Source organism: Lentzea indica, assembly GCF_012184385.1.
GTDB classification, from domain to species: domain Bacteria; phylum Actinomycetota; class Actinomycetes; order Mycobacteriales; family Pseudonocardiaceae; genus Lentzea; species Lentzea indica.
Window position 1 is genome coordinate 1 of sequence record NZ_VSRL01000017.1, and the last position, 56,861, is coordinate 56,861.

Here is a 56,861-nt window from a genome sequence, read left to right on the forward strand (position 1 = left end):
CACGCCGCCGCCGCGGTCGACCGCTCGCACCAGACCGGCCACCGCCTGCACCACGCCCACGCACTCGCCAGCCTGGCCACCGCCACCCTCCTCCTCGGTGATCGCGACACGGCCCAAGCCCGTGCGACAGCGGCGCACATGATCCACAAGGACGCGGGTGCCAGGGTCGGTGAGGCCGAGACCCTCGTCGTTCTCGCGCGCTGCGCCACCGATCCGGAACGTGCGATGACCTACCTGCATGACGCCCAGAACCTTCTGGCACACGCGCATGCGGCAACCGATCACGTCGACGCGTTGATCAGAACGCTGCGGACCTGACCACGTACGAGCCGAGCGTGAGCGTGTAGCCCTGGTCGGACCGCCACTTATGGCCGCCTCGCCAGAGGTCACTCGCCGTCTCCATCGACTCTTGACGGGATGATCGACCGGGTTGCATACTCGCTTAACCTCAAGTTAATCGATTAAACACATCGGAGAGACGAAGGAGGGGGTGCCGCGATGGTTCGTGTCCGGATGTCCGACGTGGCGGCCCGTGCCGGCGTCTCCACCGCGACGGTGTCGATGGTCCTCAACGGGGTGAACTCGACGCGCATCTCGCCGCAGACCCAGCAGCGTGTGCGCGAGGCGGCCGAGGCGGTCGGCTACAAGCCGAACTCCGTGGCCCGCAGCCTCCGGACCCAGCAGACCCGCATGGTCGGCCTGATCTCGGACACCATTGCCAGCACGCCGTTCGCGGGGCGGATGCTGGCCGGCGCCAACGACGTGGCTCGCGAGCAGGGTCATCTGGTCGTCCTCGTCGACACCGAGCGTGATGTCGAGGCGGAGCGCCAGGCTCTGCAGGCCCTGAGCGGGCAACAGGTCGACGCCATCATCTACGCGTGCATGTGGCACCGCGTGGTCGAGGTGCCGGAAGGGCTGCCGGGGGACGCTGTGCTGCTCGACTGTGCTCCGGCCTCGGGTGGCCGGGCCGCAGTCGTGCCGGATGAGCGCGCCGGTGGGATGGCCGCGGTGCGGGAGCTGCTGGCAGCCGGGCATCGCCGGATCGCTTTCCTGGACGCGGAGAAACGGTTCGACCTCGTCGCCTCGCGGCTGCGGTACGAGGGGTATCTCGAGGTCCTCGCGGATGCGGGGATCGAGCCGGACCCCGCCTTGCACGTGCGCGCTGAACCGGTGGCCGGCGGTGGGCGGGAAGCAGCCCTGCGGCTGCTGGAGCTTCCGGAGCAGCGACGGCCCACCGCGATGTTCTGCTTCAACGACCGCATGGCGATGGGCGCCTACGCGGCCGCGCACCATTGTGGGCTTTCGATTCCCGGCGATCTGTCCGTCGTCGGGTACGACGATCAGCAGCTGATCGCGGCCGACCTCGACCCTCCGCTGACGACGGTCGCGTTGCCGCACTACGAGATGGGCCGATGGGCGATGGAGGTGGCTCTCGGGTTGCTCAAGGGGGATCCGGCAGTCCCGCATCTCATGCCGTGCCCGATCATCCGGCGGGCCTCTGTGGGCCCGCCGCCGGCTCAGTTTGGCGACTGATCGACCGGCGGCGGATCTCACTTCGTTGCACTGCACTCCACATGGCAGTTGGCGCTGCCATCCGGCACGGAGGCGACGGCTGGTCGCGCTCCGCGACAGAGAAAGAGACGTTACGGTGAAGCGTAAGTCCCTCTCGATCTTAGCAGTGGCGGGCTTTTCCGCGGCGCTCGCGCTCAGCGGTTGTGCTCGTGCGAGCCACGACGGCTCCTCGTCCGGCGGTCCCGGCGAGATCACGATGTGGACGCACTCGGCAGGCAATCCCGGTGAGCTGGCGGTGTACCAGCAGATCATCGCCGACTTCAACGCGTCCCAGAGCCAGTACAAGATCGTCCAGCAGAACTTCCCGCAGGGCTCCTACAACGAGGCGATCACCGCGGCCGCGGCGGCGCGCAAGCTGCCCTGTCTGCTCGACATGGACGGTCCGGTGATGCCGAACTGGGCCTGGGCCGGCCATCTGCAGCCGTTGGGGCTGCCGGACGACCTGATCAGTTCTCTGTTGCCCACGACCGTCGGCCGCTACAAGGACACCGTCTACTCGGCCGGCTACTGGGAAGCCGCGCTGTCGATCTTCGCGCGAAAGTCCGTGCTGGACAGGAACAGCATCAGGATCCCGACCGCCGACAAGCCGTGGACGCTGGACGAGTTCGACGTGGCCGTGACCAGGTTGAAGGCGAACGGCTACACCACGCCACTCGATCTGGGCGCCGCGGACAAGGGCGAGTGGTGGTCGTACGCGTACTCGCCGATGCTCCAGAGCACGGGTGGCGACCTGATCGACCGCGGCACGATGAAGACCGCCGACGGCGCGTTGAACGGTCCGGACGCGGTGAAGTTCTTCACCTGGTTCCAGCAGGCGTTCAAGAACGGCTGGGCGGACAACGCGGGCCCGGTCGGCAACCAGCGGTTCATCGACGACAAGGTGGCTCTGAGCTACACCGGTGTGTGGAACGCCAAGGACGCACTCGCCGGCGTCGGTGACGACCTGCTGATCCTTCCGCCGGTGGACTTCGGCAAGGGCCCGAAGATCGGCGGCGGCTCCTGGCAGTGGGGCATCTCGGCCGGCTGCAAGAACGCCGACGGAGCCCGCGCGTACCTGACGTTCAGCTTCCAGGACAAGTACCTCACCGCCTTCGCCGACAGCCAGGTGGTCATCCCGAGCACGACGGCCGCCGCGAAGGCGTCGAAGTACTTCAGCGACAACGGTGCCCTGCACCAGTTCGCGGTGCTGTCGCAGAAGTTCGCCCTGGCGCGGCCCGCCACCCCCGGCTACCCGGTGATCTCCTCGACCTTCGAGAAGGCGGCGAAGGACATCATGAGCGGGGCCGAGGTGAAGTCCACTTTGGACACGGCGGTGCGAGCGATCGACACTGACATCTCGTCGCAGAACGGCTACGGCTTCTAGATCGTCTCTCCCGCCGGGCGGCAGCGCCCGGCGGGCTGAGAGGGAAGGTGCCTCCCATGACGGCGATCTCCTCGCCGGACACCCCGCGCGGCGAGCGCGGCCCCGAGATCTGTCTCTCGACGTAGGACCCGCGCCGATCTGCGCTCGGAGCGCCGTGCGGGATGGGCGATGGCCGCCCCGGCGGTGCTTCTGCTGCTGGCGTTCCTGATCGTCCCGGTGATCCTCGGCTTCGTCCTGTCGTTCACCAACGCGAGGCTGATCTCGCCGGAACCGACCAGCTTCACCGGTGTCGACAACTTCGTCCGGGCTTTCACCGCCGACCCCACGTTCTTCCGCTCGCTGCTGAACACCTTCGCCTTCGCCGCCGTCGTCGTTCCGGTGCAGGCGGGGTTCGGGCTGGTCCTCGCGATCCTGGTGAACCAGAAGATCCGCGGCGCGGTGGCGTTCAGGGTCGTCTTCTTCATCCCGGTCGTGACCTCGATCGTCGTGGTCTCGATCCTGTGGAAGTTCATGTACCAGCCGGACGGGCTGATCAACTCTTTCATCGACTCGATCACCTTCGGTGCCTGGCAGGGCACCGCGTGGCTGAACAACCCGAGCACCGCACTCACCGCGATCATCGTGCTGTCCATCTGGCAGGCCGTCGGCTTCCACATGCTGATCTGGCTGTCCGGGCTGCAGACCATCCCCGGAGAGCTGTACGAGGCCGCGCGGATCGACGGTGCGGGTAGCTGGCGGCAGTTCCGCGACGTGACGTGGCCGTGTCTGCGACCGACCAGGGTGTTCGTGCTGATCACCATCACGATCGCGGCGCTCGGCCTGTTCGTGCAGATCGACGTGATGACCCAGGGCGGCCCGGTGGACTCCACCTCGACGCTGGTCTACCACGCCGTCCGCATGGGCTACCGCCAGCAGCAGATCGGCTACGGCTCAGCACTGTCGCTGGTGTTCTTCGTGCTGGTCCTCATCGTCGCGCTGGTGCAGCGCTTCCTGACCCGAGACAAGGACTGAGCCATGACAGTGCACCCTGTCGAGCGCGTGCTGCGCCGTCGCCAGCGGCTCTGGATCTACCTGGCGATGGCAGGACTCGCCGTCTTCTTCCTGTTCCCGTTGGTGTTCATGTTCGTCTCCAGCCTGAAGCCCGACGGCCAGATCCTGTCCGACGTCGGCGGCTGGCGTGCGTTCCTGCCGCTCGGCGACATCAGCTTCCGCAACTACTCCGGGGTGTTCGACCGGGTGCCGGTCGGCCGGTTCCTGCTCAACTCGTTGTTCGTCACGACGGTCATCGTGGGCGCTGGGCTCGTGATCAACTCCATGGCGGGGTTCGCGATCTCCCGGTTGCGCTGGACCGGCCGCGGCGTGGTCCTGAGCATCATCATCGCCACCCTGATCGTGCCGTTCGAGACGATCGCGGTGCCGATGGTCTACTGGGTCTCGCAGCTGCCGACCCTGCTGTTGCAGAACGGGCAGCTCGTCTACGACTTCGGCTGGCTGGACTCGTACGAGGTGCAGATCGTCCCGTTCATCGCCAACGGCTTCTCGGTCTTCCTGTTCGCCCAGTACTTCTCGACCATTCCGACCGCGATCGACGAGGCGGCGCGGATCGACGGCGCGGGCTGGTTCACCATCTACCGGAAGATCGCCGTCCCGTTGTCGGGACCGGCGTTCGCCACGGTCGCGATCCTGACCTTCCTGCCTGCCTGGAACCAGTACCTGTGGCCCAGCATGGTCGTCCAGGACGAGAACCTGCGGCCGGTCATGGTCGGCATGCAGTATTTCTTCCAGGACAACACGGCGTGGGGCGAGATCATGGCCTACACGTCGATGATCACGCTGCCGGTGCTCGTGGTGTTCCTCGCCTTCCAACGTGCTTTCGTCAGCAGCGTCGCCGCGAGCGGTGTAAAGGGCTGACGCGCGATCTCGTTCTCTCACACGACTTTTGAAAGGCTGTGGATGTTCGCGCTGCCCGAATCCTGGGTCTGGGACTTCTGGTTCGCCGACGACGGCGAGCACTATCACCTCTTCTTCCTTTACGCCTCAAGGGCTTTGCGTGATCCCGATGCCCGCCACCACCGCGCGTCGATCGGCCACGCGGTCTCGACCGACCTGACGAACTGGACCCGGATCGAGGACGCGCTGGTCCGCGCGGACGCCCCGGCGTTCGACGACCTGGCGACGTGGACCGGTTCGGTGGTGCGCCACCCGGATGGCACGTGGTTCCTGTTCTACACCGGCGCCACGTCCGCCCCAGAAGGCAAGAACGTGCAGCGGATCGGCTACGCCACCTCACCGGATCTCGTGACCTGGCACCGGGCTCAGGAGAACCCGGTGCTGGCCGCTGATCCCCGCTGGTACGAGACGCTGAACGCCGGCGTCTGGCACGACGAGGCGTTCCGTGACCCGTGGGTGTTCGCCGACCCGGACGGCGACGGCTGGCACATGTTCATCACCGCCCGCGCCGGCTCCGGCGAACCGTTCGAACGTGGCGTGGTCGGCCACGCGGTCTCCTCGGACCTGCGGCGCTGGGAGCCGCGCCCGCCGCTGACCGTTCCCGAGCCGCGGGGCTTCGGGCAACTGGAGGTCATGCAGGTGGAGGTGGTGGACGGCAGGCCGATTCTGTTGTTCTCCTGCCTGGCCGAGCACGCCTCGTCCGACCGCAGGGCGACCGGCACGACCGGTGGAATCTGGGCCGCCCCTGCCGACGGCCTGCTCGGGCCGTTCGACATCGCGGCCGCCGAACCCGTCACCGACGACCGCTTCTACAGCGGGCGCCTGATCCGCCGCCGGTCCGACGACCGGTGGGTGCTGATCGTTTTCCACAACCGCGGCGAGCACGGCTTCGTCGGCGTCATCAGCGATCCCATGCCGGTGGCGTGGGACGGCAAACGCCTCAGCGTTATCGGTTCCTAGAGTTCTGGAGGTCGGATGAGCTCAACGACGAGCGGACTTCGCCTACTGCGGATCGCGTTCGCCGCCGCACTCGTGCTGGCGACCGCAGCCGTGGGCCTGTCGAGTCCCGGCGGCGCCACCCCGGCGCCGGCAGCGGCCACTTATCGCGCGCAATACCACTTCACAGTGCCCGACCGTTGGAAGAACGACCCTCAGCGGCCGGTGTACCTCAACGGGAAATACAACTACTACTACCTCTACAACGCCGACTATCCGACCGAAGTCGGGACCGCATGGCGGCTGGCGACGACCTCCGACGGGGTCGCCTTCGCGGATCAGGGCATCGCCGCGCCGAAGAAGACGAACGCGAACCACGACCTGTGGTCCGGATCCGTGGTCGTGGACACCGCGAACACGGCAGGCTTCGGCGCCGGTGCGGTGATCCAGCTCGTCACGCAGATGGATCACCCGACCCCCGCGCAGATCGCGAACGGCTCCGGGCCGCAGGCGCAGTTCCTGTGGTACTCGATCGACGGCGGCCGGACGTTCCGGCCGCACGGCGACACACCGGTGATCCCGAACGGCGGCCGAGGCGCCTTCCGCGACCCGAAGGTGATCTGGGACGCCGAACGCGGACGGTGGGTCGCGACGATCACCGAAGGAGACCGGATCGGGTTCTTCACGTCGCCGGACCTCAAGACGTGGACGCGACAGTCCGAGTTCGCGAGCACCTACGGCACGCTCGAATGCCCGGACCTGTTCCAGATCCGCGCCGATGACGGCACCACGCACTGGGTGCTGGGCGTGAGCGCAAACGGCAGGGCGGCCGGGAAGCCGGAGACCTATGCGTACTGGACCGGTACGTTCGACGGGGTCACGTTCACGGCCCACTCCTCTGTGCCGCAGTGGCTGGACCACGGCTTCGACTGGTACGCCGGGGTCACCTGGGAGGATCAGTCCGCGCCGTTGGACCGGCGGTTCGGAATGGCCTGGATGAACAACTGGGCATACGCGGACAACACACCGACCAGGGCTTCGGACGGCTTTAACGGAACCGACTCGATCGTCCGGCAGATCACGCTCAAGCGCTACGCGGACGGGTATTCGCTCGTCTCCCAGCCGACTCCGGCCCTGGCTTCCCATGCCTCGTCCGTGACGAACCTCGGCACCATCGAGGTCAACGACGGCCTGCTGCCGCTGGCGTACCACGGCACGGCATACCAGCTGGAAACGGACGTCAGCTGGACCCAGCTCGACAACATCGGGCTGCAGTTGCGGGTGTCTGCGGACGGGACCCGGCACGCGGATGCCGGGATCTACCACGACTACAGCTATCTGAACCGGCGCCAGACCGGGCAGCCCGATCCCAGCGGGCCGCGGGGTGAGAGCCACGCTCCGTGGAATCCGGCGAAGACCACCGCGCACCTGAGGATCCTGGTCGACCGGACCACGATCGAGGTGTTCGTCGACGACGGCCGATACGTGCACTCCAGCCAGGTGTTCGCCGACCCCTCGGACACCGGCATCAATCTCTACGCCACCGGCGGCAGCGCCACCTTCGCCAACACGACGATCACCGAGTTCAACGACCTGACCCAGCGCCCGGCCAAGGTGCTCTCGGGATTCGAAGGCTCCTCCTACGACCCCGGCTGGACCGCCACCGGCAGCTTCACCGGAACCGGGCCGGTGTCCTGGCACCTGCCGGGCATGGTCGGCAACGCGGCGCTGGACACGTTCGTCGGCGGCGGTGACCCGGCCACCGGCGCGATCACCTCACCGGCGTTCACCCTGGACCGCGACCACCTGCACTTCCTGATCGCCGGCGGACACCATCCACACGGCTCACCAGGGGAGACCTCGATCAACCTGATCGTGAACGGCCAGGTGGTGCGAACCGCCACCGGAGACGACACCGGGGTGCTCAGACCAGTCGATTGGGATGTCAGCGCTCTGCAGGGGCAGAGCGCCCGAGTGCAGGTGATCGACCAGGCCACCGGCACGTGGGGGCACCTCATGGCCGACCAGCTGCTGTTGAGCGACTGAGCGGACAGATCGGAGGAGGACGGCGTGTCCGTCCTCCTCCGATCCCGGCCGAACGGTGGTCAGGAGCGCTAGCACCAGGCAGGCAGCCATGATCGCGGCCATGGGGAAGACGGTTGTCGCTCCCAGCACGCCCACCAGAGGGGACACGGCGGCCCCGATGAGGAACTGGGTGCAGCCGAGCAGGGCGGAGGTGGCGCCGGGTGCCACGCGGCCGAGGTTCTGCGCGGCGGCGGTGACCGCGGTGCTCTGCACCTGCGGCCTGGTCGACCAGGACGGTGGCGGCGGGGGAACAAGAGTCCGTTGCCCACGCCGAACAACGCGGGCGCCACCAGTAGTAGCCGAATCGGGCCCGCAGCCGGTTGCCCTGCTACTACTCCGCATAGTGGATTCAGTAGCCGTCTTCCTTGACTCAGATACCCGGTAGGGGTAAGTCGGGATACCCCAGGCCCGTATCGACGGAAGGAGGCGGCATGTCGGTCTTGAGTGATGAGCGACGCCGTGACCTGATCACCGGAGCGATCGGGACATGGCTCGTGGTCGCGCTCGTGAGTGACGGCTGGGCGCACTTCAACGTGCCGGAGCTGGAGAGTTTCTTCACGCCGTGGCACGCCGCGCTCTACGCGGGGTTCGCGGCGATGGCCGGGTGGATCGGGCTGCTCGTGTGGCGGGCTCGCGGCGCAGGCCACTCAATGCCGGACGGGTACCGCGGCGCGGCGGCTGGCGTGCTCGTGTTCGGCGTTGGTGGAGTCGCTGACCTGCTGTGGCACGAGATCTTCGGGATCGAGGTGGCGGTCGACGCGCTGGTGAGCCCGAGTCACCTGATGCTCGGCGCCGGCGGTCTGCTCATGCTGAGCTGTCCTCTCCGGGCAAGCGGTGTGCTTCGTGAGAACAAGCCGTGGCCGGCGGTGGCAGTGCTGTCGCTGGTTCTGTCCACCGCGCTCATCGCGTTCTTCCTGCAGTACGCGTCGCCGTTCCCGATGCCGGCCGTGGTCGAGTCGTTCATCCCCACGCCCGAAGGCACACCGGGACACCTCCAAGCTGAGATGCCGGTCATCGCCGGCTTGAGCGGCTATCTCGTCACCACAGTGCTGTTCACCCTGCCGTTGCTGCTGATCCTGCGTAGCAGGGAGCGATTCGCCGCACCCGCGACCGTGCTCGTCGGCCCGATCGCGTGGTTGCCGGTAGCCGTCGTCGGCTTCCCCTGGGTTCCGGTGGCCGGTGCTGTCGGGGCTACCGCAGGGGCGATCGTCGCCGACTTCCTGCTGGCACGTGCGCGCACCGCGCTACCGATCATTGCCGGTGGCGTGTCGGTGCTGGTGTGGGCCGGTCAGCTGGCCGGGCTCGCGGTGGCCGACGCGCTGCGTTGGCCGGTGTCGTTGTGGGCGGGGGCGGTTGTGCTCGCCGGATTCACCGGCGCGGCTGTCAGCTTGCTGGCGGCTGTTAGCTCGGCGGACACGACAGCAGCATCAGTGTCACCAACGCCGCAGGCACGATGATGACGGAGGGCCTGTGGGACTGCCGGCCACAGCTACGGCACGACCGCCGTGCGCTGGCTGCCGCGTTGTTTCTGTTGCTTGCGCCACCCGTAGCGGGTCAGGCCGCGCGGCTTGTACACGGACAGGATCAAGGCCAGGAGTAGTACGACCAGGCCGCCGATGGAGTGGCCGAGGGTCCCCGGCAACTCGCGGGGGTCGCCGGCGGAGGCAGCTGCCTCCGCCAGGCGGCTCACGACACTCGTCTCGATCAGCAGCACGGTCGTGGCCGCCAGGGTCAGCACGAGCTTGGCCAGGACCCAGTAGTGCCGGAACAGGCCCCAGGTGGTGCCCAGGGCGTTGATGATTCCGATGAGCACCGACACGAGCGCCAGCGGGACGATGGCGTAGCGGACGGTCACTTCCATGGCGAGATACATGGACCGCGTCAGCTGAACGTCCTGACTGATCACGGCGGTCACATCGAGAGCCAGGTAGGCGATCACCGCGCCGAGCCAGCCGACCGAGGTGGTGACGTGCGCGGTGAGCACGAGCTTGCGCACGCGTGGCGGCATGGTCATGCATGCCCGCCGACGATGACGCCGGCCGACGACAGGTGGCGAGCGGGTCCGTGCTGCCCGCCGACTCCCGCCAACTGCAAGACGAGGAACAGCAGGACGAGAGCGCCGACGACGATCAGAGACACCTTCACCCAGCGCGGCATGCGTGGAGGTGACTCGTCGCCGCCAGCGGGATCGGGGGACTGGCTGGTCATGCGGACCTCCTCTGCGTCATGCCGAGTTTATCGAGACAATGTGTCGATGTCTAACTGAAGTGTCACGGCATCATCACTGCGTATACTGCGTGGGTGCCGAAGCTGTGGAACGAGACGATCGAGGCGCACCGCCGCGACGTGCGTGAGGCGATCCTGGACACCACCGCTGAACTGGTGGCCGAACACGGCCTGCTGTCGGTGACGATGTCGCGGATCGCCGAGAAGACCGGCATCGGACGGGCCACGCTCTACAAGTACTTCCCGGACGTTGAATCGATCCTGAGCGCGTGGCACCAACGGAAGATCTCCGCCCACCTCGCCGAGCTCACCGAACTCCGGAACGGGGCAGGCGACCCCGGTGAACGGCTCGAAGCGGTGCTCGCGGCCTATGCGCGGCTGTCGCGCGGCCGCTTCTCCCACGCGCACCCCGGCCACGAGCTCGCGGCGGTCCTGCACCGGAGTGCGCACGTCACCCAGGCGCACAAGCATCTCCGCGACCTGATCAAGGGCTTGCTGAACGATGTGGCGGCAACCGGCAAGCTGCGGGACGACGTCGCGGTCGACGAACTCGCCGGCTACTGCCTGCATGCGCTCGGTGCGGCGAGTGAACTTCCTTCGGAGGCGGCGGTGGACCGTCTCGTCGCGGTGACCATGGCGGGCTTGCGCGCGGCCGTCTGACTCCGCTTCGGGGCCTGTACGTGGCCGTGCTTCACCGCCGCGCGACGAGTTGATCTCATGACCAAGAACAACTGTCGTGCGCTGAAAAAAGTTCGAAGCAAGATAGTAGGCCATTGGGGTGACTCGGGTCACACTGTTGGGGTTTGCGTCGATTACTCCTCATGGGGGTAGCAACGGCGCTGCCCCTTGCCCGAAGGGAGTGGCCTGCTGTGAACCGACTACGGCGGCTGACCACCGTCGCTCTCCTCGTTGCCGCTGTGCTGGTGATCCCAGCCACGGCCAATGCGCACGACCCGGAAGACGGCGGAACCCACCCGCCGACCGGTGGTGGTGCGCCGGACCTGCACAGCGCGAACATGACCTTGCTGGAGAACCTGCCCAAGGTCGACACCGCGACTCAGTCCGACCTCGCGTTCGAAGGGAACTACGCCTACGCGGGCACCTTCAGCGGTTTCCGCGTCATCGACATCTCCAACCCCGCGGCTGCGCAACAAGTGGCCTTCAAGCCGTGCAACGGCGGGCAGGGTGACGTGTCGGTCTACAACGGACTGCTGTTCGTCTCGGTCGACACGCCGCAGAGCAAGCCCGAGTGCGACAGCGTCAACACGCCGGCGACCAACCCGGCGGCGTGGGAGGGCGTGCGGATCTTCGACGTCCGCGACCCTGCCAACATCAAGCACATCGCGTCCGTGCGCACCGACTGCGGCTCGCACACCCACACGCTCGCGCCAGCGGGCAAGGGCAGCCTGTTCGTCTACGTCTCGTCGTATGCGGTGACGACCACGTCGATGGGCCCGAACTGCCAGCAGTTCCACGGCAAGATCTCGGTGATCCACGTGCCGCTGCAGAACCCGGCGAACGCGCAGGTCGTGTCGACTCCGCCGACCACCGGCGTGACGGTGTTCGACCCGGCGCGGCTCGAGTTCGCCAACCCGGCGCTGCAGCCCACCACGGGCTGCCACGACATCACCGTCCTCACCCCGTTGAACCTCGCCGCGGCCGCGTGCCTGAGCGTCGGCCAGATCTGGGACATCAGCGATCGGGCGCACCCCAAGGTGCTGCACACCCTGACGACACCTCAGGTGCAGGCCTGGCACTCGGCGCAGTTCACGTGGGACGGCAAGCGCGTGACGTTCGGTGACGAGGCCGGCGGTGGCGTGATTCCGCGCTGCCGGGCCGAGGACCCGCCGACGAAGGGTGCGGTGTGGACCTACGACGTCGCTTCCGGAGCGGAGCTGGGTCACTACAAGCTGCCACGCTTCGAGAACAGCGTGTGCACCATGCACAACTTCAGCTACGTGCCCGGCATCGACCGCGACATCCTCGTCTCCGCCGCGTACACCGGCGGCACGACCGTCGCGGACCTGACGGATCCGGCCAGCCCGGTGGAGATCGGCTTCTACCGCGCGGGTGACCCGATCGCGGCCAACACGTGGTCCACGTACTGGCACAACGGCTTCATCTACGCCAACGACATCAACCGGGGTCTGGACGTGTTCGCGCTCGACCACCCGGCCGTCGCCGGTGCCGCGTCGCTGCAGCGCGACAACCCGCAGACCCAGGAACGGCTCTTCCCGTAGCCGAGGAGGTTTCCGCGTGTCCCGAAGAATCTTTCGAACTGCGGGTGCGCTCGTGGCAGCGAGCATCCTGATCACCCCGGCGACCGCGGTCGCCGACCACGCCACGAACCCGCACTCCCCGAACATGCACGCCAAGGGCCACAGCCCGCACCCGGCCACGTTCCTCGGTGAGCCGGACGGTGTCCGGCACGTCAACTCCGACATCGCCTTCCGCGGCAACCTGGCGTTCCACGGCAACTACGACGGGTTCCGCATCGTCGACATCGCCGACCCGGACAACCCGGCCGAGATCGTGCACCAGCGCTGCAACGGCGATCAGGGCGACATCGTCGTGTGGGAGAACATCCTGGTCCGCGCCTGGAACTCCAAGAAGGCCGTACCGCGCGACTGCGACGGCCAGACCGTCCCGGCCGGCTGGGAAGGCGTGCACGTCTTCGACATCAGCAACCTGAGCAACCCGAGCCTGGTCGCCTCAGTGGAACTGCCGTGCGGCTCGCACACCCTCACCGCCGCCCCGGACAACGGCCGGTTGATCGTCTACAGCAACAACTCCAGCAGCACCGGCTGCGGCACGAGCGGCAACCTGGCGCTGGAGAACGTGCTCGGCGACTTCATCGACGTGATCGAGGTGCCGTTCGCACAGCCGGAGAACGCGAACCTGCTCCGGCGTGAGCCGCTGGCCGGTCCGATCACCAACGTGCGCACCGGATGCCACGACATGGGCGTGATCCTCGGCAGCGTCAACCTGGCCGCCTGCGCCAGTGCCGACGCGACCAACGTCTTCGACGTCGGCGCCAACGCGCATCCCGGCGGCAGCCTCGCCGACCCGGTGTTCCTCTACACCGTCAGCGAGCCGGGTGTCGGCCAGGCGGGCACCAACGGCCGCTGGCACTCGGCGACGTTCAGCTGGGACGGCAAGGTTCTCGTCCTGGGTTGGGAACCCGGTGGCGGCTCCGAGCCCGAGTGCCAGAGCACCGACCCGGACGTTGACAAGAGCATGTTCTTCTACGACGCCCACACCGGCGCCAAGCTCGGCCAGTGGGCTCTACCGCGACCACAGGACGGCGTCGCGGAGAACTGCACCATCCACAACTACAACATCGTGCCGCTGCGCAACGGCCGCTACATCGCGGTCGGCGGGCACTACCAGGCAGGCACCTGGGTCACCGAGTTCACCGACCCGGCCCACCCGGTGACGATCGGCTGGTCCGACCCGCCCGCGATCAGCCCGCCCGACCTTGGCGGCGCTTGGTCGTCGTACTGGTACGACAACTTCATCTACGAGTCCAGCATCACCGAAGGACTCAACGTGTACCGGCTCAGCGGCGACGCCACCGGCGGCGCCGTCCGGCTCGGTCACCTCAACCCGCAGACGCAGGAGTTCTCCCTGCCGTGACATCAGACCCTGGGCCCCGTCGGACGACGGGGCCCAGTTCGAGGGGGCTCAACGAGGAGACAGAACCAATGAGAACCAGACGGCTCTTCACCGCACTCGCCGCGGCCGCGCTGGCCGCCGCGATGGCGGTACCCGTGGCGGCACACCCCGGCCAGCACGGCCCCCTCGACGGACACCTGCTCGGTCCGGGCGCGTGGGGCGACCTGCAGCTGTTGGGCAAGGCCGACCTGACCAACACCGACGACCTGATCGCCGACGTGGCCATCGACCCCCGCACGACGCACGCCTACCTGGCGAACTGGGGCAAAGCCACCTGTGACGCCAACCGCGAGGACGGCGACCCCGATGCCGGCGCCTACGTCGTCGACATGACCGACCTGGCGAACCCGAGGCAGATCGGGTTCATCCCGCACTCCCAGGACAGCCGGCCTGGCGAGGGCATGCAAGCGCTCCAGATCGACACGAAGTTCTTCAACGGCACCATGCTTGTGATGAACAACGAGCAGTGCGGCAAGAACGGCCGGGGCGGCGTCTCGCTGTACGACGTCAGCAACCCGAGCAAGCCGAACAAGCTCTCCGAGCACTTCGGTGACCGCGCGAACCTGTCGCTGGGCGACGCCAACGACATCCACAGCGCGTTCGCCTGGGACGCGGGCGACAAGGCGTACGTGGTGACGACCGACAACTTCGAGTCGGGCGGCCCGGACGTCGACATCCTGGACATCACCAACCCGAAGCGGCCGCGACTGATCCGCGAGATCGACGTCGACGCCGAGTTCCCTGGTCTGACCCAGACCAACCTGGGCCTCACCCAGGTCTTCCTGCACGACATGGTCGTCAAGAACATCGGCGGGCACCAGGTCATGCTGCTGTCCTACTGGGACGGTGGCTACGTCCAGCTCAACGTCGACGACCCCGCCAACCCGACGCTGATCGGCGACACCGACTACCTCCACCCCGATCCCCAGCTGCTTGAGTCGACCGGTGTCGCGCGCACCGCGGAGGGCAACGGGCACCAGGCCGAGTTCACCGCCGACAACCAGTACTTCATCGGCACGGACGAGGACTTCGCGCCGTACGGAGCCACGAACTTCGCCATCACCAGCGGCCCCAGCACCGGCTCGTACTCGTCGGTGCCGGTACCTGGTTCCACGCCGATCGTCGTCCTCGCCGACGACAAGCTCAACGGACCGGTCGTGTACGGCGGCTACGGCTGTCCGAACTCGGCGCCGATCCCGTCGCCTGCCTCGATTCCCGGCTACGAGGCGTCGCTGCAGGCCGGTGAGGAGAAGATCGTGGTGCTGCAGCGCGGCCCGACCGGTGACCCGAGCGCACCTGAGGCAGCCTGCTTCCCCGGCGAGAAGGCGCATCAGGCCGTGCTCGCCGGCTGGGAGGCCGTGGTGTTCGTCCAGCGGCACGGCGGCACCGAGAACCCGCCGTTCTGCGGATCGGGCGCATTCGTCGACGCCGTTGTCGGCGTGTGCACGAACCACGAGGCGTACCACAAGATGTTCGGCACGCCCGTCAGCTTCACCTACCCCGACGGACCGGCGATCGGCACCGTCGGCGAGCGGGTCGAAGCCACCGCGGCGTTCGACGGGTGGGGTTACGTGCACCTGTTCAGCAACCAGGCGGACGCGAACAAGAAGTTCGCCGAGCTGGACACGTTCGCCATCCCCGAGGCCATGGACGAGGACTACGCGGTCGGGTTCGGTGACCTGAGCGTGCACGAGGTCGCGACCGACCCCAACGACCCGAGCCGCGCCTATCTGTCGTACTACTCGGGCGGAATGCGCTCACTGAGGATCCAGTGCACCGGCCCGAACAGCTGCGAACTGATGGAGAGCGGTGGATACCTCGCGCCCAACGGCAACGACTTCTGGGGCGTCGAGGCGTTCACCCGCAACGGCAAGACCTACGTCGCGGGCAGTGATCGCGACGACGGTCTCTACCTCTTCGCCACCGGACCGTAGGGGTGAGCGGCGCGAGCCGGGCGAGGACACCTCGCCCGGCTCGTCGTCGAGGGCTCAGTCCGTACCCTGGATCCAAATCTCCGGAAGGGGTGGATGTGGGTTCGCGGCGTGGGAAAACCGCAGACGACGGGAAGGCTGCGGTCCGGATGGGCCGACCGCCCCTGGTCGATCGGGAGGCGATCATCCGGGTTGCACTGGAGATCGGGTTCTCGCGGCTCACGATGCCCGCCGTGGGGGAGCGGCTGGGGATTTCGCACTCCACGTTGTATCGGTACTTCCGGAGCCGGGACGACCTCGCGGCCGCGGCGGTCGACCAAGCGGTCAATGCGATCGAATGGCCGCAGCCCGGCGAGGACTGGCGTGCCTACCTGGCGGAAACGGCGTGGGCACATTGGCGTCTCTACTCGGCACACATCGGTTTGGCGAGGGAGATCACGGCGTTGCGGGTCATAGGACCTGCCTTGGTCAAGCGTGACAACCAGACCGGAGTCCGCCTTCTGGAGTGGGGATTCGATCCGGTTGACGCCGTGCTCGTGGTGGACATGTTGGCGGAGCTGGTCACCCAGGCGTTTCTGGCCGCGCCGGAACAGGCTGATGGCGCGGTCGACCTGCTTCAGCGACGTCGGCAGGAGCTCATCGGCCCGTGGATCGATCAGTACGACCCACGCCTGCGGGAGGTGCTCGTCGGCGCCGTGTCCGGGCCCACTGCCGCTTGGTTCGAGCGGAAGCTGACCCTTTTCCTTGACGGCGTGGCAGGTCGTCGAGCTGCTCGCTGAGTTGCGGTAACTTTGTGACAGAGTGTCATTAAGTCGCCCTGTCACGTTGCCGAACCCAGGGGAGGGGCAGTGTCACAGTCGAAGTCGGCGCCGTCGGCTGTCGAGAGCCCGGAAGTCCAGACACCAGATCCCCGGCGTTGGGGAACGCTGGCTGTCGTTGTCTCCGCGCAGCTCCTGATCGTTCTGGACTCGTCGGTCGTCACCATCGCACTGCCGTCGGCACAGGCCGAGCTCGGTATGTCCGACTCGGCCAAGCAATGGGTCGTCGCCGCGTACACCCTGACGTTCGGGGGTTTTCTCCTCGTCGGTGGTCGCCTTGCGGACGTGCATGGCAGAAAGAAGATCTTCCTGCTCGGCTTGCTCGGCTTCGCGGTGACCTCGGCGCTCGGAGGGCTTGCCGTTGGACCGGTCATGCTTCCCCTGGCTCGTGCGGCGCAGGGAGTGTTCGCCGCGTTGCTCGCTCCTGCCGGGTTGGCGTTGTTGACGACGGCGTTCAGCGATGCGCGCGAACGTGCTCGCGCCTTCGGCATCTTCGGTGCCGCAGTCGGATCGGGGATGGCCGTGGGCATGGTTCTCGGCGGTGTCCTCACCGAAGTCGGGTCATGGCGATGGTGCCTGCTCGTGAACGTTCCGTTGGTACTGGTCATCCTCGTTCCCGCCGTTCGGTTTCTCGCCGAGAGCCAGCGCGAAGCCGTGATCAAGTACGACCTGCCCGGCGCGATCACCGGCACGCTCGGTGTCGGAACGTTGATCTACGGCCTCAGCGAGGCTGAAACCGTGGGCTGGAGTCATCCGTCCACGGTCGCGTTCGGACTGGCCGGACTGGCGCTGCTCGTCGCATTCGTCGTCATCGAACGCAGGTCGGAACGGCCGATGATGCCGCTGCGCATCGTGGTTGACCGCGTGCGCGGTGCCGGGTACGCCATCGTGTTTCTTGCCGGAGCTGCGCTGCTGGCGTTCTACCTCTTCCTGACCTACTACCTGCAACTCGTCCGCGAGTACTCGCCGCTGCTGACCGGACTGGCGTTCCTGCCCAGTGCTGTCGGCGTCTTCCTGGGCTCGCTGGGGGCCGGCCGGATCCTCGGTCGAACGGGTCCGCGAGCTGTGCTGACCACAGGTCTGTTGCTGGGTGCGGCCGGCATCGCCTACCTCGGCGTGCTCGACCGGGCCAGTGGCTTCTGGTCGGTGGTCTTCCCCGCTCTGATGGTGAGCGGCCTGGGCATCGGAGCTGCCCTCACCACGGTCACCAAGATCACGCTGGACGGCGTGCCGTCCGGCGACGCGGGTGTCGCCAGCGCACTGACCAATGCGATGCGCCAGATCGGCGGAGCGGTTGGTGTGTCGGCGCTCAACGTCGTGGCGCTGTCCGTCACCGCGGCGAAAGGTGATTCGGGAGACGACGCGCTCACAGAAGGCTATGTTGCGACGTTTGTCGTGGGCGCTGGGCTTCTCGCGCTCGCATCGGTCATCGCCGTTGTCATGACCGGCTCACGACGTGTGCGTGGATAGTCGGCCCAGCGGCTGGCAGGAAGTGGTCCGGCTCGCGGACGTGCGAGCCGGACCACCGGGTCAGACGGTCTGCTTGTTCGCGCTGCGGAATCCCCGCAGGCGCAAGCTGTTGCTCACCACGAACACCGACGAGAACGCCATCGCGGCGCCCGCGATCATCGGGTTGAGCAGGCCGAGTGCGGCCAGCGGTAGTGCGGCCACGTTGTAGGCGAAGGCCCAGAACAGGTTGCCCTTGATGGTGCCGAGCGTCCGGCGCGACAACCGGATCGCGTCCACCGCGGCCCGCAGGTCACCCCGGACGAGGGTGAGGTCGCTGGCCTCGATGGCGACATCCGTGCCGGTACCGGTGACGGGGGACCGGTGCCAGGTGGCGCGGACGTTGCCGGCCTGCCCCGCACCGGTGCCCTGCACCGGGCCACCGACGGGATGCGTCGTCGACGATCCCACGACGGCTGGGTGCCTCACCGCGGCCACCGCACATGCGCTGCAACAGATTCGCAGCGCCTTCGGGTCGCAGATCATTTCGGCCAGTCATTTCGGCCAGCTGCTGGGGCGCGCGCCCGGAAACACCGTTCAGCGACCATCCGACCGGCAAGGCTTGTGACGTGTTCCCTGACAAGTTCGGTGTGTTCCCCGTCGGCGAGCGGCTCGCGGCGGGCTGGCGGATGGCTTCTTGGACGCGGGCGTACGCGGGCCCTCTGAAGATCCGCTACATCATCTGGCAGGGGCGTTACTGGGATCCGACCACCGGCGACCAGGGTGGGTGGCGTGAGAAGTACACCGGCGCGGGGGTGTACGACGTCTCCAGTCCCACCGGCGGTCACTACGACCACGTCCACATCAGCTTCACCGCGTGATCGAGGAGCAACGCGATGGCAGGCGGCAGTCCACGAGGTGTTCTCCTAGCCGTGCTGGCTGCGGGTGGCCTGCTGCTGGTGTCCGTGTTGATCGACAGGGACACCAACGGAGAGCATGCACCGGCGACCACTTCCTCCGCACCTCCGCCATCGTCCACAGAGGAACCTGCAGGGCCAGCGGCCCGGTCGGCGATAGCTCACACACCACAGGTGCCGCTCTCGGATGCACCGTCAGCGGCGGCGGGCACGAACTTCGCCGATCCCCGATCCGTTGCGATGGCCTATGTCGAGGCCGCGCATTCGGCTGAGCCGGCCGAGATCGGCCGTGCCAACCGCCGGGTGCTGCCGTATCTCGCGCCCGAGAACCCCGACAACCCGCGTGGCTCGCTGGTCGTGGATGCGGCAGGCAAGGCGGTCGTGATCAGCGTGGAGGTGGCCGTCGGCAACGAGGACCAGTCGGCGGCGACCACGAAGGCGACGTGGCGATCAGGCGACGGTCAACTCCGCGAAACGTTCGTCACGCTGCGCCGCCAACCGGATGGGCGGTGGCTCGTCACGGCCGAGTTGGCGCGGTTGCAGCCTGCCGACCGGTGAGCGTCCTGTTCAGGCCGGACAGGCGACGGCCACCACGGCGAACATCGCGCCCGCAGCGACCAGCACGGGGAGAACCATCGCGGTGACGCCCGCCAGCCCGCAGGAGAACAGCTGGCGGCGTCGGCTTGCGGGAGCTGGTCCGTCGAGCAGCCGCTCGACGCGCACGTCCATGGAGGTACCGCTCATCGCCAGGGCCGTGCCCGGCGCACCGTGGCGAGACACCTTGAGCAGGGCGCTCCGCACCGCGTCCGCGCCACATTCGCGGACAGCCGCCGCGTCCGCGACCAGTTCCACCAGCTCACGCAGCATGCCGGGTGCCAGCTTGAACAGCGGCAGAAACGGGAAAGCGCTGGCCATCGCCTCGCCGATCGCGACGATGAGATGGTGGCGACCCGTCAGATGGGCGCGTTCGTGCGCAAGCACGGCGTCCACCTGGGCACCGGTGAGCTTCCTGGCCAGGCCGTCCGTCGCGACGATGACGCCAGGGCGCCCGGTGAGGCTGAACGCCAGCGGTTCGTCGTGCTCGAGCCACAACGTCTCGCCGTCGCGCCGTGCGGCGACGCGCAGGACCGCGAGGTGGTCCTCACGCCTGCGCGCTCGTCGCCGCGCACTACCCACCGCGCCCACGACCAATCGCACACTCAGGCCGAGTAGCAGCAGGGCGCCCACGACGCCGCTGACCGCCTCGACGCTGGGCGGAGTGCCGTGCCGGACCGAGGACCAGCAGTTGCCCAGCGCGGCGAGCAGGGTCTCCCCGAACCCGTGGTTCGGGAGAAGAAGAAGGACGACACCGCCGAGCGTGGTGAGAGCCACGGCCGCCGCCGACGTCAGCCACGCGATCACCGCGACCAGTGGATCGCCCCCGTTGACGACCCGGCGAGCCAGGACCGTGGGAGCTAGCCAGCTCATCAGCGCCGCGCCGATCAGCAGCGAGACCGCGACCGTCATGAGGCGGACGACCTCTTCTTCTTAGGAAGGGCTCGGCGCAGGAGCTCGGACTCTCGCTCCGTCGCCGACTGCGCGAAGTGCATCAGCACGGCTTCGGGATCACCGGAGGAGACGAGGACGTCGCGGACGGTGCGGGCGGCTGCCTCGGCGCGACTGAACGCCGGCTCGTACCGGTAGGCCTTGCCTTCGAGTTCGCGGGTGACCCAGCCCTTGCGGTGCAGGTTGTCGAGCACGGTCATCACGGTGGTGTACGCCAGCTTCTTTCCCGTTTCGAGGCGGTCGAGCACGTCGCGCACCTTGAGCGGGTGCTCCTGCCACAGGACGTTCATCACCGCGGCTTCCAATTCACCAAGTCCGTGCATCGTTCCTCCTGGCCGAGAGGATACGGCAGAAGGACTAGTTACTACTACGATTCGCTATAGTAGCCAGCGGCAGAGGAGAGCGTTCAGACCGGGGCGAACACGGTTTGCTCCGGCCTGAACGTCTTGCGGTGCTTCTACTTCAGCAGGCCCTGCATCTCGGTGATCTCAGCCTGCTGCGCGGTGATGATGTCCTGCGCGAGCTTCTTGCTCTCGGCGTTGCTGCCCTTCTCGATGTGAGTCTTGGACATGTCGATCGCACCCTGGTGGTGCTTGATCATCATTTCCATCCACATGCGATCGAACTCGGCGCCTGTGGCCTTTCCGAGCTTGGCCATCTCCTCGGCGGTCATCATGCCGTTGCCGCTACCCATTGAGCCGTGGTCCATTCCGGGCATCGACGACACCGTCGGGGAGGCACCCCACTTGGAGAGCCACGCCGTCATCGTCTTGATCTCCGGGTCCTGCGCTCCCTCGATGCGCTTGGCGAGATCGGTCACCTTTGCGTTCGTGGTCTTGCCCGGCACCATCTTGGCCATGTCCACCGCCTGCTGGTGGTGGGCGATCATCTCCTGGGCGAACTGCACGTCGTGATCGTTGTGGTCCGCCGCCTGCTGGCCGGAAGCCGGGGTTGAGGCAGCGGTCGAGTTGTGCTGCATGCCCCCCATGTCGTTGCTGCTGCCGCACCCGGTGACGAGCGCGACAGTCGCGAAGCCGGCGACGATCAGAGACTTCCTCATTGGTGGTTCTTCCTTCTGTGCTGGGAAAGTGACTTGCCTCTGGGAACCGGGCCGATCACAACCTCAACACGCACAGGGAGCTGAGCAAGTCGCGACCGCCTCTGGGCGGCGGTCGTTCGGGAGCGCGTGGCCACGCCGCCGACGCGAGGATGCGACCCGCGATCGGGCGCGCTGTGCGCAGCAGCAGCCACACGAGCAAAAGCAGAGATACGACGGCGCAGAGCACGGCAACGCAAAGGTGCAACATCTCGTGCGTCGGCTGCGGTGCCGGATCCTCGGACGGCGGCGCGTGGTGCGCACTCGTGGACATGGACCCGTGTGCGAGCGACACGTCGCTGCTCACGTTGACGTGGTGCATGCCGACGACACCGAGGAACAGGACGCACAGCAGGACCCACTGGGTCGCCCTGCTGTGCATGCCCATGTAACTACCGTACCTAGTAGGTTGCATCACTGCTTTCTACGGGTCAGCGCTCCAACCGGTTCAACAGCCGACACGCGGTTGAGCGCGCGCAGGCTCCACGCGCAGAACAACCCAAGCGCAGTCAGGGCCAGCCACGGCAACGCGGGCACCCCCGCGGCGCGCGCCAGGTCGAGCGCGGTGCCGGTGAACAGGTTTCCGGCGAGGATGCCGACGCCCACCACCGTGTTGTAAAGCCCGTAGTGGGTGGCGACGAGCCGATCGCCCGACAGCGCCACGATCGTGTCCATCTCGAACGGGAACACGACCATGGTGCCGAACGCCACCAACGTCGCGGACAGCAGCACCGGCACGTACGCCACCACTCCGCTGGATGGTGTGGGCAATGCTGGAGGAAGGAAGGCAGCGGCCATCAACAACATCCCGATCACAAGTGATCTGTCGGTGCCGAACCTGCGCCGGAACCACCCGGTGACCCGCAGCTGCCCGACGATGGCCAGCACACCGGAGACCGCGAACAACGCGGCGACCAGCACGGTGCCGCCGACACCGTCACCTGCGACGCGGCGTGCCTCCAGCGGGAGCGCCAGATAGATCTGGAACGACAGCACGTACGAGCCGATCATCGCGACGGCGAACAGGACGAACCTGCGGTTTCCGAACACGCCGCGCCAGTCCTCGAGCACGGAGCTGTCGGTGCGAGTCGTGGCCTTGCGTGCCGGGAGAGACCTGATCTGCAACACGGTCAGCACAGCGAACACAACGGCGGCGACGGCGCAGGTCAGCGAGAAGTCGACGCCGGTCAGCACCAACCCGATGAGCGGGCCGACCAGGATTCCGGTCTGGTAGAAGACGTTGAACAAGGCGAACGCCTCGACGCGCCGTGGTCCGGCGTCGTTCGCCACGTAGGCGCGCACCGCCGGGTTGAACAGAGCACCGGCGAATCCGGTGGCCGCCGAGGCGATGATGAGCGCGGGCAACGTGTCCACGAAGCCGAGCAGCCCGAAGCCCGCTGTCCGCAGGGCACAGCCGGCGACGATCAGCGGTTTGTACCCCAACCGGTCCGCGAGCGTCCCGCCGATGAGGAACATGCCCTGCTGGGAGAAGTTCCGCACGCCGAGAACGAGCCCGATCGCCCAGCCGGCGAGCGCGAGCTCGCCGGACAGGTGGACGGCGAGATAGGGCATCAGCATGTAGAAGCCGACGTTGATGCTGAACTGGTTGAGCAGCAACAGTTGTACTGGCCGGTCGAATGAGCGGAACTGCCGAGCGATGTTCGTCACGACTGATGCCTCATCGGGTCCGCGACATTCCGGCAACGCGTCCACGCGGTGACCTCGCGATCGCTCGTGGCGAGGATCTCCTCCGGATCAGGCCTCGGAGCCGTTACGAGCAGCTCGTTCGCGGCGCAGTAGGTGTCGTTGTAGATCGTGTCGAAGTACCGGTGCGGACCGTCCGGGAAGACCGCTGCGATGCGTACATCGGGGTCGTGGGTGCGGGCCAGCCAGCTGGACACCACGGCCACCGCGCCGACGCTCCACCCACCGCTGGCGTGGTGCCGGGACGCGAGTCTGCGGCAGGCCCACACAGACTCGGCGGCGTTGACCCAGTGCACCTCGTCGAACGCCGCGTAGTCGACGTTGCGCGGGAAGATGCTGGACCCCAGACCGCGCATGAGGCGCGGCCGCGCGGGCTGACCGAAGATCGTCGAGCCGATGGTGTCGACGCCGACCAGCCGCAGGGCGGGGAAGTACTCCCGCAACACCCGCGACACGCCTGCGGAGTGCCCGCCGGTGCCGACGGAGCACACGAGCACGTCGACGCGGCCGAGCTGCGCGACGAGCTCCAACGCGAGCGACTCGTAACCCGCCACGTTGTCAGGGTTGTTGTACTGGTCCGGGCAGTACGAGCCGGGCGTCTCCTCGAGGATCTGCTCGACGCGGTCGCGCCGGGCCTGCTGCCAGCCGCCGCTCGGATGCGGAGCGGGGACGAGATCGACGACGGCGCCGTGCGCCTGCAGCATCTGCTGCACGATCGGCTCCATGCCGGGATCGGTGACCAGCGTGACCGGGTGGCCGTAGACGATGCCCGCGAGGGCGAGACCGAGGCCGAGGGTGCCGCTGGTCGACTCGACGATGGTGCCGCCGGGTGCCAGCTCGCCGCGTTCGCGAGCCTTGGCGATCATGTGCAGTGCCGGGCGGTCCTTCATGCCTCCGGGGTTGAAGCCTTCGAGCTTGGCCCAGAACCCGTGCGGAGACAGGCCGGACAGGTCGTCGATCCACTGGACCGGGGTGTTGCCGACCACCGACGCCGGGCTGTGGCAGCGCGGTGCGGACGACGACGTGAGCATGCGTGCGGGAGGAACGGCCAGCGTGCCGGGCTGGCCCTGGGTGACGAGCATGGTGTCCTCAAGGTTGTACGCGTGGTTCGGAAGACGTGATCGTGGGCAGCACGAACTGGCGAAACCGGGGTTGTTGCCCGGGTTTCGCCTGCACTGCTGCGCGCTGATCAGTTCCGCGCGACGCTGAGGAGAACCAGGAGCTGGCGGCCCGCTCTGGGAGGACCGCTTGTGCGTGACCAGAAAGCCGTGCCGGGTCCACTCGGGACGGTCGAGGTCCCGCTGCCGAGGCTGGCCGGAACGTCGTGGCTGGATTGCGCTTGCCACGCCGTGTCGTCCGGGCGATGCAGCGCACGGTCGAGCGCGGCCTTGCGGTGGAAAGGCTCGCGGTCGTGGTGACAATGGTCGGAAAGTGCGGGCTCCGCGGCATGCGCGAGGCTGTGGCTGTGTGCCGAGTCAGCCGTGTGTTCGTGGCTGGGAATGGCCGAAGCGTGGCCTTCAGCGGAGCAGAGCGTGCTCAAGACGAAGAACGACAGCACGGCCAGCACGACGGCCAACGCCGTCGATCGGATGCCACCGAGTGTCGTCGTCTGAATCCGCACGGTTACGAACATATCGCGATCGTGATACGGGCGGGAATCGCTCGATCGTGTCCATTGTGGACATATGATCACCTGTAATGCCGTGTTTGTCCTGGACGATCCACATGGTGTGGCGAAGTGTCGCCATGTTCGCTGTCAAACGTGAATGCCGAAGTCGTGCAGGGGATGGCGGACCAGTCGTGTTCCGGGTCACACGGCCTGACCTACTAGGCTGCCTAGTAGACAAACGCCGTGACGTTGCCGTAACTTGCGCCAAGGCATCGGGGGAGGCCTGTTCCCGACTACGGAGGTACGGCGACGTGACGTCGCATCAACTCAAGCGCGGCAAACGAGGTGCACTGGCGGTTGCGGCGGTCCTGGTGGTTGTCGGCAGCGGCTCCGGCTCTGCTGGCGCCCAGCCCGCGGGCGATCCTGTCGAACAGTACGAGGAGCTGAGCGGGCAGGCGGAGAAGCTCAACGACGACGTGCTCAAGGCTCAGGAGAACCTCGACGCCAAGAAGGCCGAGCTGACCAAGGCCGCCGCGGACCTGAACCAGGCCAAGCAGGCCGAGGAGCAGCTGCGCGGTCAGGTCGATGTGCTCACCGAATCCACTTTCCAGGGCGCACAGTTCAACGGGCTCTCGGCGATGCTCGTCAGCGACTCCCAGCAAGACTTCCTCAACCGGATGTCCGCGCTGGAGATGCTGGCGGCCGACAACGCGGAAGCGATGGACAAGCTGTCCGCCGCGGTGGCTCAAGCGAATGACGTCCAGCAGCGCGCCGAGAAGGCGGCCAACGAGGCGGCGGCGGTCGCTGACGACCTCAAGAAGCGCAAGTCCGAACTGGACGGCCGGATCGTTGAGCTCCGCAAGGCTGTGAACAACCTCAGCTCGGCTCAGAAAGCCGGGCTCGGATTCGGTCAGGTCAAGGACGCCGGCACCTACCTGGGGCCTCCCGGTGCGGCCAACACGGCACTGCAGGCGGCCCTGTCGAAGCGGGGCTCGCAGTACCAGTGGGGCGGCAACGGCCCGAACGCCTTCGACTGCTCCGGTCTGACGAAGTGGGCTTACTCGACGGCCGGAGTCACGCTACCTCGCGTCGCGGTGGACCAGTACCGAGTTGGCAGGCCGGTGGCCCAGAACGAGCTCCAGCCTGGTGATCTGGTGTTCTACGACGACGGCACCGGTAATCCCGCCGCGATCCACCATGTCGCCATGTATGTGGGCGAAGGCAAGATGGTGGACGCGCCCACCGAGGGGCAGCTGGTGGACGTGCGTGCGATCCGCGGCGACGGCCACTACATCGGTGCCCGGCGGATCGTCGGCTGACTCGATGTCCCGACACGCACGAACCGTTACGCCGCACCGCTCCACGCGCCTGTCGACCCACGTGTTCATCGCCGGCGTTGCGGCTGGAGCCGCCGCGGCGGCCTTTCAGTTCGACATCGCACCACAGGATGCGTCGGTCCGCGCACAGGACCAAGTCCTGTTGTCGGCCAACCTGTCTGGTGTGGACGGTGTAGGCGGTTACAGCGCCGGGCCGAACCTGTTGCGGGTTCGCCAGCCTGGCCACGACGAGGTGGAGCGGCTCAACACGAGTCTGCGCATCACCGAACAGCGTGAGGCGGAAGCGGCCGCAAGGCGCAAGGCCGAGTACGAGGCGGAGCAAGCGCGCAAGATCAAGGTCTTCGCACCGACGCAGGGCACGATCACCTCCAACTACGGTCCCCGGTGGGGAACGACGCACTACGGCCTCGACATCGCCAACCGCATCGGAACGCCGATCAGGTCAGTCATGGACGGCGTCGTCACGGACGCGGGACCGGCCAGCGGCTTCGGACTGTGGGTCAGGATCGAGCACACGGACGGAACCACTGCCGTGTACGGCCACATCAACAGCTACGCCGTGCGCGAAGGCCAACGGGTGAGTGCCGGCCAGGTGATCGCCCAGGTCGGGAACCGCGGCATCTCCACCGGTCCGCACCTGCACTTCGAGATCTGGGATCAAGCCGGGAGAAAGCTCGATCCGTTGGCGTGGTTGCAACAACACGGAGTGCAGATCGCATGAGCCGCCTGAGCTCCTGGACTGGTCCGAGGGCGACATCGTCATCGGCGTCGCATCGGATGGAATCGTGTACGCGAGCGGAGATTCCGCCATCCACGCTTCCGCCGACAGCGGCAGCACCTTCACGGTTCGCCCGTCGCTGAATTGATGCTCCAATCGGGTACTGGTCCTGATAGGAGCATTGAACGTCGTCAGCTCAGACCGAAGAGCCGCTCCACGTTGCCGTGAGCGATCTTCTCCCGATCCGCGTCGTCGATCGGTGCGTTGTCGAGCAGCGCTCGGGCGGGTTCGTTCGGTGTATAGGGGTAGTCGACGGAGAAGATGATCCGGTCGGCGCCCAGCACGGCAAGCGCGCACTGCAGCGGCGGGAACGTCGTGTAGCCGCTGGTGGAGATCCAGATGTTGGTGCGGAAGTAGTCTGCGACGGGTTGCCGGAGCTTGCTGCTGATCGGTGTGAGCACGGTGTCGATCCGGGCCAACGCGAACGGGATCATCTCGCCCATGTGACCGATGACCACCTGCAGTGCGGGAAACTCGTCGAAGATCCCGGAAACAATCAGCCGCAGCACGTGCAACGCGGTCTCGGAGTGCCATCCCCACGCCGCCGTGGCCAGGTGATCGGCGGCGATCTGCGGCAGACCGCTGAAGTACACGCCGGCGACCGCCGCCGGGGGAGCAGCCGGGTGCAGGTAGATCGGCACGCCGAGCTTCTCGGCTTGGCTCAGCACCGGCCGGAAGCGGGGATCGTCCAGGAAGTGGCCGTCGACAAGTCCGTTGACGAGCGCACCCTTGAACCCGAGTTCGTCGACGGCGCGCCGCAGCTCGACCGCGGCTGCGTGGGGTTCGCGCATCGGCAACGCGGTGAAGCCGGCGAAGCGGTGCGGGTGAGCAGCGACGATGCGCGCCAGAGCGTCGTTGGCCTCTGTTGCGCGTTGGATCGCTTCCGCCCCAACGAGGCGTTCTGCGCCGGGCACGGTGTGGGAGAGGACCTGGAGGTCGATCCCTGCCGCGTCCAGGTCGCGCAGCCTTCCTGCCCCGACGTCTTCCAGGCGTTCCTGGACGCGGGCGAGCTGCGGGTGACGGCGAAGCGAAGCCAGGGCATCCGCACTCTGCAGGGCTGGGTGGGAGAAGTGTTCCTCGATGGCGATGACGCGCACTGTCGGTGTCCCCTCAAACGGCCTTGACACCCCTAGGGGGTATGAGCGTATCTTCGCCACAGTATACCCCCGCAGGGTATGTAAGCCGAGAGGTAAGGCAAGGGAACGGGTCATGAATCACGCTGGTGCGCAATCAACTCTGACGAAGCTCGCCATCTCTGCGACGCTGCACTGCCTCACCGGCTGCGCGATCGGCGAGGTGCTCGGCATGGTCATCGGCACCGCGCTGGGCTGGTCGAACCTGTCGACCATCGCGCTCGCGGTCGCCCTTGCCTTCGTGTTCGGCTACGCGCTCACCATCCGGCCCGTGCTCAAGTCCGGGTTGCCTCTCCGTGCCGCCATCGGCGTGGCGTTGGCCGCCGACACCGTGTCGATCGCCGTGATGGAGATCGTCGACAACGGGGTCATGCTGGCCGTGCCGGGCGCGATGGAAGCGGGCCTCGGCAGCTGGTTGTTCTGGGTGAGCCTCGCGTTCGCGCTGGCAGTGGCGTTCGTGGTGACGGTTTCGGTCAACCGCTGGCTGATCTCGCGCGGCAAAGGGCACGCGGTGGTGCACCAGTACCACGGTGGCGGCCATGAAGGTCATCACCAGCACTGAGTGAACCGTGGCCGCGAGACGCTTGCGGCCACGGTCCGTCAAGATCTTCCGTTTCGCAGGGGTAGTTGTTACGCGATCGGGGCAGACGTCTGTCCGGTTGATACCCCCTACCGGTATGGAGTACAAGAAATGTCCAGTGTGGATGGTTCAGCCCGGCGCAGGTGGTGGGCACTCGCCCTCATCGCCGCGGCACAGTTCATGGTCATCATGGACACCTCGATCATCGGGGTGGCCCTGCCGCGGATCCAGGCGGATCTCGGCTTCTCGCAGGAGAACCTGTCCTGGGTCTTCAACGCCTACGTCGTCGCCTTCGGTGGACTGCTCCTGCTCGGCGGCAAGCTGTCCGACCTGCTCGGCGCTCGCCGCATGTTCGCCACCGGCTGGCTGGTGCTTCTCGCAGGCTCCGTCATCGCCGGCGCCGCGAGTGAGATCTGGGTGGAGCTGCTCGGTCGCGCGGTGCAGGGCGCTGGAGCGGCGCTCATCGCTCCCTCCGCCCTGACCTTGCTGATGATGCTGTTCGGCAGTGAACCGGCGCAGCTCGGCAAGGCGCTCGCCGTCTACGGCGCCGCAGCCCCGGCCGGTGGCACCGCCGGTGTCTTCCTCGGCGGCGTGATCACCGAGTACCTGAGCTGGCCGTGGGTGTTCTACATCAACGTGCCGATCGCGGTGATCGCCCTGATCGCCATCCCTGCCCTGATGCCCGCGGGTGCCGCTCAGCGCGGCTCGACCGACCTGTTTGGCGCGATCACCGTGACGGCCGGCCTCGCGGTCGCTGTCTACGCCGTCGTGCGTGCTCCCGAAGCGGGTTGGGCCTCGGCCGAGACGATCGTGGGCCTCGCCGTCGCCGTGGTGCTGCTGGGCTCGTTCCTGCTCATCCAGGCCAAGCGGAAGGCTCCACTGGTGCGGCTCGGCATTTTCCGCACACCCCAGCTCGGGGCGGCGAACATCGCGCAGCTGCTGCTCGGTGGCGCGTGGATCCCGATGTGGTTCTTCCTCAACCTCTACCTGCAGCAGGTCCTCGGCCTCGGCGCCTTCGCCAGCGGCTCGGCGCTGCTGCCGATGACCACCGCGATCATGGTCCTGATGGTGGTCGTCGCACCTCGCCTCACCGCGCGGTTCGGCGCCAAGCCGATGGTCGTCACCGGTCTCGTCGTGCTTGCCGCCGGCCTGGGCTGGCTGGCACTGGTGCGTCCGGACGGCAACTACTGGGTGGACGTCCTGGCCCGCGTCGCGCTGGCCGCCACCGGCATGGCGCTGGCGTTCATCCCTCGCTGGGTACCGCCATCGTCGAGCGCGCGCCCGGAGGAGGCGGCCTCGCGTCCGGCATCGTCAACACCAGCTACCAGATCGGGTCCGCACTCGGTCTGGCCGCGATGACCGCGCTCGCCGCCTCGTACGGCGTCGTCAGCTCGGTGACGTCAACGCGCTGACCACCGGAGTGTCTGCCGCGTTCATCGGTGCCGCCGGCATCGCGATCGTGGGCGCGCTCGCCGCGAGCGGCACGCTGCGCGGCAGCCGTGCGGCCGTCCGTGACGCCGAGCGCGAGCCGGTCAATGCCTGATCGTCCACCTCGGTTGCGCCCGCCTCACCACGGCGGGCGGCAACCCTTCCTCTCCAGGAGTTCCACATGCGACGGATCCCCGCCCTCACCCCGGCGGACGCCCCGGACAAGTCTCGTGAACTGCTCACCGAAATCATCACGCGACATGGTTCGGTCGGCGACATGGTGAGCACCATGGCCCACTCACCCGCACTGCTGCAGGGTTACCCGGACTTCTCGCGAGCGCTCAAACGCGTCAAGCTGCCGCGCGCACTCAGCGAGAAGATCTCCCTCGCCGCGCAGGAGTGGATCGGCTGTGGCACCTGCTTGGCAGCGCACATCGAGGCTGCCCGTGCGAACGGAGTCAGCGACAGCGACATCGTCCTCGCCCGCCAGGGAACCGCCGTCGATCCACGTGAGGCGGCACTGATCGCCTTCGCGGTGCGCGTTCTCGCGGAGCCGTCCGGGATCTCAGACGACGACATTGCTGGGCTTCGGGCACACGGCTGGAGCGACCGCATCATCGCCGATGTTGTTGGGGTGGTGGCTCTCAACCTGCTCACTGGCGCGTTCAACCTCGTCGCGGGCATCGAACCGGCACCGGTGCCCTGAGCGGCCGCTGCGCTCCCGGATTTCCAAGCGCAGGTGGGGACCAGTCGACTCGCCGCGGTTGCCCATCGCGGCGATGACCTGGCCGGCACTCACTCGCTGCCCCGCACGTACCGCACAACTGAAAAGTCAACCAGCCGCCGAGCCGGACGAGGATCAGGTACAGCAGTCGACCACGCTTCACGATCATGCTCTTGTGGTTGTTGATGCGCGATCGCGTCAGGTGGGCGGCCCATTGCAGAGTTCTGACACCCACACGCAACCCGTCTACGAGGTCTTGAAGAGCTACGAGTGACGGTGGCGCGGATTGCCCTCAAGGACCAGTTCTTCACACGCGAGAAGGTTGAGCTGATCGGTGGCGAGATCGAGCGCGTGGACTCGGCGTTCCGGCGGGACGAGTTCGTCGCCGTCGTCGTCGCGCGGTTCCCGGAGCTCGAACTCAAGGCGCGCATCGACTGGATCGCCATGCGCCTGGAAAGGCATCTGCCGCACGACTTCCGGCGGGCAGCGGACGTGCTGGTGCGCTCGCTGCCCGCCCCAGCCGATCCGGCCCTCTCCGATGGCGACTTCGGTGACTTCATTTACGCGCCGTACGCCGAGTACGTTGCCCGGCGCGGCCGCACGGTCGAGGATCTCGACTTCTCGCTCACCGCCCTGCGTGAGATCACCACACGGTTCTCGGCCGAGTTCGCGATCCGGCCGTTTCTCGACGCGTTCCCCGATCAAGTGCTGGCGACGTTGCTGGTCTGGACGAAGGACGAGCACTACCACGTGCGTCGGCTGTGCAGCGAGGGCACGCGTCCCCGGCTCCCGTGGGCACGGAACCTGACACTGTCCTACGACGTCGGGATCCCGCTCCTCGACCGGCTCTTCGCCGACCCGACGCGGCACGTGACGCGATCCGTGGCCAACCACGTCAACGACATCGCGAAGAAGGACCCGGACCTGGCGCTCGACACGCTTGCGCGATCGCGGGACACCGGACACCAACGGCAGCGTGAGATGCGCTACGTGATCCGCCACGCCGCCCGGACCCTGATCCGGGCAAACCACCCCCGCGCCCTGGACCTGTTCGGCTAGCCGAACAGCGGCCCGGTGATGGTCAGGCCCAGCCCGGCGCCGTACCCGGCGTACAGCGCGAACAACAACAACGCGGCGCCGGCGAGTCCCACGTCCTTCTGGAACTGGACCATCTCCATCTGCTTGGCCTGAGCGTCGGTCTCCTTCCAGAAGCCGTGCATCAACACCGCCGTGGGCAGCAGGAACAGCGCCAGCAGCAACGCACCCAGATCCGCCCACACGCCGAGCAGGATCATCAGGCCACCCAGCAGGAGCACCACACCACCCGCGAGGACCGCGAGCTTGGCCGCGGGCACTCCCTTGGACCCGGCATAACCGGCCATGGCCTCGGTCTGGGTGAAGTGACCGAACGCCGAGCCGAGGAACAGCAACGCGAACAGAATCCGGCCGATCAGGGCGACTACGTCCATGACAACCTCCAGAGAGGGCCGGTCATATTCGTCCAGTGTTCAACCATCTCTACTGAGCTGCAACCCGCGAGCCTGGCCGTGATGTGTGCGGCGGTGCGCATCAATTCCGGCACCGCATGGCCCCGCCAGGCCCGAGCCGGTCCAGACAGTGCTCCGCGCGCTCCCTGCCGCGGTCGATCAGCTCGGCGCTGTGGGAGAAGTCCACCGGCAGCACCGGCAACTGTCGCAACCGTGGCACATCGAGCATCAGCGGTTTCGCAGACCGGTACAGGCCAATGTGGACGATCTGTCTGCCGGCGCGGAACCGTGTGCCCGGCGGTGAAGGGCGCGGGCGGTGAGCAGGGCCTGCATCGCCGCGGCCGGGCGGACGACGACCGGGCGCGGCGCGTCCACCATCCGCCCGCGCCGGAAGCTGGCTGTGGTGACCCCGATGACCGGGCGTTCCCAGGCCGCCAGCGGCCAGCGCGGCGGCGACTTCGGAAGATGAGAGACCGCCTGCCGCTGGGGAGTGAGCGGCGCCGCGATGCTGGACCAATAGCTGACAAGCATCGTCCACTATGGAGGGAATGCTCTGTCTACTGTGGACACTAGGGCCCCCTCCTGGGCCCTTTCTCGTCGAGGCCTAACGGCCACGACGGGTCTGAACAGGCAAAAACATGCCGATGGGGCCGTCTTTGGGAGTTGCTCCGAAAACGGCCCCATCGTGTCCCGTCAGGTCTGGTCGGTCCACCACTTCTGGCCAGCCTCGCCGAGGGTGGAGATCGGGTCGTAGTACGGGTAACGGCGGTCCAACGCCTCCGGGTCCTCGAGCTCGATCCCGGTGCGGTTGATTGCTGTCGTGCGGGTCGTTCAGCAATCCGTCGTTGAAGGGCTCCAACCCGGCAGACGAGTCGCTTCACCCGGCGTCGTCCGTCGTGCTCGAGCTACTGGTGTTGCGGCGGTTGGTGCGGGAGCTCTACGCGGCGAGCGGGCGCACCCCGGCGTCGGCAGTCAGAGCGCACATCGCGGGCGTCCAAACAGTTGTGGCACAGGCACTTGTCGCGGCAGAGGCCAGCTCGATGACGTGCGTTGGGCGGTGCTGCCGTTGGTCGGCCGCACCGCCTTCCACTTCGGTTACGCCCGGCTCCCTGGGTTGGATCCGGTGCGCGCTGAACCTGGGTTGACCACCGGACACGTGGGCGCCGTCGCCTACCTCTTTGCGTCGGATTACCTGCGCGCAGGTCTGCTGGTGCCGGGGACAAGGTGGTGCTGATCGGTGTACGCGGTGGGTTCACGTCTCGTGCGCGGTTATGCAGGCCACTACAGAAGCCCGTTGAGCCGGACGAACAGCGCCTGGAAGCGCAGACGGGAGGGCTCGTCGACCTCGTCGGGAAGCGTGCCGGGCGAGCGCATGAGGTGGTTTGCCGGTTGGTAGTGGTCGTAGCGGTGACCGAGTACGGCCTCCACCTGCTTAACGATTCGGCCGCCACCGCTGAGCTGGGACGGCGTGAAGGTGCCCACCCCGGACTCCTTCAGCAGCTTTAGGTACCAGTCGACCTCGAAGAGGTCCTCGATGTCGGCTTCGCCGGTGCCGGTCACCTCGGTCAGGTGGACCAGCCGCTTCGTGTCGATGAGGCCCTTGGACGCCAGTTGGGCGATGCGCTGGTTGCCGTTGGCCGCGACGTCCATCAGCACGGCCACGTTCAGGTCACTGCCGCCCAGCAGGGACACGAATGCCGGCACCTTGTCGAGCCCGCCGACGGGTGTGATCGTCCACTGCGGGTCGAGGGGTGTGCCTCCGGCTTGCCGGACGACCTCGCTCATCACGGTCAGGTACACGACGTCCGATGGGCCCTCGACGAGCAGTTGGTGCGGGCTGATCACGAGCGTCTGCGTCATGTCGACACCGATGGCGCCGAGCAAGGGGAAGACCGTGTCGGCACGGGCAGCCCACACGTTGTCGCTCACCTTGGTGCCCTCATCGCCGACATCCTCGACGGTGCGGCACCGGTCGAGCTTGTTCTTTTGGATCATGAACAAGGAATGGGTGGTGTAGATGACCTGGTGGTGGGGCGCCAGCCGGTCTTCGATGTAGCGCAGCAGGTCGTCCTGAGCCTTCGCGTGGAGATTCAGTCCCGGCTCGTCGAGCAGGATGATCCTGCGGGCAGTGCCCGAGCCGAACTCGGAGAAGGCCGCGAGGAACGAGAAGAACCACAGGAAGCCCTTCGACCGCCCCTCGACCGGCAGGGTCACCCGATGCCGCTGGTTCTTGATCCGGACGTGCAGCCATGGCTCGCGGTGCGGTGGGTTCTGCGGGTTTGGCCTGAACTCGATGTCGAGCTCGACGGTCAGGTCCGGGTTCTGGGTCCAGTACTCGAGCAGCTGGTCGGTGAGCTCGTTGGCTGCGGCCTCGAGGGCGGCCTTGCGGCTCTCGTAGGACTCTTCAGTGAACTCGGCGGTGTCCACCCCGGCGAGACGCAGGAGCGAGAGCGCAGTGCGTTCCTCGGGACGCAGGTCGCGCTCGGGAACTTGCTGCAGCCGGTCGATCGAGACGGTTCCCGGCAGCACGTTGTACTCGTCGAAGTACTGGAACTGGGGCATTCGTGCTTCGAGCAGGCCCCAAGCCTCCTCCTCGAGCGTTCGGCCGCCGAGGTTGTCAGCCACGGTCACGGCTGCCTCGGCAGCGGTGTCCGCGCGGAGAGCGTCAACAAGTTCCGTGACGGTGGTCGCCGCCGCGTAGGGACTGGGATCGAGGCCCGCTTTGGCGACTAGATGGCGTGCCGCCGCCAGTTCATCGAAGAAGGCGATGCGGTACAGCTTGGAGTCGTTGTACTTGCGGTACAAGGTGATCCGCTCACTAGTCAGCGCTTCAGGCCCAAGAACCTCGGTGACCGCCGTGACATCGTCCGCGTCGAGCTGGAAAGTCATCCTGATGGGCTGAGCCGTGGAGATCTTGTCTTTGTCGCGCGACCGGTAGCGCCGAGGGTAGTCCCGTAGGTCCTCGAACGTGGTGATGTGTCCGCTCGACAACGGGTTGAGGCGGTACAAGGCCTCGAGCACGGCGGTCTTTCCGGACTCGTTCTTACCGACAAGAGCGGTGACGTCGCTGTTCAGCGTGAACTCGGTTGAGTCCGTGGCGCTCTTGAAGGTGGCGACGCGGGCAGACAGCAGCTGCATCTATGTGTTCTCCCTGATGCGGTATCGACGATGCTGCCCCGAACAGCGGAGGCAACGCTACGCCTGCTACCTCTCCCGTGCGCGCCAATTCTGGGCGTGTCGTGAGCGGTTTCCGCCGTCCGGTAACGGAAACCACCCAACTGCATGACCTCGGTGCAGGCCCAACCAGAGATCAGTCCATCCGACCCGACGAGATCCTTGGCTCCGGTGGGACGGGTGTTGGATGCACCTTGCGGGCACACAACCTCGGACTGGCGACCGGTGGGGCGGTCGGACGTGTGTGTCGCTAGGGGGCGCCAGTTCTACGTACTACGTAGGTGGAGTCGTGTGTTCAGCGAGTCGGGCACGGTGGCCTTCGGCTGTGTCGCCGAAGTCCCGCTCGTCGTCATCGCGGAAGCGCTTGTAGAACCACTCGGGCACTCGGGTGGGTTCGAGGCGTGTGCGGAACACGCCGTCCTGCACGTCGCGGGCCACGCCGCGCAGGCGATGCCACTCGTCCTCGGGGATGAGGCCGGGGCGCGCGTTGCGCAGTTCGGCGAGGACGAGCTTTCCCAGGTGTTCGCGTTCGTCTGCGACCTTGCGCTGTCCGGACCAGATCTCGTACGCGATCTGAAACGCGGCGAGCGAGGGAACGAAGAAGCTGAGCAGCGTGTCCAAGAGGGTGACGTTCGGGACGATCAGACAGATGACCACACCGAGGACGGTCCACGCGGCCGCCCCCCAGGCCACGAAACGGCTGTAGCGCCGACGTAGTCTCGCGTCCCAGGCGAGGTTCTGTTCCTGGGAAATGAAGATGTCGTAGGGATGGTGGACCCCGGTGGTGGGGTCGTACCAGCCGCCGGTGATGCGGCCATCCTTCTCACCACCAACCGGGAGTTTGCGCGCCAGCAGACGAACGTCCTGCTCGGGGATGCGGTCACCAGCCACAGTGGACCGCCACGGCAGGTCGAACAGGGCGGTGTCGAACATCTCCTGGAGAGTCGCACCCTCCTTGGCCGTGCGCGCGGCTTTGCTTTTGAGCCACAACACGGACAAGAGGAACGAGGCCACGCCGATCACGGACATGATCGCCCGGCCGTGGCCGATCAGGGTGACCAGGACGCCGCCGAGGGCGATGATGATCGGAGCGTTGACCCGCATGGCTTCCAGGCGTTGTCCTACAACGTGGCTTGCCGCCGCCGCTCGTTGCACGAGCACCATGTCGTCGTCGAGCTGACGCTCGTGGATCGCGCGGGGCGGCACGCCTCGGAAACCCTCGGGGTTGGTGGCGAGGTTCACGGCCTGGTCATCCTGTTCCCGAACAGCTTCTTCCACTCGTCGTAGGCGGCGCGTTCCTCGCCGTCGTCCTCCAGATCCACCGCTCGTTCGGCGATGGCGCGGGCTCCGTCGAGCGAGGACGCCGCGGCGATCTTCTCGCTGATGGTCATGACGCCGTTGACGTCGCCGCCCAGTTCGGCCGGATCCTGCCACTCGTCGTGGATGCGCTCCGCGGCGGTGGCCAGGAAGAGCACGATCTCGTCCTGATACCGGCCGAACGGCGTCTTCACCAGGGACATGGCCATGACCTCGAGCAGGAACGAGGGCGACACCGGCTCACCGAGCTCGCGGTTGATACCCTTGATCATCTTCACGAACGGCACGTACTTGCCGTCGCAGTCGGAGTTCTTCGCGATGCTGAGCTCGTGGTGAACCTTGGGGTTGGTCGCGATCCAGCTCCCGGCGGAGGGGTCGGGAATGAAGTAGCCACCGTCCTCGCGCTTGAAGGCGGGGACCACATCGACCGACATGACCTCGTCGTCGGACCCGTAGGGGATCACGACAGCCATCCCGTCCTGCTCGGCGGCGCCCCACTTCTCCTGGAGGAGCCTTTCCAGGGCGTCGATGACCTGGTTGGGGCTTTGGTTTCGATACCCGGCCTGTGCGCCGTCTGCGTCCAGGACGACGAAGATGTCGACATCCTTAAGCTTCTTCGTCTTGGTGTCGCGCCGGTAGCTGCCGGTCAGGAAGTCGTCGGCGAGGTCCCAGTGCGACCTGACGAAGTCGCGAATGGCCACGTGGCGTGACGCCGCCTGTATCTGCTCGGTCGTGGTGATCTCGAGGTTGTGCTTCAGGTTGACGAAGGCGTCGTCGACGTAACCCATGTCCGTGTCCCGATTTCAGTTGTAGAGGTAGCGCATGCCGGCGGAGGCGTGTGGCGCCGAGCCGAGGGTGCCGAAGGCGATGCTGCGCAGACCCTGGGTTCCGGCGAGCTGTCCGGTGCCCCAGCCCGGTTGCGGTGTGCGGGGCTTCTTGAAGGTGCAGAAGAGCTGGAAGGTGGTGCCTGCCGGCACGCGGTCGAGCTTGGCCAGGAACCGGGCCAGGCGTGCCTGGGAGGCGGTGAACGCGGCGTCGCCGTCCCCGGAAGCGTGGTAGGAGACCGGGAACTCGATCATCGGTGCCACGATGCCCGAGGGCTGGTGGCACTCGACCACGACGGAGCCGAGGGACTCCTCGATGATCCACGCCTTGATGGCGTTCTCGGTGATCACCCAGTCGCGCGTCAAGCTGGCGGTGTTGATCCCGAGGTCCGCGAGGATGCCTGAAATCGTGCCGAGAATGACGTCGGTCAGGTGGGTCGCGGTGTGCGTACGGGTGTAGCTGTAGGTGTGGGTTGACGTCATCGCTGCTGCACCGCCCGTCGCAGGGCTTCGCGATCGATCAGAGGACCGGCACTCGCCGACTTGGCCTCAGCAGCCGGCGCAGTTTCGTCGGACAACCGGGCGTGGGCGTCGGCTGCGGCCTTCACCTGCTCCTGCAGCGGGACTGGCGAAGGCAGATAGATCATGAAGCTGTCGGCGTCAGCCGCACCGGGCACGGGGTTGAGGTTCTCCTCCAAGGTCAATGCCGCCGTGCCCGACACCGTCGTGATCTCGCAGTGCACCTTGCCGGCGACCAATGTGACCGGGTGCCGCCGCAGATGCCCTCCCGCGACCAACATTCGGCCGACCGGCTCGGCCGCTGCCATGGCTTGAGCTGCTTCCTCGCGGGACAGCCCCGCGGATTGCGCCACTGTGTCCGCCACGAGGTCCGTGATCACGGTCCAGGTGGCACTGGCGCTACGTACCGGAGCTGCCGCGATCTCCCTAGTCCGGCGCACTGGTCACCTCCTGCTGGTCGATTTCCGCGACCGCGTTGCGGACCGCGAGTGACAGGTCGTGTTCGGTGAGGCTCTCGGGGTCGAGGACGGTGTCCAGCCGTTGGGCCATGGCCTCGAAAACCGCTTTGCGAGCGCGTCGGCCGTCCAGCCCGCGAGCGGTTTCGGCGATGCGGCCGATCGCGGGGGAGGTCGCCAGTTCCCCGAGGCCCGGGTAGATGTCCACGAGGGCGAGCAGCGTTCCGGCGAAGATCTCCCGCAACGCCTCCGGCTCGGGCAGAGGTACGAGGATCGCCGCGTCGGAACGTGAGAGGAACGCGTCGTCGAGCGCCGAGGTGAAGTTGCTGGTCGCGACGAAGAACAGGTGTGGGTGCGCCGTGGCGTTGTGGTCCAGGGCGGTGAGTACGGCGTCGGTGGCGCGGTGGACGTCGGCCGGGTTGGCTGACAGCGAGGCCGCAGATCGGGCAACCGCCATCGACTCGACTTCGTCCAGGATCACCACCGTCGCCATGCCGTCCGCGGCGAGGCCGGGCACGTATTCGCCGAGGAGCTCGCTGACCCGTTGCTGCGACTGCCCGTGCTCGGCACTCATCAGCCCGTGAGGGTTGATCTCGATCCTTCGGACCCTGCGTCCGGGAACGTACTGGGCGACCTGCGCGGGAAGTCCTCGCGCGAGGGTCGTCTTGCCGGTGCCGGGTAGGCCGTACAGCGTGCACAGCCCGTGCAAGGCCGTAACGGTGAACGGCAGCTCAGGGCGGACCAGCAGCGACAGCAGGGTCTGGTTGCGGAGCCGCTCCTTGACGCTCATTGGCGTCACGATGGCATCCCACAAGGCGTTCTCGGCCGAGTCGGCACCGATCACGTCGTCCGACAGCACGCACTCCTGAACCTTCAACCTCGGCTCCGTTCTAGGCCAGGCGGGGGATGTCCACCTCAGTTTCGCACATGATCTTCCCTGAAGTAGGTAGCATACACACGTGTTCGTTCAGTACATGTGGCACACTTCATCTGGCGTGTCGGCCACAGACCGACTCGTCAGTAGCCAAGGTGTGCCTAAGATGCGAGCGGAGTGATCAAGATCTGAAACGTCCGCCTATGCGGGCGCACTGACGCGGAGACGAAATGTGAGCGACTGGCAGCTGGACTCCGGCGACATCGCGGCCCTGTTCGACAGGGCACGGCTGCGGCTCGCACGTGAACTCCGGGGGCTGAGTCAAGTGCAGCTGGCCAAGGAGGCTGGTTCCGTCACCGCGGCCTCGATCAGCCAGTTCGAGAACGGGCACACAAAACCCGCATCGTCGACAATGCACCGGCTCGCGGTCGCGCTACGGGTGCCCCTGGCCTTTTTCGCGGCTCCGGCTCGCCCTCCGGCGCAGGAAGAGATCAACGGGTACTTCCGTAGTCTCAGATCCACCGCCCCCAAGGACCGTCAGCAAGCGCTGGCCCACGTTCATCTCGCGCGGGAACTGACGCTCGAACTCGAGAAGTACGTCCGGTTGCCCGAGCTCAACGTGCCGAGGTTCCCCGCGACGGAAGATCAGCCGCTCAGCAGTGCCGATGTCGTGCAGGCCGCGGCGCGGGTGCGCAGCTACTGGAACGTGCCGCGGGGTCCTGTTGCAGATGTAGTGAGGTTGCTGGAGCAGAACGGCGTTGTCGTCGCCCGATTCCGCGTCAGCATTGAGAAGGTCGATGCGTTCTGCGTCGACTTCCCGGATCGGCCGGTGGTGGCGCTCGGGGCGGACAAGGGTCTTCGTGACCGTTCGCGGTTCGACGCGGCTCACGAGTTGGGTCATCTCGTTCTTCATGGTGCGGACGGCCCGGTAGCCGACAAGGCGACCGAGTCGCAGGCCAACGAGTTCGCAGCGGCGTTCCTCATGCCGGCCGAAGACATAGCGCACGAGCTCCCCGCTCGTCTCGACTGGCCGACGCTGCTTCGCCTGAAGGCCAAGTGGCACGTCTCGCTGGCCGCTCTCCTGGTCAGGGCGAAGACGCTCGGTGTCATGAGCGACCACGTCTACGCGCAAGCGTGGAAAGCCTTGTCGGTGCGAGGATGGCGGAAGGTGGAACCTGGTCCTCTGGGCGCCCCCGAGGCTCCAGTCCTCCTGCAACGCGCCATCGAGGTGATGGAAACAACCGGGGTCTCGTTTGCCGAGTTCATCTGGAGATCCGGCCTTCCAGAAGCGGATGTCCGCGCGCTGCTTAACCGTGACATTAGCGAGCGGCCGCGCGTGGAGTTCTGAACCCGGTCTCGCGCGACTCCTCATGGTTAGGCTGTTCATCTGCCTTCTGGCGCGGCATCGTTCGTGCTTGATGCCTCGTACGTCGCCTGCTAAATGGAAGTTTGACGTGGCGGAGCGCAGCGCAAGTCGTCGTATACGCAGGCGGTCTGCTCGCGCAGTATTCGCGACGGTTGGCCATCACCGAATTATTGAACTGACGAAAGTCTCCGAGGATGATCGCGACCCCAGCTAAGCTGGTTGGCTTTGCGTTCGACGCGATCTGGTTGTCGTGCGTGGTTGCGGCGGCAACCTCGTGTCCGTGCTGCTAAGAAGAGTGCGATGCAGGTCCTGCTCAACCGTGACCTGTTTGGGCCTCTATTGCTGCGGCTCTATAGAGGGGTCTCCACGTCCTCATGAATTCGCCGGTTCTCCAGCGGTAGTGCGGAAGACTCGGCCTTCTTGTTGTTGCTGAACCCGTCGCCCCGCCCGGACGACCTTGACCAACTCGGCGCGACCTCGTTGATGCCTATCGCGCCGAACTTACTGATGTAGTTGTCGAAAGCGCAAGCGCTAGATCCTGCACTAAATTGGTGCTGCTCGTCGACGAACTTTTTATCATGAATATGGTGCCACTGGACTCTCCGTGTCGTTCGGCGGTGCGATTTTTCTGCAGTTGCGACGTGGACGGTAGCAATCGTCGTTGACGCCTGACTGGTCTCGTCGAAGGTGGAGATCGGGCCGCAGCAGAGGGGATGGTCGAGTCTGGTCGTAAAGGCGAGTGTCGACCCGACGCTGTGCCAATGCTTGACATGGTGCGTCCACTGAGGACGCAAAGTTTGATCCACTTTGGACTTTCTGGGCCCTTCTGGGCCCCTTGGCGTCGAGACTTAACGAGGTTCTATGGGGTCTGACCAGGTAAAACATGCCGATGGGGCCGCCTTCGGAGGTTGCTCCGAGAACGGCCCCATCGTGACCTGTCAGGTCTGGTCGGACCACCACTTCTGGCCGGCTTCGCCGAGCGTGGAGATCGGGTCGTAGTACGGGTAACGGCGGTCCAGCGCCTCCGGGTCCTCCAGCTCGATCCCGGTGCGGTAGTTCTTGGTCCAGTAGGAAATGCCCAGCTCACGGTCGTATTCGGCGAGCTGGTGCACCCACCGCTTCCCGACGTACGGCACGTCGCACACAATCCGAGGCGTCGCATATCCAGGCAGGTAGCCCATGATCGCGTGCTGCAGTTCCTGCGCCTCCCACACCGACACCCGCCAGTGCTCGGCGTTGGGGATCATGTCGCACATGTAGAAGTAGTAGGGGAGGATGTTCGCTTCCCCTTGCAGCGCAAAGCAAAGGTCGAGCAGGTCGTCCGACGTCGCGTTGACGCCCTTCATCAGCACACCCTGGTTGCGCACGTCCCGCACACCGACCTCAAGGGCGGTCCGTGCGGCTTCGGCGACGAGAGGTGTCACTGACTGCGCGTGGTTCACGTGCGTGTGGATGGCCAGATTCACGCCACGGCGCGAAGCCGTGCGGGCAACGCGCTCCAAGCCCTCGACGACACGGGGCTGGATCCAGTGCTGCGGCAGACCGGCCAAAGCCTTGGTGGCCAGGCGGATGTCCCGGACGGTCTCGATGTCCAGCAGCCGCATGAGAAACGACTCCAGCTGCGGCCACGGCACGTTCGCCACGTCACCGCCGGAGACGACGACGTCGCGCACTCCGGGGGTCTTCTTCAGGTACTCGATCATCTGGTCCTGGCGGTCGACAGGCTTCAGGGAGAGCTTGTGCTTGTCGATCAACGGCGTGGAGTTGCCGACCAGGTCCATGCGGGTGCAGTGGCCGCAGTACTGCGGGCAGGTCGACACCATCTCGGCGAGGACCTTGGTGGGGTAGCGGTGGGTCAACCCCTCGACGACCCACATCTCGGCCTCGTGCAGCGAGTCGCGCTGGGAGTGCGGGTGCGACGGCCAGCGCGGGTCGCGGTCGGACTTCACCGGCAGCATGTAGCGGCGTACCGGGTCGGCGAGGAAGGCCTCGGTGAACTCGTCCGGGGTCAGTGCCGCGTCGACCGCCATCGTGTTGACCATCTGCGGCGGGATCAGCATCGACATCGTCGCGAACTTTTCCTGGTCCGCGGCCAGGTCGTCGTAGAACCTGTCGGTCAGCAGGTCGCCGGCGACCTTGCGGAGCTGCTTCACGTTCTTGACGCAGTTCACCCGCTGCCACTGGGCGTCACGCCACTGCGCCTCGGTCACGTGGGCCCAGCCGGGGAAGCGTCGCCAGTCGGGTTCGACCAGCTCCCGGCGGACGTAGGTGTACGGCTGGCGGTCCAGCCGCTCCAGCGCCGTGGGGGCGTCGTGCAGCGCAGTCATCCGTACTCCTCAGGGTTGAGGTCGCGTAAAGATATCCTGTCATATCGCTAGCGTGCCGTAAATATTTCAGATCAAGGCCTGGTGGAGGGCAGGTCGGGAGCATTTGGGCGCTCTCGTGCGTTGTCCAGGCATGCCTGTCTTCGCGCTGCTGCTGCTGGCGATGTTCGCCGAGATCGCGGTCATGATCGCCGTTGGCAATGCCATCGGCGGGCTGTGGATGATCGCGTTGCTCCTGGTCGGCACCCTCGTCGGCCTGTCGCTCGTGCGCAGGCAGGGTGCGCAGACGATGGCCGCGTTCTCCGAGGCCGTGTGGAAGCGCCGGCAGCCGCACCAGGAGATGGCCGACGGCGTGCTGATCGCGGCGGCCGGTGCGTTGATCATGGTGCCGGGCTTCATCAGCGACGTGGCGGCGTTGTTCCTGCTGTTCCCGCCGACTCGCAGGCTCGTGAGCCGCAGGATCGCGCGCAAGGCGGAGGCGGCGGCGCTGAAGTTCGAGCACGAACGGCGCTTCGGGGCGGGTCAGGTCGTCGAGGGCGAAGTGGTCGACGTCGACGCGGACCCGGTGGTCATCACTGAGCGGCGCGAGCTGCGGTGATCCGCGCGTACCGGCCTTCTGACCTGGACGCGCTGTACGACATCTGTCTCGACACCGGCAACGGTGGCCTCGGCGCGCGCCATCTGTTCGACGACCCGCGCTTGCTCGGTCACGCCCACGTCGGCCCGTACGTCGCGTTTGAGCCGGACCTGGCGTTCGTCGTGGAGGACGACCTCGGGGTCTGCGGCTACGTCATCGCCGCGTCAGACAGCGAGGCCTTTGAAGATCGATGTGACCGTGACTGGTGGCCTGACCTGCGAATTCGCTATCCCTTGACGCTGGATGCGAACCGGGTCGTTCAGCACATCCACACTCCGCCGCGCGTCGACCTGATGCTGGCCAGGGACTATCCGGCGCACATGCACGCGAACCTGCTGCCGCGCGCGAAGGGCAAGGGGTTCGGCGGCGCGCTCGTTCGAACTGTGCTCGAACAGCTGGAGAAGGGCGTGCATGTGCACGTGCGGCACCACAACACGCACGCGATCGGCTTCTGGGAGCACATCGGCTTCCGCGTGGTCGACTCCGCGGAGAAACTCGTCCTCGGGTTGCGCCTCTAGCTGTTACGTGAGCAGGTCCTTCAGCAGCAGCTCGAAGTCGAGGACCTCGCGCCCGGCAGGCACCGCGGCGTAGGTGGAGTCCAGGAACCGGCGCAGTTCGTCTGCCGACAGGTGGAACACCGCGTGCGAGTCCTCGGTGAAGAGCTCCAGCACGAGCACGTCCCCGTGTTCCGGCCGCAGCCGCACGTCTCCCATGCCGGCGGGCGACAGCAGCCCGTCCGAGAGCAACTCCCGCCCGACCAGCCAGGTCGACTCCTGGTCCCGTGCGTGAAAACGCATGGTCACGGCGTGCGGATCGTCTGAGCGGTATTGGAAGTCGACGTTCATCGGCTCGATCGAGCCGTCCGGCCGAATGAACTCAACGACGGTGGCCGTGCCCACGCGAGTCTCGTTGAACATCGCCGTTCCTCCTCCGCTTCGAGGGTGCTGCAGTCCACACGGATGCCGGTTCGGATCGGTTCAACGCTTTCTCGAACTGTTCACGGGGTACCTGAAGTCGCATGACGGTCTACGGCATCCACGCGTCACACGAGCAGATACACCCCGTCGGACTGCTCGCCGCCGTGCGCAGGGCGGAGGAGGCCGGGTTCGGCGCGGCGATGAGTTCCGACCACTTCTCACCGTGGAGTTCGCGCCAGGGCCACTCCGGGTTCGCCTGGTCGTGGCTGGGCGCGGCCCTGCAGGCCACGACCCTCCCGTTCGGCGTGGTCACGGCCCCCGGCCAGCGCTACCACCCGGCGATCACCGCCCAGGCGATCGGCACGCTCGCCGCGATGTACCCCGGCCGGTTCTGGGCCGCGCTCGGCACCGGTGAGGCCAGCAACGAGCACATCACCGGCGACGGCTGGCCGCGCAAGGACGTCCGCACGGCCAGGCTGCGCGAGTGCATCGACGTGATCCGCGCGCTGCTCTCCGGCGACGAGGTCAGCCACGACGGCCTGGTCACGGTCGACCGCGCCCGGCTGTGGACGTTGCCGGACGAGGCGCCCCAGCTGATCGGCGCCGCGGTGAGCCCGGCGACCGCACGGTGGTGTGCCGAGTGGGCCGACGGGCTGATCACCGTGAACGCGCCGCCGGCCAAGCTGCGCGAGGTGGCGGACGCCTACCGCGACGCCGGTGGCCGCGGCAAGCTCCACCTGCAGGTGCACCTGAGCTGGGCCTCCGACGAGGACACCGCGCTGGCGATAGCGCACGAACAGTGGCGCACCAACGTGTTCCGCCCGCCCGTGTGCTGGGACCTCGAACTGCCCGAGCACTTCGACGTGGTCGCCGAACACGTCACGCCGGAGCAGGTCGCCGAGGTCGTCGACGTGTCCGCGGACCTGAAGTGGCACGCCGAGCAGCTGCACCAGTACGCCTCGATGGGCTTCGAGGAGATCTACCTGCACCACGTGGGCCAGGACCTGATGCCGTTCGTCGACGCGTTCGGCGAGCACGTCTTACCGGAGGTGACCAGGTGATCCGCACGTCCGACGTCTGGTGGAAGAACGCCGTTGTCTACTGCCTCGACGTGGAAACGTTCTCCGACAACGGCTTCCGCGGCTGCACCGAACGAATCGACCACCTCCACACCCTCGGCGTCACGTGCGTGTGGCTGATGCCGTTCTACCCGACTCCTGAACGCGACGACGGCTACGACATCACCGACTTCTACTCCGTCGACCCGCGCCTGGGCTCGCTGGGCGACTTCGTGGAGTTCGTGCGCGCGGCCCGCGACCGCGGCATGCGCGTCATCGCCGACCTCGTCGTCAACCACACCTCCGACCAGCACCCGTGGTTCCACGACCCGGAGAAGCGCGACTGGTACGTGTGGGCCGACGAGCCGCCACAGGACGGGCCGAAGGGGATCACCTTCCCCGACAAGGAGAAGAGCCTCTGGGAGTACTCGGAGGAGGTCGGCAAGTACTACCTGCACCGCTTCTACAAGCACCAGCCCGACCTCAACGTGTCCAACCCCGAGGTGCGCGACGAGATCGCGCGGATCATGGGTTTCTGGATGGAGCTGGGGCTGACCGGCTTCCGCGTGGACGCGGTCCCGTTCCTGCTGGAGCACACCGACCGCATGGACACGGTGTCGCTGCCCGACCCCCATGACTACCTCACCGACCTGCGGGCGTTCCTCAACCGCCGCAACGGCGAGAGCGTGCTGCTGGGCGAGGTGAACCTGCCGTACAAGGACACGATGGCCTACTACGGCCAGGGCGTGGGCGACGAGCTGACGATGTGCTTCGACTTCATCGGCATGCAGGCGATGTACCTGGCGTTGGCACGGCGGTCGAGCGGCCCGCTGGCCAAAGCCCTGCAGGAACGCCCGCAGCCGCCCCGCGACGGCCACTGGGCGACGTTCGTGCGCAACCACGATGAACTGACCCTGGACAAGCTGCCGGAGGACGAACGCCAGGAGGTCTTCGACGCCTTCGGCCCGGACCCGGAGATGCAGCTCTACGGCCGAGGCCTGCGCCGGCGGCTGCCCGGCATGCTCGACGGCGACCAGCGCCGCATCCGCATGGTCTACAGCCTGCTGTTCACGCTGCCGGGCACGCCGGTGCTGTTCTACGGCGAGGAGGTCGGGCTGGTGGAGGACCTGTCGCTGGAGGGCAGGCTGGCGGTGCGCGTGCCGATGGACTGGGAGTCGGCGAGGGAGCAGCTCTATGACCCCGAGTCGCTGCTGGCGTGGATGCGGCTCCTGGTCGAGCGCTACCGGAAGTGCCCGGAACTGGCGTGGGGCTCCGTCCAGGTGCTCGACGCCGGCGACCCGGCCGTGTTCGCCCACCGCGCCGACTGCGACGGTGGCACGGTGATCGCCGTGCACAACTTCGCGGACCAGGAGATCAGCGTGCGGGTCCCGGCAGAAGGGGTGCTGACGGACCTGCTGACCGGCGGCGAGGTGAAGCCGGCCAAGAGTGGCGCCAAGGTGGACCTCGCGCCCTACGACTGCCGCTGGTTCCGCATGACGTGACCCGGATTGTCAAGTGATGCTTGCGGTATCCAGACGCTTCACATGAAGATATTGTCGAGACGACGTCGTCGACCGAAGGATTTTCAGGTGAGCGCGTACGGACTGCACCGCGTCCTAGAGCCCCAGGGCGTCCTGCCCCAGCAGGCGTGGCGGCTGGACGCGGAACCCGTCCCCGCCGCCGACGAGGTGATCGTCGCGGTCGAGCGGCTCAACCTGGACGCGGCGTCGTTCCGGCAGCTCAGGGAAGAGCACGGCAGCGGGGTCAAGGTCCGGCAGGCCGTGCTGGACATCGTCGACGAGCGCGGCAAGATGCAGAACCCGGTCACCGGCTCGGGCGGCATGCTGCTCGGCACCGTGCTGGAGGTGGGGCCGGAGTCGCCGCTCGGGCTCAAGGCCGGCGACCGGATCGCGACGCTGGTCAGCCTCACGCTGACGCCGCTGCGGATCAACGACGGGCTGCAGGACTGGAGCGGTGAGGACGAGCAGGTGCCGTGCCGGGGGACGGCGGTGCTGTTCGGGCGGTCCATCGCGGCTGTGTTGCCCGACGACATGTCCAACGAGTTGGCGCTGTCCGTTCTCGACGTGTGTGGCGCACCGGCGCTGACGGACCGTGTCGTCAGGAAGCATCCCGGCGGATCAGTGCTGGTCCTCGGCGGTGGCGGCAAGTCCGGGTCGCTCTCTCTCGCGGCTGCACGTCAGGCAGGTGCACAACGCCTCGTTGCTCTCGTTCCGACTGAGAACGAAGCCGAGGAGGTCCGGAAGTCCGGGCTCGCGGACGAGGTCGTGATCGCGGACGCCCGCAACCCCGTCGCGGTGGCCGAAGCCGTCGGCAAGCAGGTCGATGTCACGGTCGTGTGTGTGGACGTGCCGGGGTGCGAGCACGGCGCCATCCTCGCGACCGCGGACGGCGGGACCGTGATCTTCTTCTCCATGGCCACGTCGTTCAGCGCTGCCGCACTCGGCGCCGAGGGGCTGGCCGCCGACGTGGAGATGCTGGTCGGCAACGGGTATGTGCCTGGTCACGCCCAGTTCGCGTTGGACCTGGTCCGGACGCAGGCGGGTGTGCGGGCGCTGTTCGAGCAACGGCAGACTGCGTGACGTGAGTACGCAACTTTTGGTCGGCGGACGCATCTACGCACCGGATGCGACGGCCATGGCCGTCACGGACGGCATCGTCGTGTGGATCGGACAGGACTCGGTCGGCCGCGCGCTGCACCCCGGCGCGGAGGTCATCGAGCTCAACGGCGCCTTTGTCGCGCCCGCGTTCGTCGATGCGCACGTGCACGCCACGAGTGCCGGGCTGCTCCTGACCGGCCTCGACCTGACGAAGACGTCCTCCGTGGACGAGCTCCTTGAGCAGGTGCGCCAAGCAGAAGGCCCCCTCGTGTGGGGTCACGGGTGGGACGAGACGCGGTGGCAGGAGAACCGGCCGCCGACGCGTGCGGAGATCGACGAGGCCGCACGGGGCAAGACGGTGTACCTGTCGCGCATCGACGTGCACTCGGCCCTCGTCTCGTCGAACCTGATCACCGGGGAAGCCAAAGCGGCCGACGGTTACGACAACGACGGCCCTCTCTCGCGCGCCGCGCACCACCTCGTGCGCGGTGCGGCCAAGGCCGCCATCACGTCTGAACAGCGCCAGGCCGCACAACGCGCGTTCCTCCGCCACGCCGCGTCGATGGGCATCGCGAGCGTGCACGAGTGCGCCGGCCCGGACATCTCCGGTGAGGACGACCTGCGCGAACTGCTCGCCTGCGACGAGGGCCCCGAGGTGGTGGCCTACTGGGGCGCCCACGAGCTGCCCGACGTCCCCGTGCGCGGTCTCGCCGGCGACCACTTCGTCGACGGCGCGATCGGCTCCCGCACGGCCGCCCTCACCGAGCCCTACGCCGACGCCGACACCACGGGCGCGCTTTACCTCGACGGCTCGCAGATCGCCGACCACCTGATCAAGTGCACCGAGATGGGTGCGCAGGCGGGCTTCCACGTCATCGGCGACGCCGCCATGGCCGCGATCATCGACGGTTTCGAGATCGCCGAAAAGGCCCTCGGCACCCCCGCCCTGGCCTCGGCGCGTCACCGCCTCGAGCACGTCGAGATGGTCTCCGCCGACCAGGCGCAGAAACTCGCCGTGTGGGGCGTCATCGCCTCCGTCCAGCCCCTCTTCGACGCGGAGTGGGGCGGACCGGCCGGGATGTACGTCCAGCGGCTCGGCAGCGAACGCGGTGTGGGGCTGAACCCCTTTTCACGTCTTGCTGCCGCGGGTGTCGTGCTGGCGTTCGGCTCGGACACCCCGGTTACCGCCATCGACCCGTGGGCCGCGGTGAAGGCAGGCGTGCACCACAAGACCGATGGCCACGGCATCTCCCCGCGAGCGGCCTTCACCGCCCACACCCGTGGCGGCTGGCGCGCGGCGGGCGTGGACGACGGCCTGACCGGCACTCTCCAGCCCGGCGCGCCCGCGACGTACGCGGTGTGGGAGACCGGCGAGCTCGTCGTCGCCGGGAGTGACTCGCGGGTGCAGCGCTGGTCCACCGACCCGCGCTCAGGCGTGCCAGGGCTGCCCGACCTGACCGGTCCGGCGCCCGTCTGCGTGCGGACCGTCCTGAACGGCCGGACTATCTACGAAAGGAAGTGACTCATGGCGTTGCTCGACCTCGACCCGAAAGTGGTCGCAACCGCGCGCGAACTCGCGGCGCGGGCGGCCGAACCGGTGGTGTCCATCGCGAAGGCGCACACCACCGTTGCCGTCGAGCGCGCCACACTTCGCCTGGCAGGCATCACCGGTGCGGACTCCACGCACCGCGCCGGTGACGTGCCGTGGGTCAACCGCGTGATCGACACGGTCCGCGAGCAGTGCGGCCTGGAGCACGGTGTGGTGCTCCCCGCCTTCCACGCACTGCGCGAGAACAACTTCGGCACGCTCACCGAACTCGCGGAAGCCACGGCAGCAGGCCAGATCCAGTTCAAGATCCCCACGGGCAAAGACCTGACGGCGGCCCGCAAGGCAGCCACGTCAGCCGTCGCCAAGGGCATCAAGACGATCGACCGCAACCGGGCCCAGCGCGACAAGCTGATCCACAAACTCGGCGATCCCGCCCAGCGTCCGTGGATCTACCTGATCGTCGCGACCGGCGACATCGACGAAGACGTCGTGCAGGCGCAGAACGCGGCACGCGCGGGCGCTGACGTCATCGCGGTGATCCGCTCGACCGGCCAGAGCCTGCTCGACTACGTGCCGGAAGGCGCCACGCACCACGGCTTCGCGGGCACGTACGCCACGCAGGAGAACTTCCGGATCATGCGCGCGGCGCTCGACGACGTGTCGAAGGAGGTCGGCCGGTACGTGCGGCTGACCAACTACGCGTCCGGCCTGTGCATGCCGGAGATCGCGGTGCTGGCCGGGCTGCAGCGGCTCGACATGATGTTGAACGACTCGATGTACGGCATCCTGTTCCGAGACATCAACCCGATCCGCACGTTCGTCGACCAGCGCTTCTCCCGCCAGGTGCACGCACGCGCCGGCATCATCATCAACACCGGCGAGGACAACTACCTCACCACCGCGGACGCCGTCGACGCCGCGCACACGGTCACGGTGAGTCAGCTCCTCAACGAGCACTTCGCCCACGAAGCGGGACTGCCCGACCACCTGCTGGGCCTCGGTCACGCCTTCGAGATCAACCCGAAGGTGCCCGACTCGTTCCGCCTCGAACTCGCGCACGCGCTCCTCGCGCGCGAGCTCTTCCCGGACGCGCCGTTGAAGTGGATGCCGCCGACCAAGCACATGACCGGTGACGTCTTCAACGGCTATCTGCTGGACGGGTTCTTCAACCTCGCCGGTGTCCTGACAGGACAGTCCATTCTGCTCGTCGGCATGATGACCGAGGCGGTCGTGACGCCGTTCCTGTCCGACCGTGACCTCGCCTTGCAGAACGTCCGGTACGTGCTGAACGCGGCGGGCAGCCTCGCGGAGGACTTCCGCCCCGCACCGGACGGTCTCATCGTCAAGCGCGCGCACCAGGTGCTCGGCGAGGCCGTGGACCTGTTGGAGCGCATCGTCGACGACGGTCTGCTGAACGCGATCGCGGACGGCACGTTCGGCCTGATGAAGCGTCCCGCCGATCAGGGCAAGGGCGCGGACGGGGTCATCACCAAGGCGGAGGCGTACTTCAACCCCGCGAGCGAGATGCTGGAGGCCGCGCAGTGACCGACTCCAAGAGGTACGTGCGGCCCTACGGCGACACCACCGGCGACGGCATGATCCAGACGTCGTTCACGTTGCCGATTCCCTTCGGCCCCAAGGCGGACGGCGCGGCGCAGCAGCTCGCGAACAAGATGGGCATGGACCCCGCGATGGTGGTCCACTCGCACCCCATCGGCGACGACTTCACGTTCTTCGTCGTCTACGGCTCGGTGAAGCACCTCGTGGACCTCGACGAGGTCAAGGTCGTCGAGCGCGAGTACCCGCTGCTGAGCCCGGCCGAGGTCAACACGACGCTCAAGAAGGTGTTGCGGCGCAAGCTGGTCGTCGTCGGTGGCTGCATCGGCACCGACGCGCACACCGTCGGCATCGACGCGATCCTCAACATCAAGGGCTTCGCGGGCGAGAAGGGCCTGGAGTACTACCGCGAGCTGAAGGTCGTGAACCTCGGCGCGCAGGTCTCGGTCCCAGAACTCGTCCGCCGCGCTCGCACCGAGAAGGCCGACGCCGTGCTGATCTCCCAGGTGGTGACCCAGCGCGACGCGCACATCCTGAACACCCAGGAGATGTCCGCGGCGTTCCGCGAGGCGATGGGGGACAGGCGGCCGCTGCTGGTCGCCGGTGGCCCGCGGTTCGATCCGTTGATGGCGGGTGAGCTGGGGGTGGATCGGGTGTTCAGCCGGGGAACCACGCCGGGTGAGGTCGCGAGCTACCTTGTGCACGCGATGCAGGAGAAGAAGGGGGTCGCCGCGTGAGCGGGGCTTTGGTCGAAGGCTTTTCGGTGACGCACCGCCGTTACGTGCCGCACTCGCACGCGCACTACGGCGGCAACCTGGTCGACGGTGCCTACGGGCTCGGCATGTTCGGCGACGTCGCCACCGAGCTGCTCATCCACACGGACTCCGACGAAGGGTTGTTCGCGGGGTACAGCTCCGTCGAGTTCGCGGCGCCGATCCAGGCCGGTGACGTCGTCGAGGCCACGGCAACGTTGGTGCGCATCGGAAAACGCTCGCGCGAGATCGAGTTCGAGGCGCGCGTCGTGTGCCGTTCGGCGCCCGATCGTGGACCTTCCGCGGCGGACGTACTCGCTGAGCCGATCGTCGTAACGCGGGCCCGCGGCACGGTCGTCGCACCGAAAGCGGCCGAATAACAACAAAGTCACGACCGAACCGGCGGGCGTCCTGCTCCGAATCCCTGGCTGTTGGAAGGGAGCAGGACAATGCCAACTAGCAACAAACAGCGATTACGGCGCGGTGCGATCGCCGCAGCCGTCGTCGCAGCGGCGGCGGCGATACCGGCAGCGGAGGCGTCGAGCCACCGCGAGGCGCCGCTGATCGCCGCGGACCCGGCGGTGGACAACACCGACGTCTACGCCTTCACCAGCCCGGACAGACCCGACACGGTCACGCTCATCGGGAACTGGTTCGGACTGCAGGAACCCAACGGTGGCCCCAACTTCTACCCGTGGGCCACGGACGCCCGGTACGACCTCAACGTCGACGCCGACGGCGACGCGGTGCCGGACAAGACCTTCCGGTTCACCTTCACCACCGACGACCGGCGTGGCGGCAAGTCGCCGACCTTCCTCTACAACAACGGTCCGGTCACGTCGATCAACGACGACAACCTGTTGTTCCGGCAGAACTACAACCTCGAACTGATCGAGGGCAACAAGACCACCCCGCTGGTGCGCAACGGCAGGGCGGCGCCGTCCAACACAGGTCCCGCGTCGTTCCCGAACTTCGGGGCGATCAGGGACCAGGCGACGGCCAAGCTCCCCGGTGGCGGCCAGGTCTACGTCGGGCCGTCGGAGGACTCGTTCTTCCTGGACCTGCGGGTGTTCGACCTCCTGTACGGCGGAAACCTCAAGGAGGTCAACCAGGACACCTTGATGGGGTACAACGTCAACACCATCGCCATCCAGGTGCCCAAGACGATGCTCGCGCTGAAGGGCGACCCGAAGCGCAACCCGGTGATCGGCGTGTGGAGCGACACCGAGCGCCGCTCGCTCAAGCTCGAACCCGGCAAGGCGACCCCGCAGGGCGACTTCGTCCAGGTGTCGCGGCTGGGCAACCCGCTGGTGAACGAGGTCGTGTCCTCGGCACCCATCAAGGACGCGTTCAACGGGCTGCAACCCGTCAACGACGCGAGGGTGCAGGCGTTGCTGGACCGGGTCAACGATCCGGAGCTGGCCCGGCTGATCCAGGCGATCTACGGCATCCCCGCGCCGAAGACGCCGCGGGCCGACCTGGTGGAGATCTTCCTGACCGGGATCACCACGAAGGCGGGTGGCCCGATCAAGGCCGACCTCAACTCGCAGCTGAACAACGCGGACGTGGACCCGAAGAAGTTCGCGCCGTCGGAGATGTTGCGGCTCAACATGTCCACGCCGGTGACGAAGAACCCCAACCGGCTGGGCGTGCTCGGCGGCGATCTGCAGGGCTTCCCGAACGGCCGCAGGCTCGCCGACGACGTCGTGGACATCGAGATCCAGGCCGTGGTCGGCGCGGCGCAGACCGGCAAGCTCGTGCCGGCGCTCGCCAAGGGTGACCGGGTGAACGGCAACGACGTTCGCTTCGGTGACAAGTTCCCGTACGTCGGACTGCCGAGCAACAGGGCGGTCAACTCCCGCTAAGCGAAGGTGCCTCAGATGTGGAAGACCATTCCGCTGCTGGCAGCTTTGCTCGCCGTTGCCGCCTGCGCCTCCCCGCAGGCGGCAACACCGGCCGCCACGCAGACCTCCTCCTTGCAGCGCAACGCAGAGTCGTTGCAGGCCAAGCTCCGCCGAACCCCGGACGACGCCGCCGCGTGGGCCCAGCTCGGTGCCACGCACGTGGAACTCGCCCGAGTCACGTTCGATCCCCAGCACCACTCCCGCGCCGAGAAGGCGCTGACCGAGTCGTTGCGGCTCAAGCCGGACGGCAACGGTGAGGCGTTCATCGGCCGTGGTGCGCTCGCCAACGCGAAGCACGACTTCGCTGCCGCTCGCGACTGGGGCCAGCGCGCTGTTTCGGCGCTGCCGGACTCAGCACAGGCTCAGGGCGTGCTCGTCGACGCACTGACCCAGCTCGGTGACGATGCTGGTGCTTCCGTTGCACTGCAACGCATGCTGGACCTGCGGCCGGGCGTTGCCTCGTTCACCCGCGCTGCCTATCACTTCGAGTTGCACGGACGTCTGGACGACGCTCGGGACGCTCTCAACCGGGCGTTGGAGTCGGCTTCTTCGGCGGAGGAGGCGGAGTTCTGCCGCTTCCACCTGGATGAGCTGAAGGGGCGGACCAATGAGGAGGCGCTGGAGGTCTATCGCGGGCTGGTGGCGAAGGCGCCGTCACCGGAGTACCTGGTGAAGTACGGCAAGGCTCTGGACAAGGCCGGCAGGCCGCAGGACGCACGGGCGCAGTACGACCTCGCGCTGCAGCAGTTGCGTGCTCTCGGCGGCGACGACCTCACCGCCGCGTTGATCACGGCTGACCACGGTGATCCCGCTGAAGCGTTGCGGTACGCCGAGAGGGAGTGGGCCAAGCGGCAGAGCGTGTTCACCGCTGACGCGATGGCGTGGGCTCTGCACGTCAACAAGCGTTCCGCCGAGGCCCTGCCGTACTCGGACAAGGCGATCGCACTCGGTTGGCGTGACGCGGAAGTCCTGCGGCACCGCGAGGCGATTCTGGGGAGCCTGCGATGAGAGTGTTCTTGTTGGTGGTGTTCGGAATGCTGCTGATGGGCGGAGTGGCGCAGGCGCACCCGTTGAGCAACCTCAGCGTGAACCACTACGACGGCCTGCGGGTGTTCGCCGACCGGATCGAGCTGCGGTCCGTTGTGGACAGCGCGGAGATCCCGACCCTGCAGGACCGCGACTTCGTGGACGCCCGCAAACGCTGCGCGGAACGCGCGAAGTCGTTGGACGCCATGGCCGACGAGCGGCAGCTGACGTTCGAGGTGCGCGACGCCGATGTCGTGCGTCCGCCGGGCGAGGCCGGCCTGCCCACGATGCGCCTGACCTGTGAGTACACCGCCGTTCTGCCGGTGCGCGGCGAGGTCGAGGTGACGTTCAGCGACTCCTACCTCAAGGACAAGCCGGGCTGGCGCGAGATCACCGTCGTCGGCGTCGACATGGCGGTGTCCGGTGCACCGGCCGAGTCGGTCAGCAACGAGCTGCGGAGCTATCCGGAAGACCTGCTGTCATCGCCTTTGGACGTCCGGGCGGTGCGGTTCCTCGCTCAACCAGGTGAGGGGACTGTTGTAACCCCGCCTGGGGCACTGGGTGAAGCCACGAAGGCGGCCGTCGGACTGGTGGGTGATCTCACCCCGGTGGTCGGAATCGGTGCGGTCCTGCTGTCTCTGGTGCTGGGCGCGTCTCATGCCGCGCTGCCCGGCCACGGCAAGACCGTGATGGCCGCCTACCTGGCGGGTTCGAGAGGAACCCGCCGCGACGCACTCCTTGTCGGCGCCACGGTCACCATCACCCACACGGCGGGGGTCTTGGTGCTGGGGCTGCTGCTCAGCGTGTCCAGCGTCATCGCCGGCGAGTCGGTTCTGCGCTGGCTCGGCGTAGCGAGCGGTCTGCTGGTCGCGGTGATCGGAGGAGTGCTGCTCCGCTCGGCGGTGCGGTCTCGTGGTCGTATGCGGCACGACCGCGGACATGGTCATGGGCATGGACACGGTCATGGTCATGGGCACCGCCGGGCGGGGCTCGTCGGAATGGGTGTCGCGGGCGGCCTGGTGCCGTCGCCGTCCGCGCTGGTCGTCCTGCTGGGCGCGATCGCGCTGGGCCGCACGTGGTTCGGCGTGGTGCTGGTGCTCGCCTACGGCGTGGGCATGGCGGCGACGTTGACCGCCGCAGGGTTGTTGCTGGTCTCGCTGCGGGACGTTTCGGGCCGCGCCTGGCCCGCTTCCGCAGGTTCGCGGACGTCACGCCGCTGGGCACCGCGGCGATGGTGATGCTCGTCGGAGTCGGTCTGGCCACGCGTGCGCTGGCCGGTTAGTCAGGAGAGGGATCATGAAGAGACTGATCGTGTTCGTGTTCGCGGCACTCGCTTTGACCGCGTGCAGCTCGGAAGGTGCGGCTGCTGCCCAGTTCGACGACCAACAGCAGGCCGACATCTCCTGTATGAAGCACCAGGACCAGAAGCCGGGTGAGGCGTACTTCGACGAAGGTAATTGGGACACCGTCGTCTCGTTGTCCATCCTCCGTTACTACACATCCAACGGCGAAAAGCCCTACTGTGACGGCAAAGCAGCCACGGAAGCCGATGAAGGCTGGCGCAAGCTGTACGTGCAGATGGGTGCGGACCAGACCAATCTCCGGTGATTCGACCGCAACCTCCGCCGCGTTCCTCCGTTGGTCAATACA

Annotated in this window: 56 protein-coding genes and 3 pseudogenes; 37 read left to right on the plus strand and 22 right to left on the minus strand. The window is 67.1% G+C overall.

The window, feature by feature from the left end:
- The 8 genes from FXN61_RS07335 to FXN61_RS07370 form a co-directional block, all read left to right on the plus strand.
- Positions 1 to 318 (plus strand): hypothetical protein (locus tag FXN61_RS07335; RefSeq protein WP_167971494.1); only part of this gene is annotated, 318 nt, incomplete at its 5' end.
- Between the two features lie 180 nt (positions 319 to 498).
- Entirely contained in the window at positions 499 to 1,533 is a 1,035-nt protein-coding gene (locus tag FXN61_RS07340; RefSeq protein WP_167971495.1) for a LacI family DNA-binding transcriptional regulator, read from the plus strand.
- 115 nt (positions 1,534 to 1,648) lie between these two features.
- A complete protein-coding gene (locus tag FXN61_RS07345; protein ID WP_167971496.1) occupies positions 1,649 to 2,935 on the plus strand; it encodes a sugar ABC transporter substrate-binding protein in 1,287 nt (428 codons plus the stop codon).
- A gap of 168 nt (positions 2,936 to 3,103) precedes the next feature.
- Positions 3,104 to 3,946, plus strand: a complete 843-nt coding sequence (locus FXN61_RS07350) for a carbohydrate ABC transporter permease (protein ID WP_167971497.1) — start codon at positions 3,104 to 3,106, stop codon at positions 3,944 to 3,946.
- Positions 3,947 to 3,949: 3 nt separating this feature from the next.
- Positions 3,950 to 4,846, plus strand: a complete 897-nt coding sequence (locus tag FXN61_RS07355) for a carbohydrate ABC transporter permease (protein ID WP_167971498.1) — start codon at positions 3,950 to 3,952, stop codon at positions 4,844 to 4,846.
- 42 nt (positions 4,847 to 4,888) lie between these two features.
- Positions 4,889 to 5,845, plus strand: coding sequence for a glycoside hydrolase family protein (locus FXN61_RS07360; RefSeq protein WP_167971500.1), 957 nt, complete (start codon positions 4,889 to 4,891; stop codon positions 5,843 to 5,845).
- Positions 5,846 to 5,860: 15 nt separating this feature from the next.
- On the plus strand, positions 5,861 to 7,867 hold the full coding sequence (locus FXN61_RS07365) for a glycoside hydrolase family 32 protein (RefSeq protein WP_167971501.1): 2,007 nt from the start codon (positions 5,861 to 5,863) through the stop codon (positions 7,865 to 7,867).
- Positions 7,868 to 8,337: 470 nt separating this feature from the next.
- A complete protein-coding gene (locus FXN61_RS07370) occupies positions 8,338 to 9,363 on the plus strand; it encodes a hypothetical protein (protein ID WP_188134788.1) in 1,026 nt (341 codons plus the stop codon).
- 32 nt (positions 9,364 to 9,395) lie between these two features.
- Here FXN61_RS07370 and FXN61_RS07375 read toward each other — a convergent pair whose 3' ends face one another.
- A complete protein-coding gene (locus tag FXN61_RS07375; RefSeq protein WP_167971502.1) occupies positions 9,396 to 9,920 on the minus strand; it encodes a DUF2269 domain-containing protein in 525 nt (174 codons plus the stop codon).
- Positions 9,917 to 10,114 (minus strand): hypothetical protein, encoded by a 198-nt coding sequence (locus FXN61_RS07380; protein ID WP_167971503.1) that lies wholly within the window; start codon positions 10,112 to 10,114, stop codon positions 9,917 to 9,919. The genes FXN61_RS07375 and FXN61_RS07380 overlap by 4 nt, the downstream gene beginning before the upstream one ends.
- Before the next feature lie 93 nt (positions 10,115 to 10,207).
- Here FXN61_RS07380 and FXN61_RS07385 point away from each other — a divergent pair, with 93 nt between their 5' ends.
- From FXN61_RS07385 to FXN61_RS07410, 6 genes are all read left to right on the plus strand, one after another.
- A complete protein-coding gene (locus FXN61_RS07385) occupies positions 10,208 to 10,792 on the plus strand; it encodes a TetR/AcrR family transcriptional regulator (protein ID WP_167971504.1) in 585 nt (194 codons plus the stop codon).
- A gap of 209 nt (positions 10,793 to 11,001) precedes the next feature.
- Complete coding sequence (locus tag FXN61_RS07390; protein WP_167971505.1) at positions 11,002 to 12,372, plus strand: LVIVD repeat-containing protein; 1,371 nt, start codon at positions 11,002 to 11,004, stop codon at positions 12,370 to 12,372.
- Between the two features lie 52 nt (positions 12,373 to 12,424).
- A complete protein-coding gene (locus FXN61_RS07395; RefSeq protein ID WP_167971506.1) occupies positions 12,425 to 13,768 on the plus strand; it encodes an LVIVD repeat-containing protein in 1,344 nt (447 codons plus the stop codon).
- A gap of 68 nt (positions 13,769 to 13,836) precedes the next feature.
- Positions 13,837 to 15,741, plus strand: a complete 1,905-nt coding sequence (locus FXN61_RS07400; protein ID WP_167971508.1) for an LVIVD repeat-containing protein — start codon at positions 13,837 to 13,839, stop codon at positions 15,739 to 15,741.
- 146 nt (positions 15,742 to 15,887) lie between these two features.
- Entirely contained in the window at positions 15,888 to 16,517 is a 630-nt protein-coding gene (locus FXN61_RS07405) for a TetR/AcrR family transcriptional regulator (RefSeq protein WP_167971510.1), read from the plus strand.
- Positions 16,518 to 16,586: 69 nt separating this feature from the next.
- Positions 16,587 to 18,026, plus strand: coding sequence for an MFS transporter (locus FXN61_RS07410; RefSeq protein WP_167971512.1), 1,440 nt, complete (start codon positions 16,587 to 16,589; stop codon positions 18,024 to 18,026).
- Between the two features lie 60 nt (positions 18,027 to 18,086).
- On the opposite strand, the pseudogene FXN61_RS07415 reads toward FXN61_RS07410, so the two are convergent.
- A pseudogene (locus tag FXN61_RS07415) lies at positions 18,087 to 18,371 on the minus strand (heavy metal translocating P-type ATPase); the annotation flags it as partial.
- Between the two features lie 134 nt (positions 18,372 to 18,505).
- Here FXN61_RS07415 and FXN61_RS07420 point away from each other — a divergent pair.
- Positions 18,506 to 18,883, plus strand: coding sequence for a VldE C-terminal domain-containing protein (locus FXN61_RS07420; protein WP_512698738.1), 378 nt, complete (start codon positions 18,506 to 18,508; stop codon positions 18,881 to 18,883).
- Between the two features lie 210 nt (positions 18,884 to 19,093).
- Complete coding sequence (locus FXN61_RS07425; protein WP_167971516.1) at positions 19,094 to 19,477, plus strand: hypothetical protein; 384 nt, start codon at positions 19,094 to 19,096, stop codon at positions 19,475 to 19,477.
- Between the two features lie 9 nt (positions 19,478 to 19,486).
- On the opposite strand, the gene FXN61_RS07430 is transcribed toward FXN61_RS07425, so the two are convergent.
- The 7 genes from FXN61_RS07430 to FXN61_RS07460 form a co-directional block, all read right to left on the minus strand.
- Positions 19,487 to 20,425: a M56 family metallopeptidase gene (locus FXN61_RS07430; RefSeq protein WP_167971518.1), complete on the minus strand. Its 939-nt coding sequence runs from the start codon at positions 20,423 to 20,425 to the stop codon at positions 19,487 to 19,489.
- The gene (locus FXN61_RS07435; RefSeq protein ID WP_167971520.1) at positions 20,422 to 20,787 is read right to left on the minus strand and encodes a BlaI/MecI/CopY family transcriptional regulator; all 366 of its coding nucleotides are present in this window, start codon (positions 20,785 to 20,787) and stop codon (positions 20,422 to 20,424) included. Before FXN61_RS07435 ends, FXN61_RS07430 begins: the two co-directional genes overlap by 4 nt.
- 134 nt (positions 20,788 to 20,921) lie before the next feature.
- Positions 20,922 to 21,524 (minus strand): DUF305 domain-containing protein, encoded by a 603-nt coding sequence (locus tag FXN61_RS07440; protein ID WP_167971522.1) that lies wholly within the window; start codon positions 21,522 to 21,524, stop codon positions 20,922 to 20,924.
- A gap of 55 nt (positions 21,525 to 21,579) precedes the next feature.
- Positions 21,580 to 21,948: a hypothetical protein gene (locus FXN61_RS07445; RefSeq protein WP_167971525.1), complete on the minus strand. Its 369-nt coding sequence runs from the start codon at positions 21,946 to 21,948 to the stop codon at positions 21,580 to 21,582.
- 26 nt (positions 21,949 to 21,974) lie between these two features.
- Positions 21,975 to 23,228: an MDR family MFS transporter gene (locus FXN61_RS07450; RefSeq protein WP_167971527.1), complete on the minus strand. Its 1,254-nt coding sequence runs from the start codon at positions 23,226 to 23,228 to the stop codon at positions 21,975 to 21,977.
- Entirely contained in the window at positions 23,225 to 24,346 is a 1,122-nt protein-coding gene (locus FXN61_RS07455) for a PLP-dependent cysteine synthase family protein (protein WP_167971529.1), read from the minus strand. Before FXN61_RS07455 ends, FXN61_RS07450 begins: the two co-directional genes overlap by 4 nt.
- 107 nt (positions 24,347 to 24,453) lie before the next feature.
- Entirely contained in the window at positions 24,454 to 24,885 is a 432-nt protein-coding gene (locus FXN61_RS07460; protein ID WP_167971531.1) for a hypothetical protein, read from the minus strand.
- Positions 24,886 to 25,184: 299 nt separating this feature from the next.
- Between FXN61_RS07460 and FXN61_RS07465 the strand changes: the two genes are divergently transcribed.
- Together FXN61_RS07465 and FXN61_RS07470 are read left to right on the plus strand one after the other, a co-directional pair.
- Complete coding sequence (locus FXN61_RS07465; protein WP_312877590.1) at positions 25,185 to 26,192, plus strand: NlpC/P60 family protein; 1,008 nt, start codon at positions 25,185 to 25,187, stop codon at positions 26,190 to 26,192.
- A gap of 181 nt (positions 26,193 to 26,373) precedes the next feature.
- Complete coding sequence (locus tag FXN61_RS07470) at positions 26,374 to 26,931, plus strand: M23 family metallopeptidase (protein ID WP_167971493.1); 558 nt, start codon at positions 26,374 to 26,376, stop codon at positions 26,929 to 26,931.
- Between the two features lie 188 nt (positions 26,932 to 27,119).
- On the opposite strand, the gene FXN61_RS07475 is transcribed toward FXN61_RS07470, so the two are convergent.
- Positions 27,120 to 28,085: an amidohydrolase family protein gene (locus FXN61_RS07475; RefSeq protein WP_167971536.1), complete on the minus strand. Its 966-nt coding sequence runs from the start codon at positions 28,083 to 28,085 to the stop codon at positions 27,120 to 27,122.
- A gap of 112 nt (positions 28,086 to 28,197) precedes the next feature.
- Here FXN61_RS07475 and FXN61_RS07480 point away from each other — a divergent pair, with 112 nt between their 5' ends.
- The 3 genes and pseudogenes from FXN61_RS07480 (at position 28,198) to FXN61_RS07490 (ending at position 30,835) form a co-directional block, all read left to right on the plus strand.
- A complete protein-coding gene (locus tag FXN61_RS07480) occupies positions 28,198 to 28,683 on the plus strand; it encodes a DUF4396 domain-containing protein (RefSeq protein ID WP_167971539.1) in 486 nt (161 codons plus the stop codon).
- A gap of 198 nt (positions 28,684 to 28,881) precedes the next feature.
- A pseudogene (locus FXN61_RS07485) lies at positions 28,882 to 30,244 on the plus strand (MFS transporter).
- 66 nt (positions 30,245 to 30,310) lie between these two features.
- Positions 30,311 to 30,835, plus strand: coding sequence for a carboxymuconolactone decarboxylase family protein (locus FXN61_RS07490; RefSeq protein ID WP_167971541.1), 525 nt, complete (start codon positions 30,311 to 30,313; stop codon positions 30,833 to 30,835).
- 21 nt (positions 30,836 to 30,856) lie between these two features.
- Here the strand turns inward: FXN61_RS07490 and FXN61_RS07495 are convergent.
- A pseudogene (locus FXN61_RS07495) lies at positions 30,857 to 30,940 on the minus strand (M23 family metallopeptidase); the annotation flags it as partial.
- Positions 30,941 to 31,129: 189 nt separating this feature from the next.
- Between FXN61_RS07495 and FXN61_RS07500 the strand changes: the two are divergent.
- Complete coding sequence (locus FXN61_RS07500) at positions 31,130 to 31,912, plus strand: hypothetical protein (RefSeq protein ID WP_223165335.1); 783 nt, start codon at positions 31,130 to 31,132, stop codon at positions 31,910 to 31,912.
- Here FXN61_RS07500 and FXN61_RS07505 read toward each other — a convergent pair.
- Positions 31,909 to 32,322: a DoxX family membrane protein gene (locus FXN61_RS07505; protein ID WP_167971546.1), complete on the minus strand. Its 414-nt coding sequence runs from the start codon at positions 32,320 to 32,322 to the stop codon at positions 31,909 to 31,911. The genes FXN61_RS07500 and FXN61_RS07505 overlap by 4 nt on opposite strands.
- Before the next feature lie 100 nt (positions 32,323 to 32,422).
- Complete coding sequence (locus tag FXN61_RS07510) at positions 32,423 to 32,569, minus strand: hypothetical protein (protein ID WP_167971548.1); 147 nt, start codon at positions 32,567 to 32,569, stop codon at positions 32,423 to 32,425.
- An 87-nt stretch (positions 32,570 to 32,656) separates the two neighbouring features.
- Here FXN61_RS07510 and FXN61_RS07515 point away from each other — a divergent pair, with 87 nt between their 5' ends.
- Positions 32,657 to 32,809, plus strand: coding sequence for a hypothetical protein (locus FXN61_RS07515; protein WP_167971551.1), 153 nt, complete (start codon positions 32,657 to 32,659; stop codon positions 32,807 to 32,809).
- Between the two features lie 812 nt (positions 32,810 to 33,621).
- On the opposite strand, the gene FXN61_RS07520 is transcribed toward FXN61_RS07515, so the two are convergent.
- The 6 genes from FXN61_RS07520 to FXN61_RS07545 form a co-directional block, all read right to left on the minus strand.
- Positions 33,622 to 35,478: an AAA family ATPase gene (locus tag FXN61_RS07520; protein WP_167971553.1), complete on the minus strand. Its 1,857-nt coding sequence runs from the start codon at positions 35,476 to 35,478 to the stop codon at positions 33,622 to 33,624.
- A gap of 309 nt (positions 35,479 to 35,787) precedes the next feature.
- Positions 35,788 to 36,756: an S-4TM family putative pore-forming effector gene (locus FXN61_RS07525; RefSeq protein WP_167971555.1), complete on the minus strand. Its 969-nt coding sequence runs from the start codon at positions 36,754 to 36,756 to the stop codon at positions 35,788 to 35,790.
- A complete protein-coding gene (locus tag FXN61_RS07530) occupies positions 36,753 to 37,619 on the minus strand; it encodes a CBASS oligonucleotide cyclase (RefSeq protein ID WP_167971557.1) in 867 nt (288 codons plus the stop codon). The genes FXN61_RS07525 and FXN61_RS07530 overlap by 4 nt, the downstream gene beginning before the upstream one ends.
- Positions 37,620 to 37,634: 15 nt before the next feature.
- The gene (locus tag FXN61_RS07535; protein WP_167971559.1) at positions 37,635 to 38,138 is read right to left on the minus strand and encodes a hypothetical protein; all 504 of its coding nucleotides are present in this window, start codon (positions 38,136 to 38,138) and stop codon (positions 37,635 to 37,637) included.
- Complete coding sequence (locus FXN61_RS07540) at positions 38,135 to 38,554, minus strand: CBASS system Cap8 protein (RefSeq protein WP_223165336.1); 420 nt, start codon at positions 38,552 to 38,554, stop codon at positions 38,135 to 38,137. The genes FXN61_RS07535 and FXN61_RS07540 overlap by 4 nt, the downstream gene beginning before the upstream one ends.
- Before the next feature lie 46 nt (positions 38,555 to 38,600).
- Positions 38,601 to 39,506, minus strand: a complete 906-nt coding sequence (locus FXN61_RS07545) for an AAA family ATPase (RefSeq protein ID WP_167971564.1) — start codon at positions 39,504 to 39,506, stop codon at positions 38,601 to 38,603.
- Between the two features lie 229 nt (positions 39,507 to 39,735).
- Here FXN61_RS07545 and FXN61_RS07550 point away from each other — a divergent pair, with 229 nt between their 5' ends.
- The gene (locus tag FXN61_RS07550) at positions 39,736 to 40,851 is read left to right on the plus strand and encodes a helix-turn-helix domain-containing protein (RefSeq protein WP_167971566.1); all 1,116 of its coding nucleotides are present in this window, start codon (positions 39,736 to 39,738) and stop codon (positions 40,849 to 40,851) included.
- 956 nt (positions 40,852 to 41,807) lie between these two features.
- On the opposite strand, the gene FXN61_RS07555 is transcribed toward FXN61_RS07550, so the two are convergent.
- Positions 41,808 to 43,196 carry a KamA family radical SAM protein gene (locus FXN61_RS07555; RefSeq protein WP_167971569.1) on the minus strand — a complete coding sequence of 463 codons (1,389 nt, stop codon included), beginning with the start codon at positions 43,194 to 43,196 and terminating at the stop codon, positions 41,808 to 41,810.
- Between the two features lie 130 nt (positions 43,197 to 43,326).
- Between FXN61_RS07555 and FXN61_RS07560 the strand changes: the two genes are divergently transcribed.
- Positions 43,327 to 43,791 carry an FxsA family protein gene (locus FXN61_RS07560; protein WP_167971571.1) on the plus strand — a complete coding sequence of 155 codons (465 nt, stop codon included), beginning with the start codon at positions 43,327 to 43,329 and terminating at the stop codon, positions 43,789 to 43,791.
- The gene (locus tag FXN61_RS55140) at positions 43,788 to 44,348 is read left to right on the plus strand and encodes a GNAT family N-acetyltransferase (RefSeq protein WP_167971573.1); all 561 of its coding nucleotides are present in this window, start codon (positions 43,788 to 43,790) and stop codon (positions 44,346 to 44,348) included. Before FXN61_RS07560 ends, FXN61_RS55140 begins: the two co-directional genes overlap by 4 nt.
- A 3-nt stretch (positions 44,349 to 44,351) precedes the next feature.
- Here the strand turns inward: FXN61_RS55140 and FXN61_RS07570 are convergent, their stop codons facing one another.
- Positions 44,352 to 44,747, minus strand: a complete 396-nt coding sequence (locus tag FXN61_RS07570) for an SsgA family sporulation/cell division regulator (RefSeq protein WP_167971575.1) — start codon at positions 44,745 to 44,747, stop codon at positions 44,352 to 44,354.
- Positions 44,748 to 44,848: 101 nt separating this feature from the next.
- On the opposite strand from FXN61_RS07570, the gene FXN61_RS07575 reads away from it, so the two are divergent.
- From FXN61_RS07575 to FXN61_RS07625, 11 genes are all read left to right on the plus strand, one after another.
- A complete protein-coding gene (locus FXN61_RS07575) occupies positions 44,849 to 45,808 on the plus strand; it encodes a TIGR03885 family FMN-dependent LLM class oxidoreductase (protein WP_167971577.1) in 960 nt (319 codons plus the stop codon).
- Positions 45,805 to 47,307: an alpha-amylase family protein gene (locus FXN61_RS55145; RefSeq protein ID WP_167971579.1), complete on the plus strand. Its 1,503-nt coding sequence runs from the start codon at positions 45,805 to 45,807 to the stop codon at positions 47,305 to 47,307. Before FXN61_RS07575 ends, FXN61_RS55145 begins: the two co-directional genes overlap by 4 nt.
- A gap of 87 nt (positions 47,308 to 47,394) precedes the next feature.
- Entirely contained in the window at positions 47,395 to 48,405 is a 1,011-nt protein-coding gene (gene kdd / locus FXN61_RS07585) for an L-erythro-3,5-diaminohexanoate dehydrogenase (protein WP_167971581.1), read from the plus strand.
- Positions 48,398 to 49,945: an amidohydrolase gene (locus FXN61_RS07590; protein ID WP_188134801.1), complete on the plus strand. Its 1,548-nt coding sequence runs from the start codon at positions 48,398 to 48,400 to the stop codon at positions 49,943 to 49,945. The genes kdd and FXN61_RS07590 overlap by 8 nt, the downstream gene beginning before the upstream one ends.
- A 3-nt stretch (positions 49,946 to 49,948) precedes the next feature.
- On the plus strand, positions 49,949 to 51,517 hold the full coding sequence (kamD, locus tag FXN61_RS07595; protein ID WP_167971585.1) for a lysine 5,6-aminomutase subunit alpha: 1,569 nt from the start codon (positions 49,949 to 49,951) through the stop codon (positions 51,515 to 51,517).
- Positions 51,514 to 52,266, plus strand: coding sequence for a lysine 5,6-aminomutase subunit beta (gene kamE, locus FXN61_RS55150; protein WP_167971587.1), 753 nt, complete (start codon positions 51,514 to 51,516; stop codon positions 52,264 to 52,266). The genes kamD and kamE overlap by 4 nt, the downstream gene beginning before the upstream one ends.
- Positions 52,263 to 52,661 (plus strand): 3-aminobutyryl-CoA ammonia lyase, encoded by a 399-nt coding sequence (gene kal, locus FXN61_RS07605; RefSeq protein WP_086669316.1) that lies wholly within the window; start codon positions 52,263 to 52,265, stop codon positions 52,659 to 52,661. Before kamE ends, kal begins: the two co-directional genes overlap by 4 nt.
- Positions 52,662 to 52,730: 69 nt before the next feature.
- Complete coding sequence (locus tag FXN61_RS07610; protein ID WP_167971589.1) at positions 52,731 to 54,146, plus strand: DUF4331 domain-containing protein; 1,416 nt, start codon at positions 52,731 to 52,733, stop codon at positions 54,144 to 54,146.
- A 15-nt stretch (positions 54,147 to 54,161) separates the two neighbouring features.
- Positions 54,162 to 55,193 (plus strand): tetratricopeptide repeat protein, encoded by a 1,032-nt coding sequence (locus tag FXN61_RS07615; RefSeq protein WP_167971591.1) that lies wholly within the window; start codon positions 54,162 to 54,164, stop codon positions 55,191 to 55,193.
- Positions 55,190 to 56,449: a nickel/cobalt transporter gene (locus FXN61_RS07620; RefSeq protein ID WP_167971593.1), complete on the plus strand. Its 1,260-nt coding sequence runs from the start codon at positions 55,190 to 55,192 to the stop codon at positions 56,447 to 56,449. The genes FXN61_RS07615 and FXN61_RS07620 overlap by 4 nt, the downstream gene beginning before the upstream one ends.
- A 58-nt stretch (positions 56,450 to 56,507) precedes the next feature.
- The gene (locus tag FXN61_RS07625) at positions 56,508 to 56,819 is read left to right on the plus strand and encodes a putative periplasmic lipoprotein (protein WP_167971595.1); all 312 of its coding nucleotides are present in this window, start codon (positions 56,508 to 56,510) and stop codon (positions 56,817 to 56,819) included.
- Positions 56,820 to 56,861: the final 42 nt, after the last annotated feature.

Excerpts from the sequence above, each read along its gene's own strand:
- FXN61_RS07355 (WP_167971498.1), top strand. The coding sequence starts at position 3,950 with ATGACAGTGCACCCTGTCGAGCGCGTGCTGCGCCGTCGCCAGCGGCTC.
- FXN61_RS07435 (WP_167971520.1), bottom strand. The coding sequence starts at position 20,787 with ATGCACGGACTTGGTGAATTGGAAGCCGCGGTGATGAACGTCCTGTGG.
- FXN61_RS07520 (WP_167971553.1), bottom strand. The coding sequence starts at position 35,478 with ATGCAGCTGCTGTCTGCCCGCGTCGCCACCTTCAAGAGCGCCACGGAC.
- FXN61_RS07420 (WP_512698738.1), top strand. The coding sequence starts at position 18,506 with ATGCGCTGCAACAGATTCGCAGCGCCTTCGGGTCGCAGATCATTTCGG.
- FXN61_RS07575 (WP_167971577.1), top strand. The coding sequence starts at position 44,849 with ATGACGGTCTACGGCATCCACGCGTCACACGAGCAGATACACCCCGTC.
- FXN61_RS07430 (WP_167971518.1), bottom strand. The coding sequence starts at position 20,425 with ATGACGGTCGCGGTCTCGCTGCTGATCGGCGCGGCGCTGATGAGCTGG.
- FXN61_RS07615 (WP_167971591.1), top strand. The coding sequence starts at position 54,162 with ATGTGGAAGACCATTCCGCTGCTGGCAGCTTTGCTCGCCGTTGCCGCC.
- FXN61_RS07405 (WP_167971510.1), top strand. The coding sequence starts at position 15,888 with ATGGGCCGACCGCCCCTGGTCGATCGGGAGGCGATCATCCGGGTTGCA.
- FXN61_RS07620 (WP_167971593.1), top strand. The coding sequence starts at position 55,190 with ATGAGAGTGTTCTTGTTGGTGGTGTTCGGAATGCTGCTGATGGGCGGA.
- FXN61_RS07455 (WP_167971529.1), bottom strand. The coding sequence starts at position 24,346 with ATGCTCGTCACCCAGGGCCAGCCCGGCACGCTGGCCGTTCCTCCCGCA.
- FXN61_RS07370 (WP_188134788.1), top strand. The coding sequence starts at position 8,338 with ATGTCGGTCTTGAGTGATGAGCGACGCCGTGACCTGATCACCGGAGCG.
- FXN61_RS07530 (WP_167971557.1), bottom strand. The coding sequence starts at position 37,619 with ATGGGTTACGTCGACGACGCCTTCGTCAACCTGAAGCACAACCTCGAG.
- FXN61_RS07570 (WP_167971575.1), bottom strand. The coding sequence starts at position 44,747 with ATGTTCAACGAGACTCGCGTGGGCACGGCCACCGTCGTTGAGTTCATT.
- FXN61_RS07555 (WP_167971569.1), bottom strand. The coding sequence starts at position 43,196 with ATGACTGCGCTGCACGACGCCCCCACGGCGCTGGAGCGGCTGGACCGC.
- FXN61_RS07375 (WP_167971502.1), bottom strand. The coding sequence starts at position 9,920 with ATGACCATGCCGCCACGCGTGCGCAAGCTCGTGCTCACCGCGCACGTC.
- FXN61_RS07440 (WP_167971522.1), bottom strand. The coding sequence starts at position 21,524 with ATGAGGAAGTCTCTGATCGTCGCCGGCTTCGCGACTGTCGCGCTCGTC.
- FXN61_RS07400 (WP_167971508.1), top strand. The coding sequence starts at position 13,837 with ATGAGAACCAGACGGCTCTTCACCGCACTCGCCGCGGCCGCGCTGGCC.
- FXN61_RS07480 (WP_167971539.1), top strand. The coding sequence starts at position 28,198 with ATGAATCACGCTGGTGCGCAATCAACTCTGACGAAGCTCGCCATCTCT.
- FXN61_RS07510 (WP_167971548.1), bottom strand. The coding sequence starts at position 32,569 with ATGCTCGATGTGCCACGGTTGCGACAGTTGCCGGTGCTGCCGGTGGAC.
- FXN61_RS07350 (WP_167971497.1), top strand. The coding sequence starts at position 3,104 with ATGGCCGCCCCGGCGGTGCTTCTGCTGCTGGCGTTCCTGATCGTCCCG.
- FXN61_RS07610 (WP_167971589.1), top strand. The coding sequence starts at position 52,731 with ATGCCAACTAGCAACAAACAGCGATTACGGCGCGGTGCGATCGCCGCA.
- FXN61_RS07365 (WP_167971501.1), top strand. The coding sequence starts at position 5,861 with ATGAGCTCAACGACGAGCGGACTTCGCCTACTGCGGATCGCGTTCGCC.
- kamD (WP_167971585.1), top strand. The coding sequence starts at position 49,949 with ATGGCGTTGCTCGACCTCGACCCGAAAGTGGTCGCAACCGCGCGCGAA.
- FXN61_RS07535 (WP_167971559.1), bottom strand. The coding sequence starts at position 38,138 with ATGACGTCAACCCACACCTACAGCTACACCCGTACGCACACCGCGACC.
- FXN61_RS07360 (WP_167971500.1), top strand. The coding sequence starts at position 4,889 with ATGTTCGCGCTGCCCGAATCCTGGGTCTGGGACTTCTGGTTCGCCGAC.
- FXN61_RS07445 (WP_167971525.1), bottom strand. The coding sequence starts at position 21,948 with ATGGGCATGCACAGCAGGGCGACCCAGTGGGTCCTGCTGTGCGTCCTG.
- FXN61_RS07490 (WP_167971541.1), top strand. The coding sequence starts at position 30,311 with ATGCGACGGATCCCCGCCCTCACCCCGGCGGACGCCCCGGACAAGTCT.
- FXN61_RS07625 (WP_167971595.1), top strand. The coding sequence starts at position 56,508 with ATGAAGAGACTGATCGTGTTCGTGTTCGCGGCACTCGCTTTGACCGCG.
- FXN61_RS07380 (WP_167971503.1), bottom strand. The coding sequence starts at position 10,114 with ATGACCAGCCAGTCCCCCGATCCCGCTGGCGGCGACGAGTCACCTCCA.
- FXN61_RS07505 (WP_167971546.1), bottom strand. The coding sequence starts at position 32,322 with ATGGACGTAGTCGCCCTGATCGGCCGGATTCTGTTCGCGTTGCTGTTC.
- FXN61_RS07560 (WP_167971571.1), top strand. The coding sequence starts at position 43,327 with ATGCCTGTCTTCGCGCTGCTGCTGCTGGCGATGTTCGCCGAGATCGCG.
- FXN61_RS07340 (WP_167971495.1), top strand. The coding sequence starts at position 499 with ATGGTTCGTGTCCGGATGTCCGACGTGGCGGCCCGTGCCGGCGTCTCC.